Below are 57,671 nucleotides of genomic sequence, written 5' to 3'. Positions count from 1 at the left end.
CACAAGGACGCGCTCAAGAAGATGAAGACCAACGTCGACATCCTCGCGATGAGCGCCACTCCGATCCCGCGCACGCTCGAGATGGCGGTCACCGGCATCCGCGAGATGTCGACCCTGCAGACCCCGCCCGAGGACCGCCATCCGATCCTCTCGTTCGTGGGCCCCAAGAGCGACAAGCAGGTCGCCGCCGCGATCCGGCGCGAGATCCTCCGCGAGGGCCAGATCTTCTACGTGCACAACCGGGTGCAGTCGATCCAGCGCGCCGCGAGTGAGCTCGCCGAGCTCGTCCCCGAGGCGCGGATCGCCGTCGCGCACGGGCAGATGGGCGAGCACCAGCTGGAGCAGGTCGTCGACGACTTCTGGGAGCGCAAGTTCGACGTGCTCGTCTCGACGACCATCATCGAGACCGGCCTGGACATCTCCAACGCGAACACGATCATCATCGACCGGGCCGACCGTTACGGCCTCAGCCAGCTCCACCAGCTCCGCGGGCGCGTGGGGCGCGGGCGGGAGCGGGCCTATGCCTACTTCCTGTACGACGAGATGAAGCCGCTGTCGGAGACGGCCGCCGACAGGTTGCAGACGATCGCGGTGAACAACGACCTCGGGTCCGGCATGCAGGTCGCGCTCAAGGACCTCGAGCTGCGCGGCGCGGGCAACCTTCTGGGTGCGGAGCAGGCGGGTCACATCGCGGGCGTCGGCTTCGACCTGTACCTGCGCATGATCGGTGAGGCTGTCGCGACCTTCCGCGGCGAGGAGACCGAGACGGGCGCCGAGCTGCGCCTGGAGCTGCCGGTGGATGCGCGGATCCCCGACTCCTACATCGACAGCGAGCGGCTGCGGCTGGAGGCGTATCAGAAGCTGTCCAGCGCGGCCACGGCGACGGCGGCGGACGACGCCATCGACCACGTGGTCGAGGAGCTCACCGATCGGTACGGCGCTCCGCCGGCAGAGGTCGCCGGCCTCGTGGCGATCGCCCGGCTGCGGCGTCGCGCCGCGCGCGCCGGGCTCACCGACGTGGTCGCGATGGGATCGAACCTCCGGGTCGCGCCGGCGCGTTTCGAGGACTCGATGAAGGTGCGCCTGCAGCGGCTCTACCCGCAGGCCAAGCTGGTCGGCGGGGGAGAGGCGCTGGTCGTGCCCATGCCGGGTGCGGACAGGGCGGATCCGGTCGAGTGGACGAGTCAGCTGCTGACTGCGCTGTTCCCCGCATCCGCACCGGCCGAGGAGACCGTCGACGCAGGAGCGGCATCGTGAGCGCCGGGCTCACCGCGCCGCGGCGGCGCGACCGTGCGCTGTCGGCGGCGGAGGGGCGGGCGTTCGTGCGGGAGCAGCTGATGCAGGACCGGCAGGATGCGCTGCGCGCGGATGAGCCTCCGGCGGCCTCCGGGAGGTCCGCGGACCTCGCCGGACCGCGCTCCAAGGCCCGGAAGACGGATCCGGTCCTGATCATGGGATCTGCCTCGGTCCCGGCGCCGGAGCCCTCGCGGCGCTCTAGGGTGCGTCCCGAGCCTGCCGTGGATCCCCGCTGGCAATGGATCTCGACCCGTGAGACGCATCGCGGCAAGGTGCGCATCGATGTCGACGAGGTGCAGCTGCCCACAGGCGAGCGCACCACGTTCGAGGTCGACCGCAGCGTGCCGTTCACCGTTGCGGTGCTCGTGCAGGACGGAGCCGACCTGCTGCTGGCCCGGCAGTACCGCTACCCGGTCGATCGCTGGATCGTGGATCTTCCGGGCGGCGCGGGCGCGTTCGGCGAGATGCCGGAGCAGGCGGCACGACGCGAGCTCGAAGAGGAGCTCGGCGTCGTGGCGACCGAGCTGATCCCGCTGCACACCTTCTTCGCCAACCCCGGGCGGAGCGTCTGGAAGACGCACCTCTTCTTCGCACCTGGCGTGCGGGAGGGCCGGGCATCGGCGGACGATCCCAGCGAGAAGGTGCAGCTGGCGCGGATGGCGCGCGTCGACCTGGATCAGCTCCTGATCGAGGGGGAGATCAGGGATCCGGCGCTGCTGATCGCCCGCACGATGGCGTCCGCCAAGGGGCTGCTCCCGCCCGTCGGATCCTGACGATCGGCCTGCTCAGCACTACGCTCGTCACATGATCTACGAGCACCTCGGGGCTCGGCCCCGCATCCACGACACGGCCGTCGTCGCTCCGTCCGCCGTGATCTCCGGCGACGTCACGATCGGGGAGAACTGCCAGGTGCTGCACGGCGCCGTCATCACCGCGGAGGGCGGTCCGATCACGCTCGGCGAGCACGTCATCGTGATGGAGAACGCGCTCATCCGCGCCACGGCCGCCAACCCGGTGCACATCGGCGATCACGTGCTGGTGGGGCCGATGGCGAGCATCTCGGGGGCGACCATCGCCGAAGAGGTGTTCCTCGCCACCGGGACCCGGATCTTCAACGGCGCGGTGATCGGCGAGCGCAGCGAGGTGCGCATCAACGCGGTGGTGCACCTGCGCACGACCCTGCCGCCGGAGACCGTGGTGCCGATCGGCTGGGTGGCGGTCGGGGATCCGGTGCGCATCCTCTCGCCCGAGCAGCATGAGCAGATCTGGGAGGCCCAGCACGAGCTCGACTTCCCCGGCTACGTGTTCGGCGTGGACCGCTCGACGCCCGACCTCATGGTCCAGTTGACCGAGCGCTACGCCCGCTCACTCGCGCGGCACGCCGACGACCACGCGCTCTGAGATACCACTCCACGCTTCCCGCGCTTCCAAACGAAGGGACCGCTGTGCCCGAACAGCCGACCGGGGGTCTCGTGCGCCCCGATGTCACCACCTCTGACGCCGTCGCGATCGCGAGCGAGCTCTGGGGCATCACCRCCACCGCGTCCGAACTCGGCAGCAACCAGGACCGCAACTTCCTGCTCACCGAGGCGGACGGCACCCGCAGCGTGCTGCGCGTCGACAACCCGGTCTTCCCCGACAGGGCGCGTGATGCGCAGCATGCCGCACTCGACGCCTACCGTGCGGCAGGCGTCGCGGTGCCCGCCGCGTTGCCGGGCCTCGACGGCGCCCTCACCCAGCGCTGGCGCGGGTTCTCGGTGCGGCGGAGCGCCTTCGCCGAGGGGGAGGCGATGGTCGACGCCGGCTACTTCGCGCCAGAGGTGCTGCGCGAGTTCGGATCCCTCGCCGCCGCGTCCGTGAACGCACTCGCCGAGCTGGTGCATCCGGGCCTCGATCGTCCGCAGATGTGGGACATGCGGGTCGCGGCTGAGGAGGCGCGCCGTCTGCTGCCGTCGATCGAGGAGCCGGAGCTGCGAGTTCGCGTCGACGAAGCGATCGCGCGGGCCGAACGCCTTCTCGGAACCGCCGCCGTGGATCTGCCGGTGCAGCCGATCCACGGCGATCTCACCGATGACAACGTGATGGGCCAGCGGGGAGCGGATTCCCGGTTGCACCCGCGCACGGTGCTGGACCTCGGCGACCTGGCGCTCGGATGGCGGGTCGCGGAGCTCGCGGTCTGCGCATCGTCGATGCTGCATCACGAGCCCGAGCGGCCGCTGCGCGTGCTCGAGACCATCGCGGCCTTCCACGCCGAGGCGCCCCTCAGCGAGTCCGAGGCGCGCGCGGTCTGGCCGCTGATCGTGCTGCGCGCGGCCCTTCTCGTGGCGAGCGGCTGGCGTCAGCTCGAGATCGACGGCGGCAACGAGTATGCCCGCGAGCGGATCGCGGGGGAGCAGGCGATCTTCGACGCGGCGACAGCGGTGCCGCTCGTCGAGGCGGTCGAGCTCGTTATCGACAGGCTCGGGTTCCCCGCGGCGGCGATGCTGCCCGAGACCCCGATGCGAGAGAGCTCGGCCGTAGCGCTCGCGTCTCTCCTGCCCGGGCTCGACGGTGACGTCGCGGTCCTCGATCCCGGCGTCGAGTCCGAGGATCTGTCCGGCGGGGCGTGGCTCTCGCCTGATATCGAGCAGGTGCTCGTCCGCGCCGCATTCGACGGCGGGGCGGCGGCGGCGGTGATGCCCTACGGCGTCTACCGGCTCACCCGCACGCGCGTGGACAGCGCGGAGGCGGCGCCGACCTGGCCGATCGGGACAACGATCCATCTGCCCGCGGGCGGGCAGATGCTGCTCGCCGCCCCGGTCTCCGGGCGGATCGAGGGATCCGCGTACGGCACGGTGCGGATCGTCTTCGCCGAGAACTGGGTCTGCGAGATCCGCGGCACGGGATTCGCCCCCGAGCACGGCGCCGAGGTCGAGGCCGGGCAGGGGATCAGCTGGGTCGCGGACAGCACGACGGCTCGGACCGTGGTGGTCTCGATCCTGCGCCGCGACGCCCCGGGGACGGCGCCGGAGCTCGGTGACGCCGCGCTCGTCAGCCCGGAGTCGGTGCCTGCCTGGCGCCGGTTCAGCACCGATCCGGCACCCTGGCTCGGCCTGCCCGCGCTCGCGCAGTGGGACGAGGCGCCGGCTGAACTCGCGCGCCGGGAGCGCACGTTCGCGAGTGCCCAGGAACGGTACTACGAGCGCCCGCCGCAGGTCGAGCGCGGCTGGCGGCACCACCTCGTCGACACCACCGGGCGCGCCTACATCGACATGGTCAACAACGTCACGGGGCTCGGACACGGCCACCCCGGCGTCGCCGACGCTGTGAACCGGCAGATCCGGATCCTGAACACCAACTCCCGGTTCCTGTATCGCGAACTCGCGGAGTACAGCGAGCGCCTCCTCGCGCTGCTGCCGGTTCAGGCGCGCCGCGGCGGCACCGACCGGGACGCCCTGGACACGGTGCTGCTCGTGAACAGCGGTTCCGAGGCGGTCGATCTCGCGCTGCGACTCGCCCAGGCGGCCACCGGGCGCAAGACCGTGGTGTCGCTGCGGGAGGCCTATCACGGCTGGACCATGGCCAGCGATGCGGTGACCACGAGCGCCTATGACAACCCCGACGCCCTGGCCACGCGCCCGGACTGGGTGCACGTGGCCGATGTGCCCAACCGGTTCCGCGGCACCTACCGCGGCGAGGAGACGGGATCGCGGTACGTCGCCGATCTGGGGGCCGACCTCGACCGTCTCACGGCCGACGGGCGTCCCCCGGCCGGCTTCATCTGCGAATCGGTGCTCGGCAACGCCGGCGGGGTTCTGCTGCCGGACGGCTACCTCGCGGAGGCCTATGCCCGGGTGCGCGCCGCAGGCGGGCTGTGCATCGCCGATGAGGTCCAGGTCGGATTCGGCCGGATGGGATCCTCGTTCTGGGGCTTCGAGCAGTCCGGCGTCGTCCCCGACATCATCACGATCGCGAAGCCGATGGGCAACGGCTTCCCGATCGGCGGGGTGATCACGTCGAAGCGAGTGGCTGACGCGCTGTCCGCCCAGGGGCAGTTCTTCTCATCCGCGGGTGGGAACCCGCTCAGCTGCCGCGTCGGCATCGCGGTGCTCGACGCGATGGCGGCCGAGGGGCTGCAGGAGAACGCGCGCGTCGTGGGCGGGCGCCTGGCGGAGGGGCTCCGCGCGCTCGCCGAGCGCCATCCGCTCATCGGACCAGTGCACGGCGAAGGCCTCTATCTCGGGGTCGAGCTCGTCCGCGACCGCGAGAGCATGGAACCCGCGGCGGCCGAGGCGGCCGCGATCTGCGAGCGGCTCCGGGAGCTGGGCGTCATCGTGCTGACGACCTCCGAGCGGTCGAACGTGCTGAAGATCAAGCCTCCGCTGTGCCTCACGGCGCAGAGCGCCGACCTGGTCGTGGCGGCGCTGGACCGAGTGCTCGCCGAAGGCTGGTGAGCCCGTCCGAGCCCGCGCGACGTGGGGCTCGGACGGACCGGATCAAGCCTGCTGGGTCGGCAGGACGACGACCTGGCGCAGGTTCACGTGCGCGGGGCGAGTCACGACGAAGTCGACCAGGTCGGCGACGTCGTCGGCCGAGATCGCCTCGATCGCGTCGAACATGGCGGCGAGCTCGGCGCCCAGGCGCTCGTTCTCGATGTGCGTGCCCAGCTCGGTGGAGGTGAGGCCCGGTTCGACGTTGGTGACCCGCACGCCGTGCCGGGCCACCTCGGTGCGCTGCATGGCGGACAGAGCGGTGACGGCGGCCTTCGTCGCGGCGTAGACGGCGTAGTCCGGGAACACCACGTGCGCGGCGATCGAGGAGATGTTGACGATGTCGCGCGGCCCGGTTCCGTCCAGAAGGTCGGGCAGCACGGCGCGGGTGACGCGGAGCAGGCCGGTGAGGTTCGTGTCGATCATGCGGTCCCATTCGTCTGCACGACCGTCCGCGAGGGGGTTCGGCAGCATCACGCCGGCGGCATTGACGAGGAGGTCGACGGAGCCGAGTTCGCGGTGGATCTGCGCGATGGCGGCGGCGACCTCGGACTCGGAGGTGATGTCGGCGGGAACCACGAGGATCCGCCCTGCCGCGTCGGAGTCGGCGGAGGCTGCGGCGACGGCCGCGAGGCGATCCTCCCGGCGACCGAGGGCGGCGACGGAGGCGCCGAGGGCGGCGAGGTGCGCGGCGACCGCCGCACCCATGCCGCTGCCGGCACCGGTGACGAGGGCGGTGCGTCCGGAAAGGGGGAGAGAGGATTCGGTGTTCATGGGAACCAGCCTGCGCGGGCTGCACCAGGGCGGGAACGTCCCGATGAACCTGGGTCTGACAGGGCCACCCTCGCGCGGTGCGCGGCGGCGATACTGGGACCATGACATCCGAGATCGGAGAGTTCCTCCGTGCGAAGCGGGAGCGCATCGCCCCTGAGGAGCGCGGCCTGCCCGCCGGCGGTCAGCGGCGGGTGCCGGGTCTGCGCCGCGAGGAGGTCGCGCTGCTGTCGGGGATCAGTCCCGACTACTACGTGCGTCTGGAGCAGGGCAGGGCGCGGGCGGCGTCGGACCAGGTGCTCGACGCGATCGCGCGCGTGCTGAGTCTGGACGATGTCGAGCGCGATCATCTCCGAGTGCTTGCGCGACCGGGCACGCAGGCTCAGGCGCCCCGGCCCCTGGCCGCTCCCGGTGCGCGTCCCGGGGTGCGCGCACTGCTCGATGCGATGCCTCAGGTTCCGGCGTTCGTGCTGGGGCCGGCCATGGACGTGCTGGCCACGAACCTGCTCGGCGACGCCCTCATCGCGCTCCCCGACGGTCCGCGGAACATGGCCCGTCACGTGTTCCTGGATCCGACCGCACCGGCGTACTACCCGGAGTGGGAGAAGGTCGCCCGCGAGACGGCGGCTCATCTGCGCCGCATGGCGGGGCTGCTCCCGGACGCCCCGGAGATCGCCGCCCTGATCGGCGAACTCACCATCGGCAGCGACGACTTCGTGCGTGCCTGGGCGCGGCAGGAGGTGGTCGTGAAGACCCACGGTCACAAGCTCGTCGACCACCCGGAGATCGGGCGCCTCTCACTCGACTACGAGACGCTCACCCTTCCCGACGAACCTGCGCTCATGCTCGTGACCTACATGGCCGCCGACGAGAGGACCTCCGACGCGCTGCGGACGCTGGGATCCTGGGCGGCGAGCCGTTCCGCAGCCGGCGGCAGCGCCCAGCGCCCGCAGTTCGCCGATGAACTCGGCCGCGCGGAGTCCGCAGAGCGCTGACCGCGCCGAGACGCGGAGCGAGGTTCAGATGACGCCCTGCGCGAGCATCGCGTTCGCGACCCGCTCGAAGCCGACGATGTTGGCACCGGCGACGTAGTCACCCGGCACGCCGTAGCGCTCGGCGGCGTCGAACGCGGCGCGGTGGATGTCGGCCATGATGTCGCGCAGCTTCTGCTCGCTGTCCTCGAAGCCCCAGCGCTGACGGGCCGCGTTCTGGCTCATCTCCAGAGCGGACGTCGCGACGCCGCCGGCATTCGCGGCCTTGCCGGGGGCGAACAGCACGCCCGCGTCCTGGAAGGCCGCGACGGCCTCGGGCGTCGACGGCATGTTGGCACCCTCGGAGACGGCGCGCACGCCGTTCGCGATCAGGGCCGCTGCGCCTGTGCCGTCCAGCTCGTTCTGCGTGGCGGAGGGCACGGCGATGTCCACCGGCACCTCCCACACGGAACCGCCCTCGATGAAGCGGGCCCCGGGGCGGCGCCTGGCGTACTCGACGATGCGTCCGCGCTCGATTTCCTTGATCTGGCGGAGAAGGTCCACATCGATGCCGGCATCGTCGACGACGTATCCGGAGGAGTCGGACGCGGTCACGGCGACGGCCCCCAGCTGCGCGGCCTTCTGGATCGCGTAGATCGCGACATTGCCGGATCCGGAGATGCCGACGCGCCTGCCCTCGAGGGACTCGCCGTGCACGGCCAGCATCTCCTGCGCGAAGAAGACCGCGCCGTAGCCGGTCGCCTCGGTGCGCACCTGCGCTCCGCCCCAGCCGATGCCCTTGCCGGTGAACATGCCGGACTCGTGCCGGTTGGTGATCTTGCGGTACTGGCCGAACAGGTAGCCGATCTCGCGGCCGCCCACGCCGATGTCTCCGGCGGGGACGTCGGTGTGCTCGCCGAGGTGACGGTACAGCTCGTTCATGAAGGACTGGCAGAACCGCATGATCTCGGCRTCGCTGCGRCCGTGCGGGTCGAAGTTCGAGCCGCCCTTGCCGCCGCCGATGCCCTGACCGGTGAGCGCGTTCTTGAAGATCTGCTCGAAGCCGAGGAATTTGATGATCGAGAGGTTCACCGACGGGTGGAAGCGCAGGCCGCCCTTGTACGGACCCAGCACGGAGGAGTACTGCACGCGGTATCCGCGGTTCACCTGCACCTTGCCGTGGTCGTCGACCCACGGCACCCGGAAGATCACCTGGCGCTCCGGCTCGACGAGACGCTCGAGCACCCCGGCGTCGACGTACTCGGGGTGACGCTCGAGCACAGGTCCGATGGAGTGCAGCACCTCGTGCACGGCCTGGTGGAATTCGGGTTCGTTCGGGTTCAGGGCGAGGACGTCCTCGAACACGGGCTGGGCGAGCGGGGAGAGGGGATGGAAGTCGATGCGTGCGGGGTCGCTGATGGTGTCGGTCACTCGGGATGCTTTCAGACGGGGATGCGGAGAGGAGCGCGGGTGATCGTGTCGTGCGCAGACAGCCGGATGCGGCAGATTCCTCACTCTAACCGCTCCGCAACCCAACCTGGGCGGCGTGAACCCCGCGTGAGAAGCCCGGATCAGCCGGTGTTCTGCAGACCCGCGGCGACTCCGCTGACCGACAGCAGCAGCAGGCGCTGCAGGTCCGGATCCGGTGCGGGGGCCTGCTCGTCGGCGTCGCGGAGGCCACGCAGCGCCCGCAGCTGCAGGAGCGAGAGCGCGTCCACATAGGGGCTGCGCATCGCGACCGCTCGCTGCAGGATCGGCTTGTTCTCCAGCAGGCGCTCGCCGCCGGTGAGGCGGATGACCCAGGAGCGGGTGAGCTCCATCTCCTCCAGCACGAGCGCGGCCAGGTCGTCGCGATCGCCGAGACCGAGGTAGCGRCGGGCGATGCGCGGATCCGTCTTGGCGAGGCTCATCGCGACGTTGTCGACCATCGTGCGCAGCAGCGGCCACTCCTGGTACGCGGTGCGCAGCAGTTCCTCGTCGCCGACGGCCTCGAGAGCCGTGCCCAGGCCGAACCAGCCGGCGAGGTTGATCCGGGCCTGCGTCCAGGCGAACACCCACGGGATCGCCCTGAGGTCCTCGAGGGACTCGACGGACAGGCCGCGGCGGGCCGGGCGGGAGCCGAGCGCGAGAAGTCCGATCTCCTCCATCGGCGTCACCGTGGCGAACCACGGGGCGAAGCCCTCCGCCTTCACGAGCGAGAAGAACCGATCGCGCGAGGCGCGGTCCATGGTGGCCGCGACGCCGGCGAACCGTTCGGCGGCGGTGCTGTTGCGCTGCTCGACGCCGGGGGAGGACGCGAGCAGGGTCGCCGCCGTCACCTGGTCGATGTGGCGCATCGCGATCGCGGGCTCGCCGTACCGCGCGAAGATGACCTCGCCCTGCTCGGTGAGCTTGAATCGGCCGTCCACGGAGTGCGGCGGCTGAGCCAGGATCGCGGAGTTCGCGGGGCCGCCGCCACGGCCGAGGGCGCCGCCGCGACCGTGGAACAGGGTGAGCTCGATGTTCTCGCGCTGCGCCCAGGCGGCGATCTCTGCCTGCGCCTCGTACAGGGCGAGATTCGCGGCCACCGGGCCGACGTCCTTGGAGGAGTCGGAGTACCCGAGCATGACCTCCAGGCGCCGGCCGGTCGCCGCCAGCCGAGCCGCGAAGGCCGGGTGGTCGACGATCTCGGCGAGGATCCCCGGCGCCGCCTGCAGGTCGGCGAAAGTCTCGAACAACGGCACCACGTCGAGCACGGGCCCGTCGTCGGCGCTCGCGTACTGCGCGAGKCGGTGCACGTTCGCGAGGTCCTGRGCCGASYGCGTGAACGAGACGACATAGCGCCCCGCCGCGCGCGGMCCGTAGGTGCGCTGGATCTCGCGGACGGCGCGGAAGACCGCCAGCACCTCCTCGGTCTCGGCGCTGAGGGAACCGGATCCGCCCGCGGCAGCGTCGAGCTCGGCGAGCGCACGCGCGTGCACCTGCGAGTGTTGCCGCACCTCGAGCTCGGCGAGGTGGAAGCCGTACGTCTCCACCTGCCAGATGAGGTGCTGCATCCCGCCGAACGCGTGCCGGCGGGCGCCGGCCGTGTCGAGCGACGACTGCACGATGCGCAGATCCGCGAGCAGCTGCTCCGGATCCGTGTAGCCGCCCTCATCCCCGCGGCGGGTGACCGCGACGCGATGCGCGAGCAGCAGCAGGATCCGGCGATGCGGCTCGGAGGGGGAGCGAGTGGCGACTTCGCCCGCGACATCGGGGTGCGTGGCCTGCAGCGCATCCCACAGCGCCGTCGCCGCCGCGGAGGGCGGCGTGCCCTCGGCATCGAGCGTCAGCGTGCGGCCGATCCGCTCGATCGCCCGCTCGAGTCCACGCAGCACGTGGTCGGCCGCGATCGCGGCGGCCTCGCGGGTCACGGCGGCCGTGACGAACGGATTGCCGTCGCGGTCGCCGCCGACCCAGGTGCCGATGCGCACGAAGGCCGGGACGATGGGGGCGGAGGATCCGGACTSCTCGCCGCGCAGCACGTCGTCGATGCGGCGGTACACGTGCGGGACGGTGGTGAACAGCGTCTCGTCGAAGACGCTCATGACCGTGCGCACCTCGTCGGTCGGCGCCGGCTTCTGCGCCCGCAGCGGTGCGGTGCGCCAGAGGGTGTCGACCTCCTCGAGCATGCGCCGGTGTGCGCGGTGCGCCTCGGGGGTGCCCTCGGCTGCGGCGTCATGCGCGCTCAGCAGCTCGGCGAGGCGCCGGATGCTGGAGGACACCGCGCGACGGCGGGCCTCGGTGGGGTGCGCCGTGAACACAGGGTGGAATCGCAGCGCACCCAGCCGGCGGCGGGCCTCGTCCTCGCCGACCTCGCCGCTCAGCTGCGCGAAGGCTCCGGCGACCGTGTCGGTGGAGGTGGGGTCCTCGCCGCGATCGCGGAGCACGCGCACGCGCTGGTGCTCCTCGGCGAGGTTCACGAGGTGGAAGTAGGCGGTGAAGGCCCTGGCGACCTCGTCGGCGCGCTGCACCGAGAACTCCTCGGCGATGCGGGTCGCGCGGTCGAAGGCCTCGGCGGACTCGTCGGTGTACGCCTCGATCGTGGCCTGACGCAGGCGCTCGACGTCGTCGAACAGGTCGTCGCCGCCGGATTCGCGCAGGACCTGGCCGAGCAGCGCGCCGAGCATGCGCACATCGGCGCGCATCGCCTCGGGCAGCTCGCGCCCTGCTTCGAACCGGCCGACGATGCGGATGGCTTCGGTATGGGTTGTGTCGGGGGTCACGATTCGAGCGTAAACCGATGCTGCGCAAGCGACGACCGCGTGACGTCCCGCGGCGACCTCTTGAAGTGGGAAGGGGGGATCGCTGAGGAGGGGCGCGATACGGTGGAGGGGATGAGCCGCACCAGTCGCCTTCTGAGGTCCCCGCAGTTCCCCGCGATCCTGCTGCTGGCGACCGCGGGGCTCGGGCTGCTCCTCGCGAACCTTCCCACGCACGACGCGATCGCCGGAATGCTCGGCGCGCACTTCGGGATCCCCGGCACGGCTCTGGACCTCTCGGTGTCGCACTGGGTGTCGGACGGCGTGCTCGCGATCTTCTTCTTCGTCGTCGCGCTCGAGCTCCAGTACGAGCTCACCCGCGGCGAGCTGAACAGCGTGCGCGTGGCGATCCAGCCTGCGATCGCCGCCGCGGGCGGCATCCTGGTGCCGATCGCCCTGTACCTGTGGATCGCCGGCTCGGATCCGAGCGCGGCCGGCTGGCCGATCCCGACCGCGACCGACATCGCCTTCGCGCTCGGCGTGCTCGCCGTGTTCGGACGCGGTCTGCCCTCGGCGGTGCGCGCCTTCCTGCTCGCGCTCGCGATCCTCGACGACATCGTCGGGATCGTGTTCATCGCCGTGCTGTTCGCGCACGGGCTGAACCTGCTGCTGCTCGGTCTCGGCGTGCTCGCGGTCATTGTGTTCGCCGTGCTGAGCCGTCGCCTGCGCGGGTCCGCCACCCCGGTCGTGGCCGTGCTGATGGCGATCGTCGGCGTGGTCGCCTGGGGGCTGTTCGCCGCCTCCGGCGTGCACGCCACGATCGCGGGCGTCATGCTGGGCCTGGTGATGGCGCCCCGGGCCGCGGATCCGATCCGTCATGCGCTGGAACCCTGGGTCAACGGGCTGGTGCTGCCGCTGTTCGCCTTCGTGGCGGCGTTCGTGGTCATCCCGCAGGTGCCGCTGGAGGAACTCTCTCCGGCGTTCTTCGCGATCCTCGTGGCGCTGCCGGTCGGCAAGCTGATCGGCATCGGCGCGTTCGGCGCCCTCGCGCAGCTGATCCGCCCGCGGGGCGCGCCTCCGGCGATCCGCTTCCCCGACGTGCTCGCGGCCGGAGCACTGGGCGGCATCGGATTCACGGTCTCGCTGCTGCTGGCGAATCTCGCCTTCGCGGGGGATGCCGCGGTGAAGGACCAGGCGATCCTCGCGGTGCTGCTGGGGTCGGTGATCGCGCTGGTGGTCGCCGCCGTGCTGGTCTCGTGGCGGGCGAAGGTGCACCGTGCGATCGGCGATGCGGAGGACGACGAGCCGGACGAGGATGAGGACGAGGAGGCGTCCGGGGATGAGCGCTGATCGGGAGTCCCCTGCCGAGACGGATCCGCTGCGCGCCGCCGCGGAGGTCATGCGGCAGGTGCGGGAGAAGTGCGTCTGGTCGCAGGCCATGACCCATCGCGAACTCGTGCCGTACCTCGTGGAGGAATCGGCCGAACTCATCGACGCCGTCGAGCGCGAGGACCGCGCGGAACTCCGCGAAGAGCTCGGCGACCTGCTCTGGCAGGTGCTGTTCCACGCGGCGATCGCGGCGCAGGATCCGGCGGATCCGTTCGACATCGACGACGTCGCGCGCACCCTGACCGAGAAGATGACCCGGCGCCACCCGCACGTGTTCGGCAACGCGATCGCCCGCACGCCGGAGGAGGTGCTGGTGCACTGGAACGCCGCCAAGGCCGCGGAGAAGCATGATCGCCGCAGCGTGCTGGACGGCATCCCTCCCGGAATGCCCGCGCTCGCCCGGGCGCAGAAGATCCTGGGCCGCGCCGCGAAGGCGCACGTCGAGGTCTCCGAGGATCCGTCCGCGTCCGGGCACGAGGAGGCCCCGCCGGCGATCGTCGGCCCGACCCCCGCGCCCCCCACGGAGCCCGCTCCGCTCACCGAGGCCGAACTCGGCGAGCAGCTGCTGACTCTCGTCGTGGCGGCTCGCGCCCACGGCTGGGATGCCGAGCGCGCCCTGCGCGAGCGCATCAGGATCCTCGAGGACGAGGTGCGCGCCGCGGAGGGATCAGAGCCGGCCTGACGGACCTGGAAGAATGGATCCGTGGCAACGGTCAATCCTCCGCGCGGGATGCGCGACTTCCTCCCCGCCGACAAGGCGCGTCGTGAGCGTGTGCTCTCCGTCATCCGGGAGCGCTACCGCGCTCATGGGTTCGACGAGATCGAGACGCCCGTCGTGGAGGAGTACGACCGGCTGCACGCCGGGATCGGCGGCGACAACGAGAAGCTGTCCTTCAACATCCTGCGCCGCGGCCTGGACGCCGACGCGATCAGCGCGGCGGCGGAGGACCCGGCCGCCCTCAGCGACCTGGGCCTGCGCTACGACCTGACGGTTCCGCTCGCGCGCTTCTACGCGACCAACCGCGGTCAGCTGCCCGGAGTGTTCCGCTCGATCCAGATCGGGCCGGTCTGGCGTGCCGAGCGGCCGCAGAAGGGTCGCTATCGCCAGTTCGTGCAGTGCGACATCGACATCATCGGCGACGACTCGGCGCGTGCCGAGGCCGAGCTCATCGTGGCCTCGCTCGACACGATCGACGCCCTCGGGCTCACGGGTGGCATGGTGCGCGTGAACGACCGCCGCGCCCTCGACTGGATGCTCGATGCGTTCGGATTCACCGAGGACGAGCGTCCGGGAGTGCTCATCACGATCGACAAGCTCGACAAGATCGGCACCGACGGCATCGTCGCGGAGCTGCGCGAGCGCGGTGCGACGGTGGCCGCCGTGGACGCGTTCGAGGCGTTCCTGCATCGCCCGCAGACCCTCGAGTACAACCCCTACGGCGAACGGCAGATCCGCAAGGCGCTGCCCGAGGGCGTTCCGGACGACCTCGTCGCGCACCTGGTCGGCCTCGGCGAGGCCGTTGCCGCCGCCCGCCCCGCCGCCGAGGGCATCGATCCGATCCCGCTGCAGTTCGACCCGTTCCTGGTGCGCGGCATGGGCTACTACACGGGTACGATCATGGAGCTCGCGCACCCCTCGGTCTCGTACTCGCTGGGCGGTGGCGGCCGCTACGACGGCATGATCGGGCGCTTCCTCGGGCAGCAGGTGCCGGCCGTCGGCTTCTCGATCGGCTTCGAGCGGATCGTGGATCTGTTGGAGTCCGCCGACGACGCGGCGGGGCAGGCCGTGGTGCTCGTGCACGACGCCGACGTACCCGTCGCCGAGCTCGTCGCGCACAAGGCGGCGCTCATCGCGGGCGGCGCCAGAGTGCGGCTGGAGCGGCGCACGAAGAACCTCAAGGCGCTCCTGGAGCGCGCGGCGTCCGACGGGTACACGGCGTTCGCGGCCGTGCGCGCGGGCGACGCGTCCGACGCGCTCGAGGTCAAGCCGCTGTCCTGAGGCGCCCGTCGCCTCTGCGTCCACGGCCGGTCACGCGCCGTTCATGTCGATGCGATCTGATCGGCGTATGGACGCTGCTGATCGCCGTCGGGCCGGGTCCCGAGGCGTGCCGGTGGGGCTTCTCGGAGCCGCCGGGCTCGCGATCGCCGGATCCGCCGTCGCCGTGCCGCTGGCGCTGCGGCGACAGGCGCGTATCGCTCGGCGTCGCATCGGCAAGCCGCTGGGAGAACACGCGATCGACGCCGACCGCGTCTGGCGGCGGGGCCTGTCCGGGGAGCCGGTCGAGCTGCTCGTGCTCGGCGACTCGCTTGCGGCCGGTCTGGGCGCCGAGCGGCGCAAGGACACGCTGGGCGGACGGCTCGCCAAGGGCGTCGCCCGGCGGACGCGTCGGCCGGTGCGGCTGCGTACGGTCGCGATCGTCGGATCCGAGTCGCCGGATCTGGACGCTCAGCTCGCGTCGCTCGAGACGGACTACCTGCCGCACGTCGCGGTGATCGTCGTCGGCGGCAACGACGTGACCCACCGGATCCCGGTCACCCTCTCGGTGCAGCATCTCGAGGACGCGATCGGCTGGTTGCACGCGCTCGGAGCGAGCGTCGTGGTCGGCACCTGCCCCGACCTCGGGGCGCTGCGGGCCGTTCCGCAGCCGCTGCGGTCGATCGCCTCGCGGATGTCACGGCGACTGGCCGCGGCGCAGGCCCAGGCCGCCATCGAGCACGGCGCCACTGCGGTCGATCTGCGGCGCGCGGTCGGGCCGATGTTCTTCGATGAGCCTGAGGAGATGTTCAGCCTGGATCGGTTCCACCCGAGCGCCCTCGGCTACCGCCGCACTGCGGAAGCGCTGCTGCCCGCGGTGACGGCGGCGGCCGAGGAGGCCTCGGTGAACGCGGCCGGCGGAGCGCTCAGCTCTCCGGTGCGGTGAACGAGGCGGCCCATTCGGCCACGCGGGCCGTGCTCTCGGACTCGGAGAGGTCCTCGACGCGCGTCATGATCGACCAGCGCACGCCGAACGGATCCCGGATGCTCGCGTAGCGGTCGCCCGAGACGAACGTGGACGGCGCCTCGCGAACCGTCGCACCGGCCGCCACCGCGCGTTCGACGACCGTGTCGACGTCGGGCACGTAGAGGCCCATCGAGTAGCAGTCGGCGTCGCCGGCGGGGGCCGAGACGAGCCCGTACTCGGGGTTGGGATCGCCCAGCTGCAGCACGCCGAGACCGAAGTCGAGGTCGGCGTGCGCGACCACGCCGCCGAACTCGGTGATGTCGACGACGCGCGCGCCGAAGATGTCGCGGTAGAACTCGATCGCGGACCGGGAGTCGGGGATGGCCAGGAACGGGGTCAGGGACGTGGCCGAGTTCGGGCGGCCGTTCGTCGTGTATTCGCCGGTGACGCCGGTGGTCGCTGTGGTGGGGGTGTGTTCGCTCATGACCACGAGGCTAGGGGGCGACGGGAGACGGTTCTTGGAGATTCGCGCCACGTTCGGCCGGGGGCCCCGCGCGGCCCATCACCGGATGTCCGCGACGCCTTCTAGGCTCGGGGAATGGTCGATCCGACGCGCGGCGTGCTGTATCCGGCGCGCCTGCCGCAGTTCCACCGCCTTCCGCCGCCGGCGGAGGTCGCCGAGCTCGTGGAGTGGTGCTGGATCCCCGAGTGGGACATCGAGCCGGGCCGTTCGTCGCGTCAGGACCTCGTGTCGTTCCCTGCTCTGAACCTGGTCGTCGAGAGCGGGGGCACGGTGCTGTCGGGCGCGACGACCCGAGCCAGCTCCCGGGAGCTGACCGGCAAGGGGTGGGCCGTCGGCGCGCTGCTGCGGCCGGCCGCGGCGGCCGCGCTGACCGAGACGCCCTCCGCCCTGCTCGACCGGGCGGAGGCGTACCCGGCACCGGGGCTGGCGGAGGCGGTCGCAGGCGCGATGACTTCGGGGGAAGGGCATCGGGAGCGGGCTGTCGCGCTGCTGTGCGCCTGGCTGCGTGAGCGCGTGGGCGAGGTCACGGCGCCGGCCCGGCACGCGAACGCCATGGCGGAGCTGCTCATGTCCGATCCCGACGTGCGCAGCCCCGAGCAGGCGGCGGCCCGTCTCGCCGTCTCGGTGCGCACCCTGCAGCGCATGGCGCACCGCCACGTGGGTCTGTCTCCGGCCGCCATGATCCGGCGCCGGCGCCTGCAGGAGGCGGCGGAGCGGATCCGCTCCGATCCCGGCACGGATCTCGCGACCGTCGCTGTCGAGCTCGGCTACGCGGATCAGTCGCATCTCGCCAACGATTTCCGCGCGGTGCTGGGCTTCACCCCGTCGGCGTATCGCGCCGACGCCGGTCCCGTCCGAGCCTGATCGCCCGCACGCCGACGCCCACGAGGACCACGCCCGCTCCGATCATCACCGAGGACACCGGCAGCGACGCAGCCAGAGCCACGCAGCCGATCGCGCCGAGCACCTGCAGCGGTTTCGGATACCGGCGCGCGGCCCCACCCTGCTGGAGCGCGGCGGCGTTCGCGACGAAGTAGTACAGCAGCACGCCGAACGACGAGAACCCGATCGCTCCGCGCAGGTCCGCGACGAGCACGACCGCCACCACGACCGCACCGGCGGCCAGCTGCGCACGCCGCGGGACGTGATGCCGCGGATCCACGGCGGTGAGGGAGCGGGGGAGGTCGCGTTCCCGAGCCATGGCGAGCGAGGTGCGACCGATCCCGGAGAGAAGGGCGAGCAGCGCGCCGGTGGCGGCCGTAGCGGCGGCGATCCGCACGGCGGGCGCCGCGCGGGGCCAGCCGGCAGCGGTGACGACGTCGGCGAGGGGCGCGGATGAGCTCTCGGCTGCGCCGCCGAGCGTCAGCACGACCGCACCGCCGATGAGCACGTAGATGACGAGTGCGGACGCGAGTGCGATGCCGATCGCCCGCGGGATGGCGCGCGACGGGTCCCGCACCTCCTCGCCCATGGTCGCGATGCGCGCGTACCCGGCGAAGGCGAAGAACAGCAGCCCCGCGGCCTGGAGCACGCCGTAGGGGGAGCCACGCGGGAGGGGCGCGGGCGCGGCGTGCGGCAGTGCGGTCCCCGCGGCGGCCAGCACCACGATCAACCCGAGCAGGGTCACAGCCACGAGCACCTGGGTGACGCGAGCGGTGCGGGTCACCCCGACGCAGGTGACGGCGGTCAGGGCCGTGACCGCCGCGACCGCGACCGGCTTCTGCCACCCTGCCGGAGCCACGTACGCGGCGACAGTCATCGCCATGGCGGCGCAGCTCGCGAGCTTGCCGATCACGAAGCACCAGCCGGCGACGAAGCCCCACCACGGTCCGAGCTCCGCCCGTCCGTACGCGTAGGTGCCGCCCGAGACCGGGTGCACGGCCGCGAGCTGCGCGGACGAGGTGGCGTTGCAGAAGGCCACGATCCCCGCGAGGAGCAGCGCGATCAGCAGGCCCGATCCGGCCGCGCCGATCGCCGGGCCCCAGACTGTGAAGACTCCGGCACCGATCATGGATCCGAGGCCGATCGCGACAGCATCGGCGAGGGTCAGGCGGCGCGCGAGGGGCATCCCGTCATCGTGGCACGCCGCGGTGAACGGCGGGTGCCGTGCCCTCCGGAAGCGGCAGCGAGAGCACCGCGGGCGTCGCAGCGCAGAGGAAGAGCGTCTGCGTGCTGGCCACCAGGCGCGAGTGGTCGCGCACCGGATCCGCCGTGCCCGGATTGCGCAGATGCAGGGGGTGCGCGCCCCAGGACACCTGCACGCGGAGGCGGCTGCCCGCGACGAAGCGATGCGCGATCGGTGCGAGCGCGACCCGGACCCGGCGCGGCTCGCCGGGCGCGGCCTCCGGGGAGAGCCGCAGGTAGCCGTCGGTGACGGTGCGCGAGGTCCCCCGCGCGTCCACTTCGCACAGGCGCAGGAAGACGTCGACCCGGGGATTCGTGGAGGCGAGCGTGAGCGCGATCTCCGCCGAGCCCATGACCAGCAGCGGATCCGGGAGCGGCTCGCCCGTGAACAGCAGCACGTCCTCGCGGCTCTCGCGACGTCGCTGATCGCGGCGCCCGGCGCTGAACGGATTGAGCGTGCGGCCGCCGGCATCGGGCGTGGGATCGGCGGGGTCGTAGCGAGAGGTCAGCACACCGTCCTCGGGGGCGGCCCCCGGCGCGACGAGACGGCCGTCCGCGGTCAGCTCCACCGGATGCGGCGCGCTCGGCGGCGGCCAGTCGGCCAGATCCCGCCAGCCGCCGCCCCCGCTGATCTCGACGCGCACCGGGGCGGCCTCGGGCTCGCCCTCGAGGGCCTGCAGCGCCTCGCGCACCCCGATCACCGTGATCTCGGGAGCGCCGTGGATCCAGTCGCCCACGATCAGGCGCGTCCGTACGCCGGCTCCCTGCAGCGCGGCGTGGTCCTGCAGCTGGCCGACGAGGAAGAGGTCCTGCCACCCCGCCATGAGCGTGACGGGAGGCACCGCCGCGGGATCGGAGGCGAAGTGCAGCGGATCCCACCAGGGATCCCCGGGATCGCTGTGCTCGACCCAGTCGCGGAAGAACTGCGGGTTGTCGCCCAGCGCCGCGGGCACGGCCTGGGACGGCGGCACCGTGCGCGCTCCCCGTGCGAGGGCRCTGCGCGCTCGCAGCAGCCTCCACAGACGCGCCGGCAGCCGGCGCTCCTGCAGGCCGAGCGCGTACGCCCACGCGAGCGGCGTGTCGATCGAGAAGCCGCGACCGAGGTAGAGGATCGCCTCGTCGAAGCGCCGGGCCGACACCGCGATGCCCATCGCGTCGGGTCGGAGCGCGCCGTCGCAGTACGCCCACTGCGTCACCCCGAAGTAGCTGCCGCCCCAGGAGTGCACGAGACCCGTCGCCCACGGCTGTGCGCGCAGCCACCGCAGCGTCGCCTGCCCGTCGGCGGCCTCGTCGTGCAGAGGCCGGAAGTCGCCGCCGGAGCCGAAGGCGCCCCGGCAGCTCTGCACCACCACATGATGCCCGCGTTCGGCGAGGAAGCGCGCCACGGCGGCGACGCCGTTCCGGTCGTACGGCGTGCGGATGAGCACCGTGTGCGGGCCCGCGTCCTCGGCCGCCCAGTGATCGGTGAGCAACGGGACGCCGTCTTCCGCGGGCACCGCGATGCCGGAGGTCCGGCGCACGCCCGCGTGGGTCCGCGGCGGCATGCCGGGAGCCGAGCGCAGCCGGCGGTATTCGGCGCGCGCCGTCCAGGGGAGCCGATCGTCCCTCCTCATCGCACGGCCTTGACCCGGGTGACGGCGAAGGCCGCGAACAGCGCCATCACGACCGCACCCGCGTAGAGCGCCACGAAGTTCTCACCCGTGGGCGAGCCGATGCGCGTCACGAAGAAGGCGAACACCGGCACCAGGATGCCCGGGAGCAGGTAGGCGAGCGCCACGATGCCGAGGTCCTTGCCGGCGTCCTCGGTCGAAGGCAGGCACTCGGTCATGAGCGCGACGTCGGCGGCGATGTAGGCCCCCTGCCCGGCGCCGACGATCGCGATCCCGATCAGGAAGAAGGCGACGTCGCCCACCGCGACGGCGACGACGAGTCCGACTGCGCTCGTGAGCGCTCCGATCACGACGGTCGGCTTGCGTCGTCCGGTGCGGTCCGAGATGACGCCGAAGACGAACGCCAGCACGAGGTTCATGATCGTGAACGCCGCCGTGGCCTGCGTCTGGACGGCCGCGATCTGCGCCGGGTCGTCGATGCCGAAGCGGCTGGAGATCGTGAGGTAGAGGTAGCTCGTCACCGACACGATGGAGGCGGTCATGAAGAAGCGGCAGATCCAGGCCCACGCGAAGTCGGGGTAGCGGCGCGGGCTCAGCCAGAACGTCTCGATCACCCCGCGCCAGTCGAGCGGTGCCGCGGGAACCGTGCGGTGCAGGTCGCGCAGGGCGAAGAAGAGGGTGCTCGCGAGCACGACGGCGATGCCGCCCGGGATGAGGAAGATTCCGATCTGTCCCGTGCCCGCGACAGTGCCGGCCAGCGCGACGCCGCCGAAGATGCCCACGGTGGTGGCGGCGCCCGTCACGGCGGACATGATCGCACGGATGCGGCGGCGGATCTGGTCGGCGAAGAGCGTGTGGATCGTCATCGACACGGCGCCCCACCCGACCAGCACGAGCACCGCGCCCGCGCCGAGCAGCAGGAGCGAGGTGGCGAACGCCTGCAGAAGGTAGCCGATCGCGGCGATGAGCACGCCCGCCGCGATCCAGGGGCGGCGGATGCCGAGGCGGGAGAGCGAGCGGTCGCTGAGGCGCCCGAAGATCGGGGTGGTGACGAGGATCGCCGCGCCGCCTGCAGTCAGCACGATGCTGAGGTTGCCCGTCGCCTGGTCGGGATCCCACTCCTTGAGGAGCTGCGGCACGGCGACGCCGGCCACGCCCTGGGCGATGCCGGTCGCGAGCCAGGTGAGGACGAACGCAATCCAGAACCACCAGGTCTGGCGCTCGCCGGGTACGGCGTCGTCGCCGGGCGAGGGCGCGGACGGCAAGGGGATCACGGGATCTGCGGCATGGGTGGACATCATCGTCTCCCTCTCGGGTCGGTGGTCGGGTGCGGGGGTTCGGACGCGTAGGCGGCAGCGAGCTCGGCGACGAACGCATCGCGCCAGTCGCGGGCGCCCTGCCAGGCGGTGAGTCCGGGGGAGCCGTGCACGTGGCCCGCGCCGATGCGGAGGGTCACGGGGACGTCCGCGTCCTGCAGGGCGCGGGCATAGGCGACGGCGCCGTCGCGGAGCGGATCGAACTCGGCGGCGAGGATGAGCGCCGGAGCGAGGCCCCGATGATCGGCGGCGTCGAGCGGCGAGCACTCCGCCAGCGGGGCGCCCGCGCGGTAGATGCCGGCGAGCAGTTCGGCGCCGTCCATGCCGGAGGCTCGTCGTCGCCGCGCGGAGAGGCCGCTGAGGGGGCGCAGCGTGGCGGGCAGCACCTCGAGCGCCTGATGGTGCAGTCGGCGGCCCGCATCCCTCTCCCGGAGGGCGGCGGAGGCCGCGATCGTGGCTCCGGCGGAGTTGCCTCCGATGCCGAGGCGGTCCGGGTCGATGCCCAGCTCGCCCGCCCGCGCGCGCAGGTCGGCGAGGGCCGCGACGGCGTCGTCGACGGGGGCGGGGAACGGGTGCTCCGGCGCGAGGCGGTACTCGAGCGACACGATCTGCACCGCGGAGCGCAGGGCGCGGTCCGCCGTGGTGCTCTCGTTGAGGACCTCGTCGATCGTGCCCGCGATCCAGCCTCCGCCGTGCAGCCACAGCATGGTCGGGAGAGGGTCGGACGAGCCCGCAGGGCGGAACCGCCGGGCGCGGAGAGGTCCGGCGGCGCCGGTGAGCCGCAGCTCCTCGGCCTCCACGCCCGGGGGAGTCGGTTCCGTGAACTCGGCGGCCAGCCGATCGCTCAGGATCCTGGCCGCCCGACGATGCGCGGCGGGATCGGGCGAGTCGTAGTCCGGCAGGTCGACGACGATCTCCTCGATCCGGCGGAGCCAGGCCCGCACCGGCGCGTCGAGCGCGAGCGTGTCGGCGGTGCTCATGAGTCCGCCCGCAGCCGGCRCAGCTCGGTCACGATCAGGCGGTGGGCGACGTCGGCGGCCGGGACGAATCCGGTCGCGCCCAGGGAGCCGTGGGTCTGGCCGACGAACCGCACGGCGGTGACGTCGACCCCGGCGTCGGAGAGCGCCCTGGCGTACGCCTCGCCGTCGCCGCGGAGGGGATCGAGCTCGGAGGTGATGATGAGCGCCGGGGGAAGGCCGGCGTGGGAGTCGGCGAGCAGCGGCGAGGCGTACGGGTCTCGGGCCGCCTTCGCGTCGTCGCCGACGTACTGACGCACCAGCAGCCGGCCGGCCCTGCGCACGATGACGCCGGGCATCCCCGCGCTGACGCCGCGCGCGTCGGCGTGCCCGATGGTGAGGTCGAGCGCCGGGTTCTCCAGCAGCTGCAGAGCGATCGGGTGCGCCGCCCGGTCGCGGTTCATGAGCGTCACCGCCGCGGCCAGGTCGCCTCCGGAGGACGCGCCGCCTACGGCGAGCCGGTCGGCGGATCCGCCCAGCTCCTCCGCGTGCGCCCAGGCCCATTCCCAGGCGCTCCAGCACTGCTCCGGCTGGGTGGGGAAGCGCTGCTCGGGCGCGTGGGCGTAGTCCGTGGCGACGATGATGATCCCCGCGTCGCGCGCCCGCTCGCGGAACCGTGCGTCCCACGAGACCCAGTCGATCCCGGCGATCGTGAAGCCTCCGCCGTAGAAGTACACGAGGATCGGGAGTCCCGCGCCCTGCGGGGCCGGTTCGGACCCGGGCCAGTAGACGCGCACCCGCACGTCGGGGTGGCCGGCGACGGGCACGGTGTGCTCCGAGGTGGCGGTGTCGAGAGGCGAGATCCCCAGGGCCGCGCTGACCGTGGTGTCGTTCTCACCGGCGACGCGGCGCCGCCCCGCGGGATCGCTCGGCTCGGGCGCGAGAAGAGCGGCGGTCCTCGCCTCATGCGCCGCGACGGCGCGGTCGAGCATCGGACGGCGGTAGCGGGAGCCTCTCGGCATCGGTCATCTCCTTCGACGGGCTGCGGACTAGTCTGAGCAATCGAAGAACTTCGATGAAGAGGGGATCCGAGCGATGCGCGCACGTCCGGGAAGGGTCACGATCTACGACGTCGCCGCGCGTGCCGGGGTGAGCATCTCGACAGTCTCGCTGGCGGTGAGCGCGCCGCACCGGGTGCGCCCGGAGACGCGCGAGCGGATCGTCGCGGCCGCCACCGCGCTCGGCTACCGGATGACGCAGGGGCGCCGTATCGGCGCATCCCGGATCGCGGTCGCCGCCCCCTTCACGAGCTACCCCTCCTACCTGCGCCGGCTCTCGGGGATGCTGCGGCGGGCGCGCGACGTCGCGGTCGACATCATCCCCTACGACCTGGATTCGGCGGCCGCGGCCGATGAGCCGCTGCTGGACGTGCTGCCGGCGCGCACCGACGCGTCGGGGCTCATCGTCATGGGCGTGCCTCTCGGCGGCGCCGCCCGCCGTGCGAGCAGAGCGGCGAGGATCCCGGTCGTTTACGTGGACGTCGTGCCGGCGAAGGGCGAGATCGGCGGCCCCGTCGTCCTCGTCGACGACCGGGACGGAGGCGAGCAGATCGGCCGCCACCTCGTCGGGCTCGGGCATCGCACGGCGCTGTTCGTGCACGAGCCGCAGCGCTCGCCGGCCTACGTGTCGGCCGGCATGCTGCGCATCGAGGGGCTGCAGCGTCACGTCTCTGTGGTGCCCGCGGCGGTGGACGGGCCGGCCGGGATCGACGAGCGGGTGCTGCAGGCCGCGCGCGATGCCGGGGCCACCGCCGTCGTCGCCAATCACGACCGGTTCGCGGCCGCCGTCCTCGACCTGCAGCGCTCCCGGCCGGAGAGCGAGAGACTGCCCGTCATCGGCTACGACGACGGCGAGCTGGCCGAGGGGCTCGGCCTGACCACCGTGCGGCAGCCGTTCGAGGAGAGCGGCCGCACGGCGCTGGAGCTCGCGCTCGGCCTGGTCGCGGGCACCTCGGGCGCACGGGACACCGTGCGCCTCGCGCCGACGCTGGTCGAGCGGGCCTCGAGCCTGCGCGGGGTCACACCCGGGCGGCCGTGATCCGTTTCTTCTCCCGCACGTACACCTCGCGGCGCACGCGCGCCACGACCTCGCCATCGCGGTCGGTGATCTCGGTCTCGAACCATTCGAGCACCTTCGCGCCGCCGGCGGCGCGCGTCCGGATCTCGGCGACGCGCTCCGGCGGCACGTGGAAGCGTGCGGTGAGCACGCCGCGGCCTGGCTTGACGAACTCGATCTCACCGCGGGTGTCCCAGACCACGTAGTCGCGGCCCAGCTGGTGCATGACGAGCATGAAGAAGTACGGATCCGTCATCGCCTGCATGGATCCGCCGAACGCGGTCTTCACATAGTTGCGGGTGAAGACGTTCACGTGCAGCTCCACCGTCGCCCGCGTCCAGTCCGCGCTGAAGCCGCGCACCCTGATGCCGCTGAACAGGTTCGGGATCCACAGGCTCATGCCGACGGCCAGACGGCGGGGTGTGACGCGCATGCAGCCAGTCTTCCCGGGGTGCGCCGCAGGAAGGGAATCGACTGGATCTCTTCCACAATTGATCTAGTTGACATAGAATAACTGCACAGGAGGTGAGTCGGATGCTGATCCGTATCGATGCCGACAGTGCGCAGCCGCTGTTCGCGCAGATCGCGGCGTCCGTGCGCGCCGAGGTGCTCGCCGGACGCCTGCGTCCTGGCGACCGGCTCCCTGCCGCCCGTGAGCTGTCCGASGCSRTCGMCGTGAACGTGCACACCGTGYTGCGGGCSTAYCAGGAGCTGCGSGACGAGGGGCTCGTSGACCTGCGCCGAGGGCGCGGCGCCGTGCTCTCSGCCTCYGCCGCRCCMCTCGCCGAMCTCGCCGASGACATCGGGGCGCTCGTCCGTCGCGGTGCAGTCCTGGGGATCAGCCCCGCGACGCTCGCCGCGTTGATCGCCGCCCAGGAATGAGGAGGATCCATCATGAACGCACGTTCCGCTCCTGCCGTGCAGGACGTGACCGCGATCCCGGAGCGCGACCTGCGCCGGGCGCGCCTGCTCGCGGTCTGCCTCGGCGCCGTGGTGCCGCTCGTGCTCTCCGGCGTCGTGCTCGCCCTGGTCCTCGCGTGGCTGCCTGAGTTGCCGTCGCCCGCCGCCACGCACTGGGGCCCGTCGGGCGTCGACGGCTTCGGACCGCCGGCGACCTTCGTCTGGCTGACGATCCTGCTCGGCTTCGCGCTGCCCGCGGCGCTCACGATCACGACCGTGATCGGCGTGCGCGACCACTGGGGCGGTGGCGCGAGACTCCTCGTGGGCATGGCTCTGGGCATCTCCGGGCTCAGCGCCGTGATCAATCTCGGCGCGGTCGGCACGCAGCGCGGTCTCGCCGATGCGAAGCACGCCGACGACCTCGGCGGCCTCATGCTGCTCGGATTCGGCGCGTTCGTCGTGCTGATCGGCATCGGCTGGCTGCTGCAGCCGCACATCCGCCCCGCTCCGGCCGCGCCGCTGCAGCCGGCCCACGTCGCCGCGATCACCCAGGGCGAGCGGGTGGTGTGGCTCGCCACCGCGTCGTTGTCTCGCCGGGCGATGATCCTCATTTCACTGCTCGTGGTGGTCGTCGTCGGTCTCACCGCGTTCATGGCGATCCGGTTCACCGACCGGATGTGGGTGCCGATTCTGACGCTCGTCCTCATCGGCGGCGCCTTCGCGTCGTCCGCGTCGTTCCGGGTGCGCGTCGGTCCGGACGGMYTCTCTGTGCGGTCGCAGATCGGCTTCCCCCGTGTGCACGTGCCGCTCGACGAGGTGGTGTCGGTGCGGGCTGTGGAGTGCAACCCGTTCGGCGAGTTCGGCGGCTTCGGCTGGCGGCTCGGTCTGGACGGCCGGACCGGGATCGTGCTGCGCCGGGGACCCGCGATCGAGGTCGAGCGCCGGGGCAAGCGCCCGCTGGTCGTCACCGTCGACGGAGCGGCGGTCGGCGCCGCCGTGCTGCAGGCCTACCTGGACCGCGACGCGTCGTCCGAGACCACCCCACCCGATGGCGGAGCGGCCGACGGCGGGAGCAGATCATGAGCGCCGGCCTCGATGGCACGGCCCAGGCGAACGGCGCGGATGCGGAGCTCTCGGCCGACGTCCCGGTGCGCATCGGACTCGGCGCGATCGTGGCCTACGTCGTGCTCGCCTGCGGGCTGGCGTGGCTCGTGGTTCTGCCTCTGTGGCTGGGGGACGGGCTGCGAGAGCCCTATGCCCTCCCGCTGATGTCGGTGATGATGTACATGCCCGCGGTCGCTGTCGTGGTCGTGCTGCTCGTGTTGCGGCCGGTCCCGAAAGGGAAGCGACTGCGGTTCCTCGGTATGTGGCCGCTGCGCCCTGCGAAGCGCGTCATCTGGATGATGRTGGTCGGCCTGCTGGTGCCGCCGCTGCTGGTGCTGGCGTCGACCATCGTCGCGACTCTGTGCGGCTGGCTCCGCGTGGATCTCGTCGGCTTCTCCGGATACACCCACCTGCTGGCGTCCGCGGTGCCCGCCGGCACCCCGCTGCCCCCGACCGTCGTGCTGATCGCCGCGCAGGCGGCGAGCATCCCGGTCGCGGCCGCCACGATCAACGCGGTCGCCGCGTTCGGCGAGGAGCTCGGCTGGCGCGGTTTCCTCGTTCCGGCACTGCGTCGTTTCGGGACGTGGGCGTCCCTGCTCGTCAGCGGCGTGATCTGGGGCGTGTGGCACGCGCCGATCATCCTGCTCGGCTACAACTTCGGCCGTACCGATGTCAGCGGCGTGCTGCTGATGACCGGCGGCTGCGTCGTGCTGGGAGTGCTGTTCGGCTGGCTGCGGCTGCGTTCCGCGTCGATCTGGCCTGCGGTGTTCGCCCACGGCGCCTTCAACGCATCGGCCGCGATGTACCTCTGGTTCGTCGCTGCGGGATCGGCGCCGGATCCGGCGCTCGTCCTGCCCCTCGGCGTCTCCGGCTGGATCGTCGGCGCCGTGGTCATCCTCGTCCTGATCCTCAGCGGGCAGTTCCGCCGGCAGCCCGCGCTCGCCGCGGACCGGCCGCGGACGATGCCGGCGCCGTTCCCGGGGCCTTCCGTCGACGACCCGCGGGGCGCGGGGACGACCGCGGACGCGACGACCGGATCGGATCCGGATCGGTCTTGATCGCGGTCTGCTCAGGCGCGAAGCTGGGCGCATGGCTGAACCGAACCTCGCGAACTGGCGTGCTGCTGACGACTATCTGTCCGAGACCCTGGTCGGGCACGACCCCGCGCTGGAGGCTGCTCTGACCGCGCAGCAGGCGGCGGGGATGCCGGCGATCGAGGTCGCGCCGGTCAGCGGGAAGCTGCTGAACCTGCTGGTGCGGATCGCAGGCGCGCGCCGGGTCCTCGAGATCGGCACGCTCGGCGGCTACTCCACGATCTGGATGGCGCAGGCGGTGGGCGGCGGCGGACGCGTCGTCACCATCGAGGCGGAGCCGGACAACGCGGCGGTCGCGCGCGCGAGCATCGACGCAGCGGGCGTGGGGGAGCGCGTCGAGATCCACATCGGGCGAGCCGCCGATGTGCTGCCGCAGCTCGAGGACGACGAGCCGTTCGACCTGATCTTCATCGACGCGGATAAGGAGTCGAACACGATCTACCTGGACTGGGCTGCACGCCTGGGGCGCCCTGGATCGGTGATCGTGGTCGACAACATCGGCCGCGACGGCGACATCATCGATCCGGCTTCCGCCGACTCCAAGGTGGTCGGTACGCGCGAGGGGCTCGAGATGCTCGGTCGAGATCCGCGCTTCGATGCGACGGCGCTGCAGACGGTCGGCGTTAAGGGCTGGGACGGCGTGGCGATCGCCCTCGTGGTCTGACGACGTCGCTTCCGCCTGTGGTCGGGATCGATCGGGCCCGCATCGGGACACACCCACCCCGGGCCGCGCGGATGCCGGTGTCGCGGGCCACAATGGACGCGTGACGCAACCGATGGGTCTGAGCGGGCGGCCGATGACGCCGCCGCCCGGCGTGCCCGCCGAAGAGCGACTCATCGCGCGTTTCCACCCGCACGCCCGGCACCTGCTCTGGTCGGCGCTCCTGCTCATCGCGGTGGCCGGCGCGACCGGGTACTTCACGAGCAATCTGCCGGCGCCGATCGCCGGATGGGCGAAGGATTGGATGCTGTGGGCGGCGGCCGGTGCGCTGGTGCTGCTGCTCGTCGTGGCACCGTTCCTCGTGTGGCTCTCACGCCGCGTGACGATCACGACCCGGCGGGTGATCGTGCGCGACGGGATCGGATCCCGCAACAGCACGGAGATGTCCCACGCCCGCGGATACACGATCACGGTGCGGCGCGGACCCCTGCAGCGTCTCGCCGGAGCCGGCACGATCCTGCTCTCGAACGGCGTGGATGCACCGCTGCGGATCCGCGACGTCCCGAATGTCGCGTTGGTGCAGGAGACCCTGGCGGACCAGGTCGAGGTGGGGCAGATCCTCGCGCACCGCGACGCCCAGGCCGCGCAGAACCCCTTCAGCGTCTGACACGACCGAGGCGCGACGCCCTGCGCTCTCGGCGGCGGCGATGATGGCTCGCCCGGTACGGAAGAATGGATCCCGAGGAACGGAGATCCGATGGCGTTGAGTGTGGGTGTGATCGGCGGCGGACAGCTGGCGCGGATGATGATCGCCCCAGCGGTCGAACTGGGTATCGACATCCGGGTGCTCGCGGAGGACGAGGGCATGTCGGCGCAGCTGGCCGCGACCGCCGTGGGCGACTACCGCGACCTCGACACCGTGCGCCGGTTCGCGGCGGACGTCGACGTGATCACGTTCGACCATGAGCACGTGCCGCAGGAGGTGCTTCGGGCCCTGGTCGCCGACGGCGTCGCCGTGCACCCCGGGCCCGACGCGCTGCGCTTCGCGCAGGACAAGCTCGACATGCGCGCCCGCCTCGCTGAGCTCGGCGCACCCCAACCCGACTGGGCGCGCGTCGCCGATGCCGGGGACCTGCAGGCGTTCCTGGACGCGCACGGCGGTAGCGGCGTCGTGAAGACGCCTCGCGGCGGCTATGACGGCAAGGGCGTGCGGGTGGTGGCCGCAGCCGACGAGGCGGCGGACTGGTTCTCGGCCCTCGTCGAGGGTGACGCCCTGCTCGTCGAGGAACTCGTGCCGTTCGTGCGCGAACTCGCACAGCAGGTCGCGCGGCGCCCGAACGGCGAGTCCGTGTCGTACCCCGTCGTGGAGACCGTGCAGAAGGGCGGGGTCTGCGCCGAGGTGATCGCCCCTGCACCGGGAGTCGACGCGGAGCACTTGGCTGAGGCAGCCCGGATCGGCCGGGAGATCGCCGAAGGGCTGGACGTGACCGGCATGCTCGCGGTCGAGCTGTTCCAGACCGAGGACGGCCGGATCCTCGTGAACGAGCTGGCCATGCGCCCGCACAACAGCGGCCACTGGAGCCAGGACGGCGCGGTGACCGGGCAGTTCGAGCAGCACCTGCGCGCCGTCGCCGACCTGCCGCTCGGGGAGACGACTCCGCACGCCGACTGGTCCGTCATGATCAACATCCTCGGCGGTCCCGAGTACGGGAGCATGCTCGACCGCGTTCCGGCCGCGCTCGCCGCGAGCCCGCACGCCAAGGTGCACACTTACGGCAAGGCCCCGCGCCCCGGACGCAAGGTCGGTCACGTGAACGCGAGCGGATCCGATCTCGACGCGGTGCTCGCCGAGGCCCGGGGCGCCGCGGCCGCATTCTCCTGAGAAACCGGGAGAGCGGCCTGAGCGGACGCCTTCCGGCGTTCTCGCCGGCCAGGGCGCGCCGCAGCGGGGTTCTCACAGGCCCCGCCCGTAGCCTGTACGGGTGACTGGGACACTGCACGCATCCGCCGCGCCCCTCGTCGGCGTGGTCATGGGATCAGACTCCGACTGGCGCGTGATGAGCGCCGCCTCCGAGGCGCTGACCGAGTTCGGCATCCCGCACGAGGTCGAGGTCGTCTCCGCGCACCGCACGCCGGAGAAGCTGCACCGCTACGGCACCGAGGCGCGTGAGCGCGGGCTCAAGGTCATCATCGCGGGAGCCGGGGGAGCCGCCCACCTGCCGGGCATGCTGGCCTCGGTCACGGCGCTGCCCGTGATCGGCGTACCCGTCCCGCTCGCCTACCTCGACGGCATGGACTCACTCCTGTCGATCGTGCAGATGCCCGCCGGCATTCCCGTCGCCACCGTCTCGATCGGCGGTGCGCGCAACGCGGGCATCCTCGCCGCGCGCATCCTCGGAACCGCGGATCCGGCCCTCGCCGACCGCGTCGAGTCGTACGCCCGCGACCTCGAGGCTCAGGTCGAGGAGAAGAACCGGCGGCTGAAGGACAGCCTGTGACCCAGATGCTCACCCGGCCCGGTGGGGTCTCCGCGCAGAGTGCGGGGCTGATCCGCACCCGCCCGATGCGCGATCCCGATTTCGGCTCGCCGGAGGTGATGACCCGCCGCGGATGGTGGCTGGTCGTGTTGAACGTGCTGATCCCCGGATCCGCGCAGGTGCTCGCGGGCAACCGCAGGCTCGGTCGATTCGGACTCGGCGCGACCCTGGCGATGTGGGCCCTGGTGATCGTGGGAGCGCTGACCGCGCTGCTCTGGCATCAGGCGCTGCTCTGGTTCACGGTCGGCGGCGGCTGGGTGAGCTGGATCGTGCTGAGCCTCATCCAGGTCCTGTGCTTCGCCTACATCGTGCTGTGGATCGTGCTGACCTTCGACGCGCTGCGCTTGGTGCGCCTGGTGCGCACCAGGAACTACGCGAAGATCGCGATCCCGCTGGTGGCGGTGCTGGTGCTGGGCCTGTGCGGCAGCGCCACGGCGTCCGCCGCGAACATCGTCGGATCCAGCCGCAACGCCATCAGCACGCTGTTCGGCTCGGGCGGGCCGAGCCTGCCGCCGAGCGACGGCTATTACAACGTGCTTCTGCTGGGCGCCGACAGTGGGCTCGGACGCGACTCGATGCGCTACGACAGCATCTCCGTGGTTTCCGTCAACGCCGAGACCGGCAAGACCACGATCTTCGGCATCCCGCGCGACATGCCCCACGTGCCGTTCGCGCCGGGACCGATGCACGACCTGTACCCCGACGGCCTGCAGGCGCACGACGACGAGGAGTGCGGCTGGGGGAGCGGCATCAACCAGCTCACCAATGCGGTCGAGACCTGCCACACAGGTCCGTCGCTCTACCCTGAGGCCACCAAGCACGGATCCCGTCCTGCGGTCGAGGCCACCAAGGATGCGGCCGAGGGCGTGCTCGGCATCAAGATCCCGTACTACGTGTTCCTCGACATGAACGACTTCGCGAAGCTCATCGACGCGCTCGGCGGCGTCGATATCAACGTCAAGGAACGGCTGCCCGAGGGCAACGTCCCGGAGTGGGGCGGTCCCGACAACGCCGAGGAATGGGCGACGGGCTGGATCGAGGCCGGCCAGCAGCACATGAACGGCGACACCGCTCAGTGGTACGCGCGYTCCCGTTACACGACGAGCGACTTCGACCGGATGCGCCGCCAGCGCGAGCTGCAGGATGCGCTGCTGAAGCAGTTCACGCCGCAGAACGTGCTCACGCACTTCAACGAGATCGCCGCGGCGGGCACGTCGGCGGTCGACACCGACCTGCCGCAGGACAAGCTGCCGGAGTTCTTCGACCTCATGGTGAAGGCGAAGCAACAGAAGCTCACCACGATCGATCTCACCCCGGCGAACGGTGTCGACGAGCTCGAACCGGACTGGAACGCGATCCACGCGATGGTCAAGGCGGCGCTGCACCCGGAGCCGTCACCGACGCCGACCGGCTGATCCCGCGCTCTGTGGAGCGCCTCAGGAACCGCCCGGCGGCTCCCGGATAGGGTCGGAGCATGGCTGTGCTGCGGGTTGTGATGGACCAGGTGAACGACGTCGTCGACGCCGATCAGGCCGAGGCCGCCCGTTCCCTGATGCGGGGGCTGGCGGCGACCGCGCCGCCGAAGTGCACCGTCGAGGCGATCGTGCCGGGTGGCGGTTCCGAACTCGCCGTCGACGGCGCGGACTCCGAGCACCGCCTGATGCTGGCGCGTCGCGAGCTCGGCGCCGCCTGGCAGCTCGGCGTGGTCGCGGGCGTCGGCGGAGGCATGATCCACGCGCCCACGCTCTTCGCCCCTCTCGCCAAGCACGACAGGGCCAACGACTATGACCAGACTGTCGTCACGGTGTGGGACCTGCGCGCCTGGGCCGCGCCCGAGCAGCTCTCCCGGGCGAGCGCGCTCTGGCAGCGCAGCATGCTCAAGCGCGCCGTGAAGCACGCCGATGCCGTCGTCGTGCCCACGCACGCGATGGCCGAGCAGCTCGCCGCCCTCGGCAGGTTCGGGGACCGCATCCGGGTGATCCCCGGTGCCGCGCCGGAGGGCTTCGCCATCCCGCTCGACGCAGGGCCCCGCCGCACCGAGCTCGGCGCGCCGGCGCGCTACGTCGTCGCCACGGGCACGGCGGAGACGCTCGCGCCCGTCTTCGCCGCGGCGGTCGACAGCGACGCGGACGCCTTCGTGCTGGATGCGCCGGAGGGATCCGCCGCCGCAATCGCCGAGGCCGCCGCGGCTGCGGGGCTCGCGGCGCCCCGTGTGCACGTGCTGGGGCAGCTCGACACGCCGGATCGGGCCGCGCTGCTGGCCGGTGCGCTCGCCTTCACGGCGGCGGATCCCGCGCCGGTATGGCCCTGGCGGCTGGTCGAGGCGCTCGCACTCGGCGTGCCGGTGATCGCCGCGGAGAGCGGCGTGCACCGCGACGTGCTCGCCGAGGGCGGTCTGCTCGTGGCTCCGGACGGATTCACGGACGCCCTGCGTGATGCGGCGGGAGAGGGCGCGCGCCGCCTGTCCGTGCTCGCGGCAGACCGTTCGAGGGCGTACTCCTGGAACGGGTCGGCGGAGCGGGTCTGGACATTGCACGCCGAGTTGTGAGCGGGTGTGGCCGGAACGGGCTCCTCCCGCGGAATTCCGCGGATCCGTGCGTGTCCCGGGGGTGACGGACGGCGAATCCCGGAGAATACCAGCATGACTGGACATGCCCCGGGTCCTGTGCGCCCCTCCGCGCCCCGACGCTGGATGATCGGCATGCTCGCCATCGCCGCCGTCCTCCTCTCCGTTCTGACGCCCGGCATCGCGAGTGGCACGCCCGCCGCAGCTGTGCAGGCCTCAGCCGTGTCGAGCACCGCGACCTCGGTGCGCCCGATGACGCTCGACGGATGGAACGCCGGCAACATCATCAGCGACGCCGTCTTCACGAACAAGGCGACCATGACGGTGGACCAGATCCAAGCCTTCTTCAACGCGAAGGTGCCGACCTGCCAGAGCGGCTACACCTGCCTCAAGGACTTCCGTGTCACGTCTCAGAATCGTCCCGCCGACGCGTACTGCAGCGGCTACACCGGGGTTGCGAACGAGAGCGCAGCGAGCATCATCTACCGCGTCTCGCAGTCGTGCAACATCAACCCTCAGGTGCTGATCGTGATGCTCCAGAAGGAGCAGGGTCTGGTCACGCACACGTGGCCCAGCAACTGGCGCTACGACAGCGCTCTCGGGCAGGGCTGCCCGGACGATGCCGCCTGCGATCCGAGCTATGTCGGCTTCTTCCAGCAGATCTATGGCGCGGCGCGTCAGATGCAGATCTACATGGAGGGCCGGTGGTTCACATGGTATGCGCCTGGCAACACCTGGAACATCCTTTACAACCCCAATCAGGCCTGCGGATCCGGACCTGTCTACGTCGCGAACAAGGCAACCGCAGCGCTGTACTACTACACGCCGTACCAGCCCGACGCGGCGGCTCTGCGTGCCGGGTACGGCGAGGGAGACTCCTGCTCCGCCTATGGCAACCGCAACTTCTACAATTACTTCACAGACTGGTTCGGCTCCACGCAGACGGTGACCCCTGCGCAGCCGCCGGTGAGCCTGCAGCCGTTCAATACGGCCGGTCACGTCCTGGCGGTGAATGCGGCCGGGCAGTTGCTCGCTTATCCGTTCAAGAACGTCGCCTGGGGAGCGCCCGTCCAGGTCGGATACGGTTTCGCGGGTAGGAAGGTCTTCGGAGTCGGTGATCTGAACGGCGATGGCAACCGGGATGCGATCGATGTCAGAGCCGATGGCACGGTGGACCTCATCGCAGGGACCGGGTCGGGGTACGACGCGGTCAGGACCCTTTCTGTGAACTGGTCAGGGGCGGCCCTCATCGCGCCCGCCGGTGACTTCGACGGGGACGGCATCCCGGATATGTTCACCACTCGAGCGGACGGGACGCTTCTGCTGTGGCGGGGAACCGCGCAGGGTGGGTTCCGCGAGGGGATTCCCGTGGGATCGGGCTGGAAGGGTTTCACCGCGCTGGTGGGCGGGGCGGATGTTTCCGGAGACGGTATCCCGGATCTCATCGGACGGACGTCCAATGGGAGTCTCAACGTATACTTCGGCGATGGCCACGGCAGTTGGACCGGGCAGCGTCTGATCGGTCCCGGCTGGAACGGCATGACCGCCATCTTCAGCCCGGGAGACTTCGGCAGTGACGGGACCGCCGATTTACTCGCTCGCGACGCTCAGGGGCGGCTGTTTCTCTACGCGGGTCTCGGCGGGGGCGCATTCTCCAGTGGGACGTTGATCGGCGGCGGCTGGGACGTCATGACGTCGGTGAGCGGACCCGGGCCCGCTGTGACCAGGGCGCGTGCCCTGCCGGCCGGCGCCGGAGACCTCAGCGGTGACAGGGCCCCCGACGTCCTCGCGCTCACGTCCGCGGGTGCGCTGGCCGTCTATCGCGGCGACGGATCCGGAGGATGGGGTGCCGTCTCGTTCCCGCGCACCGACTGGACCGGGCAGGCGCGCCTGATCCCGCTCGGCGATTTCACCGGTGACGGGTTCCGCGACGTCGGCAGCATCGACGGGTCTGGGATCTTCCGGCTCTGGAAGGGTGATGGGTCTGGCGGCTTCTCGGATCCGATGGTGATCGGCTCCGGATGGGATCCGAAACAGGTGATCGTCGGCAGCATGGACTTCGACGGCGACGGGAATCCCGATGTGCTCATGCGGAACAGTTCCGGCGACCTGCTGCTCTACCGAGGCAATGGCATCGGCGGCTGGGTCACCGGCCGCGGAGAGAAGATCGGCGTGGGCTGGGGCGTGTTCGACACGGTGTTCTACGCCGGCGACTTCGATGGAGACCGCCGCGGAGACCTGATCGCGCGGCGCATCGACGACGGATCGCTCTGGCTCTATGGCAGCAACGGGACAGGATCCTGGGCCTCCATCCGGCCGATCGGGGCAGGGTGGTCGGGCATGACCGCCATCTTCTCGACCGGTGATTTCGACGGTGACGGAACGGCGGACGTGATCGCTCGTCTTCCCGACGGCAGTCTCGTCCTGTACCGGGGGGACGGTACCGGTTCCTGGAAGGGGTCATCCACGATCGGATCCGGGTGGTCGGTGTTCAGCCAGATCGATTGATCGTCCGAGGCGGTGCGGAGATGCGGTGCGGCCTGTTCAGAACCGCATCGGGGAGACGTCGGCAAGACGCGGGTGCGCCAGATCCTTGGCGGACAGCTCCGCGTCTTCGAGGGGAAGCGGCCAGTCGATCGCAACCGTTTCGTCGGCGAGGTTGAGGAACGTGTACTTCGCGTCGGGGGACCAGTGCGCATTCACGAGGTACGTGTAGGCGGTGGAGTCTTCGAGTGTCTGGAAGGCGTTGCCCACTCCTCGTGGCACGAAGACGGCCACGGACGGATCGATGACCGTCGTGAACACGGTGCCGAAGCCCGCACCCTCGCGGAGATCGACCCACGCGCCGAACAYGCTGCCGGTCGCCACAGAGATGTACTTGTCCCATGGCTCGGCGTGGATCCCGCGCGTGGTCCCGCGGCTCTTGTTGAACGAGATGTTGTTCTGCACCGGTCCGAGATCAGGAAGACCCAGTGCGGTCATCTTCTCCCGTTGCCAGTTCTCCTTGAACCAGCCGCGGTTGTCGCCGTGCACCGGAATGTCGATGACCTGCAGACCCTCGATCGGCGCGGCCCGCAACGCGAGAGGCAGCCCGAAGCGGATCCCGCCGCTCACTGGCCGGTCTCCGCGTACTTGCGCTCGGTGGCGGACTTCTGCGGACGCCACCAGTCCTCGTTCTCGCGGTACCAGCGCACCGTGTCGACGATGCCCGTCGAGAAGTCGGAGAATCGCGGCTTCCAACCGAGCTCATCCCGCAGGCGCGTCCAGTCGATCGCGTAGCGGCGGTCGTGGCCCGCGCGGTCCGTGACGAGGTCGTAGTCGTCGGCGGGGCGGCCCATCTCCTGGAGGATGAGCTCGATGACCTCGCGGTTCGTCTTCTCCCCGTCGGCGCCGATCAGGTACGTCTCGCCGATCGCTCCGGCATCCAGGATGCGCAGCACCGCGGACGAGTGATCGTCCGCGTGGATCCAGTCGCGCACGTTGAGTCCGTCGCCGTACAGGCGCGGCCGGACCCCGTCGATGAGGTTCGTGATCTGGCGCGGGATGAACTTCTCCACGTGCTGGCGAGGCCCGTAGTTGTTCGAGCAGTTGCTGATCGTGGCCTGCACGCCGAACGAGCGTACCCACGCCCGCACGAGCAGGTCGGATCCGGCCTTGGTCGAGGAGTACGGGCTGGACGGGTTGTACGGGGTCTGCTCGGTGAACCGTGCAGGGTCGTCGAGCTCGAGGTCGCCGTAGACCTCGTCGGTCGAGATGTGATGGAACCGGACCCCCGTGCGCCGGGCCGCCTCGAGCAGCGTGAAGGTGCCGATCAGGTTGGTATGCACGAACGGCGCGGGCCCGCTCAGGGAGTTGTCGTTGTGGGACTCGGCGGCGTAGTGCACGACGGCGTCGTGCTCGCCGAACAGGCGTCCGACCAGCTCCGCATCGCAGATGTCACCCTCGACGAACCGGAACCGGTCGGCGGGCAGACCCGCCAGCGAGGCGGTGTTTCCCGCGTAGGTCAGCTTGTCGAGCACCGTCACGGTGTCGTCGGTGTTCTCGAGTACGTAGTGAACGAAGTTGGAGCCGATGAAGCCGGCTCCGCCCGTGACCAGGAGTCTGCGCATCCCTCGATGATACCGGGCGGTACCTGGGTTCCCCGGCGACGGTGGGCCACCCGGGCGGTCGTGCGCCCGCTCTATATACTCGCCGGGTGGCAGAAACTCCCCGCGGCATCGCACCTCTCGAACGCACGGCACGACGCGGGGGCGTACGACTCCTCCTCCTGGTTCCACTGCTGCTCCTGGTCGCGCTGAGCGCATGGGCCGCGGCGACGCCGGTGGGCGGATCGCCGGACGAGAACTACCACCTCGCGAGCATCTGGTGCGGCGCGGGCGAGCGGCCGGGGCTCTGCGAGAGCGCGCCGGACGGGACGGGGGAGCGGGTGCCGTGGGCGACGATCGCGTCGCAGTGCTACGCGTTCCATCCCGAGGTCGCGGCGACGTGTCAGGACGAGGTGCTCGGATCGGATCCGAATCACCTCGTCAGCACCACGCACGTGAACTCCGTCGCGCACTACTACTCGCCCCTCTACTACGCGGTGCTGAGCCCCCTCGCGTCCCAGGACGTCCCGCTCTCGACCATCGTCATCCGGATCGTGAACGTGGTCCTGTTCGTCGGCATTGCATCGGTGCTGTTCTGGGTGCTGCCCTCGCGCCGTCGCCCCCTGCTCGTGGTGTCCATGGCCGTCACGATGGTGCCCTGGGGTGTGTTCCTGATCGCGTCGGTCAACCCCAGCGGCTGGGCCGTCCTGGCCGGCGGCACGGTGTGGCTCGCCGTTCTCGGCTTCCTGGAGAGCACCGGCTGGCGGCGCATCGTGCTCGGGGCGCTCGCGGCGCTCACCACGGTGATGGGCGCCGGAGCCCGGTCCGACATGGCCGTGTATGCGGTGCTGGGAATGGTCGCCGCCGTGCTGCTCGCGATGCGCGGGCGCGACGGCAGGCGGTTCTGGCTGTCGGTCATCCTGCCGGTCGTGCTCTCGCTGGTGTGCTTCGTGCTCTTCCTCACCGCGCAGCAGATCGGCGTGTGGCAGAACGGAGCGGCGCCGGGCAGTGGCGGGACGACCCGGCACGGCTGGAGCCTGTTGCTGCACAACCTGCTCAACGTGCCGTCGCTGATCGTCGGCTCGCTGGGCACCTCGTCGCTGGGCTGGAACGATGTGGTGATCCCGCCGATCGCGTGGGTCGGCACGTTCTTCGTGCTCGCGGCGGCGCTGTTCACCGGCATCGCAACGATGAACTGGCGCAAGGGCCTCGTGCTGGGCGTCACGGCGATCGCGCTGGTCTCGCTGCCCCTGTATCTGCTGCAGCGCAGTCTCACCGAGGTCGGCGGCCTGGTGCATCCGCGTTACCTGCTTCCGCTGCTGATCATGTTCGCCGGGTTCGCGCTGCTTCCCGTCGGCGCGCGCTGGGTGYGGGTGTCGCCGCTGCAGGCGTGGCTCGTGGCGGCGGTGCTGTCCGGGGCGAACGCCGTGTCGATGTTCAGCAACATCCGCYGGTACACGCTCGGGGGAGCGCCGGGCGTCACGCTCAGCGCACCGGGCAGCTGGTGGTGGAGCGCGGGTGTGCCGCAGCCGTCGATCGTCTTCGCCGCCGGATCCCTCGCGTTCGCCGCGGCGCTCGCGCTGCTGACGGTGCACTTCCTCTCCCGGCAGCGCGCCCGGTTGTCGCCCGGCGTGGTCGCGGCCTGAGGTGGCGCCCGAGCGGACGCGGCCGCTTCTATATACTCGCCGGGTGGCAGAAAACGGCAACGAGACGGCATCCCTCGAACGCGGCGCACGGCGCGGATCCTCTCGATTCCTCCTTCTGCTGGTGCCGCTGCTGATGCTGATCACGCTGGGCTCCTGGGCGGTCTCGTCGCCGACCGGGAGCTCGCCCGACGACAACTACCACCTCGCGAGCATCTGGTGCGGCGCGGGCGACCGTCCCGGGCTCTGCGAGATCGCCCCGGACGGGTCCGAGGCGCGCGTGCCGTGGTCGACCGTGGCGTCGCCGTGCTACTACTTCCAGCCGAGCGTCACGGCGAACTGCCAGAAGGAGGTCTTCGGATCCGATCCCAATCACCTCGTGACGACGGAGCACGTGAACTCCGTCGCGCACTACTACTCGCCGGTCTACTACGCGATCCTCAGTGTCTTCGCCTCTGACCACGTGTCGGCGTCGGTCATCGCAATGCGCCTCGTCAACTCCCTGATCTTCGTGGTGATCACGTCGGTGCTTTTCTGGGTGCTGCCGCGTCGCCGACGGCCGTTGCTGGTCGTCTCGATGGCGGTGACGCTGCTGCCGTGGGGCGTGTTCCTCGTCACGTCCGTCAACCCCAGCGGCTGGGCGGTGCTGGCGGGCGGCACCGTGTGGCTGGCGGTGCTCGGATTCCTGGAGAGTACGGGCTGGCGGCGCGTCGTGCTCGGCGTGCTCGCAGCGGTCACGGCGTTGATGGGCGCCGGCGCCCGCTCGGACATGGCGGTGTACGCGGTGATCGGGATGGTCGCCGCGGTCTTCCTCGCCATGCGCGGTCGCGGCGGCCGACGGTTCTGGCTGTCCGTGATCCTCCCGGCGGTGCTGTCGCTGGCCTGCTTCGGTCTGTTCCTGTCCGCGCAGCAGGTGGGACTGTGGCAGAACGGCGTCGCCCCGGGCAGCGGGGGAACGACACGGCAGGGCCTGGACCTGCTGGTGCACAACCTCCTCAACGTGCCCACGCTGGTGTTCGGCTCGCTCGGCACCTGGCCGCTGGGCTGGAACGATGTGACGCTTCCGCCCGTGGTGTGGGTCGGCACGCTCCTGGTGTTCGGAGCTGCGGTCTTCACCGGCCTAGCGACGATGAACTGGCGCAAGGCGGTCGTCGTGTGCGGTGCGGGGATCGCCCTCGTCGCGCTGCCCCTGTACCTGCTGCAGCGCAGCCTGACCGAGGTCGGCGGGCTCGTGCACCCCCGCTACATGCTTCCGCTGTTGATCATGTTCGTCGGATTCGTCCTGTTCCCCGTCGGTGCGCGCTGGGCGCGCGTGACCCCGCTGCAGGCCTGGCTGGTCGTGGCGGTGCTCTCCGCTGCGAACGCGGTGTCCCTGTACAGCAACATCCGCCGCTACACGCTCGGCGGAGCGCCGGGCGTATCGCTCAGCGCTCCGGGCAGCTGGTGGTGGAGTTCCGGTGTGCCGCAGCCGTCGATCGTGTTCGCCTGCGGATCCATCGCATTCGCTGCGGCGCTTGCGCTGCTGGCGGTCCATCTCCTCGCGCAGCAGCGGATGGCTCCGCCTCGTCCGCACGGCAGCGCGGCCGGTGACGTGTCCGCGGCGCCCGCGGAGGCCGCCCGCGCTCGCGATTCGGCGTCCGGAGCGGGCGTTTCGACGCCCTCCGCCTCCGCTTTCTGACCGACCGCTCGCCACGGTCGTCTCTTCGTGCCGGGGGTCGTACCCGGCCTCAATACCAGTATGTTCAGACCATGGAATCGTTGACAGAACGCCGACCGAGCCGTCGCATCATGCTGAGAGGGGCGGCTGTCCTCGTGCTCGCCGTCGCCGCCCTCGTCGCGACGACGCAGGCGGCGTCGGCGATGTCGCCGGTCTATCCCGCCGACGGATACGACTACAGCCCGGGGGAGCCCGCGATCTTCACGCCCGTCGGGGGGCAGGCCGGTTCAATGTATGACAGGGCGTGCACGGCAGGCTTCGCGATCGCCGGCGACGACGGATTCTTCCTCCTCGCCGCGCAGGACTGCAAGCGCCCCGGCCTTACCGATACGTACGACGGCAACGTCCGTGGCGACGCGGGCATCTTTGCCCATGATTTCGCGCGCCGGAGCACGGATCCGACGTTCCTGCTGCGGATGACGGACGGGAACGACGCACACCAGCTCGTCGTCGACCCGACGACGGGCGAGATGCCGGGGAACGGGGCGATTCAGGGATGGATGCCGAGCTCGGAGCAGGCCGTCGGCCTCCTGATTGGCAAGATGGGCATCAGCTCGGGCTGGACGGAGGGCGAGATCCTCGGCACAGCGCCCGGACGATACGGCGAGCTGCTGCTGTGCACCGACGCCCCAGCGGCTCCTGGGGATATCGGGGGACCCGTGTGGCGCTCGGACTCGGCAGGGCTCCGGGCGCTCGGAACCGTGGTCGCCATCTCGGACCAGGGCGGCGCGTGCTATCGACCGATCCAGGAGACGCTGTATCAGTTCGGCGCCTACCTGCCCTCGTTCGGCCCGGACCAGGGAAGGCCGTCATGGGGGACCTTCGCACCCGGTATGGCCTCCTATTCTGGAACTCTGGCCAACGTGGCGCCATGGCGCACGATTGAGCACGGGGAAGACTGGCGCGAGTGATTCGACTCCTGACCCGGATCACGGATGGCGGCGAAGRGTTGCCACAAGGACATCCCGTGCTCTCGCCGACCGGAGAACTCCTGCGCCGGAGACTGAAGACGATGCGGCTGCTCCTCGGCGTCGCAGCGGTGGCCCTGCTTGCGCTGCCCCTGGCCACCGGCGGTGCAGCCTCCGCTCAGATCGAGCCGGTGCCCGTCGCCGAAGGGTACGACTTCTACCCGGGCGAGCCCGCCATCTGGGGAAGCGTCGGCGGCACCGCCGGTGCGTACTACGACAAGGCGTGCACGGGCGGCTTCGCCATCGCCGGCGACTCCGGCTTCTTCCTCACCACCGCTGCCGCGTGCTCGGTCGGGATCTCCGCCGACGGCAGCATCCGCACGGATGAGGGCTACTACGCCGACGTCTTCGCACGTCGCAGCAGCGATCCGACCGTGCTGCTGCGGATGCGTCCAGGCAACGACGCGTTCCAGCTCGTCGTCGATCCGACGACCGGTGCGATGCCCGGGGACGGCCTGGTCAGAGGCTGGATGCCGAGCGTCGAGCAGTCCGCCGGCATGCTGATAGGGAAGATGGGCATCGACACCGGGTGGACCGAGGGCGTCATCCTCGGCACCGCCCCCGGCTTCTACGGGGACACCGTGCTGTGCACCGACGCGCCCGCAGGCCCCGGCGATGTGGGCGGCCCCGTGTGGCGGGACGACGAGTTCGGGTTGCGCGCGCTCGGCACCGTCGTCGGCATCACCGACCAGGGCGGCGCCTGCTATCGCCCCATTCAGGAGACGCTGTACCAGTACGGCGCGTACCTGCCGAGCTTCGGGCCGGATCAGGGTCGGCCGAGCTGGGGCACGTTCGCGCCAGGGATGCCGGCATACGCCGGCACCGCGGGCGTCGTGTACGGGGGCCGCATCATCGACAAGGGCGACGACTGGCGCCTCGTCAACTGAACGGTTCGTACTCCGGGCGGGACGGGCTGGCCTGGATGTCGAGCTGCAGCGCGCTGATGAGCATTTGTATGCCGAGCATGAGCGGCAGTGCCGCGAGCATGACGGTCGCGGCCGTCGCGACGACGGAGCTCGCGATCTGGAAGCACACCCAGATCGCGATGACCACGCCGATCAGGGACAGCGCCATGCCGAAGAACAGCAGCAGCGCAACGGGAGAAAACGACCACAGCACGTAGCGGTACCAGATTCGCCGCCAGAACCCGCGGAAGAGCAGGTTCATCAGCTCGGGCACCACCTTGGACAGTCGGATGCTCGACACCTCTTCGCCGTAGACGGCGGGGATCGGAACGTCCACGGCGCCGACCTGCAGGATGTTGAGGTGGATCAGCAGGTCGTTCTCGAAGCTGTAGCGCGGGGACACGCGATCGAGGGGCACGCGCTTGAGAACCTCGGTCCGCACCGCGGTGTAGCCGTTCTGSGGGTCGAACAGGTTCCAGTAGCCCGACGCCAGCTTCGTCATGAAGGACAGCACGATGTTGCCGAAGATCCGGTAGCCGGGCATGCCCTCGAAGGACTCGGGGGAGAAGAACCGGTTCGCCTTGGCGAAGCCGTAGCCGTCCTTGGTCACGCGGTCCAGAAGATCCGGCAGGTAGGCGGGATCCATCTGCGCGTCGCCGGCCATGATCACGTTGACGTCGGCGCCGAGGTCCATCGCGGTCTTGTGGCCGGTCACGATCGCGCCGCCCACGCCCTGGTTGACCTCGTGACGGATCAGTGTGACGCGCGGATCAGCGATCTCGGTGACGACCTCGCTGGTCCGGTCGGGACTGTGGTCGTCGATGATGACGATGTGGTCGACGAACTCCGGCATCGTGGAGATGACCGTCGAGATCATCTTCTCTTCCTTGTACGCCGGTACGACGGCGGCGATGCGTGCTCCGTGATACACGTTTGACTCTCTTTCAGCGGCTGCGGTCGGCGAAGACCCAGTACCGGTACGCGAAGTAGTTCCAGATGGTGGTCGCCGCCGTGGCGACGACCTTGCCGACGGCCCAGCCCGCGGGCGTCGTGTCGATCAGCGCGACGATAGCGGCTGTGGCGAGCGTGTTGAACACGACCAGGATCGTGTACTTCAGCAGCGTGCGGCCGTGGGGTGCACGCGACTCGAAGGTGAAGTATCGCTGGATCGTATAGGTGAACGCGAAGCTGAGCACGAACGCGCTGCCCGCTGCGAGCCACGTCGGCCAGCCGAACACCTGATGGAACAGGGCGAGCAGGCCGATGTCGACCAGGAACGCCAGTCCACCCGCCAGAAGATACCGGATCGCGCTACGGCGGCTCGACGAGATCCAGGCACCCGTCCGAGGGGGAGGGGCAGCGGTCATACCGAGGCACGCTCCGCGATGACGTGATCGATCACCTGGTGCGACGGAAGGATGCTGCGTCGCTCTGCTGCGGCGTCCACCCGCCCGTCGATCACGTCGATGAAGCGCGCGAACTGCGCGGTCAGCGGCTCCGGTGCCGGGGGGATCTCCGGGATCTCGATGATCGTCTGCTGTCGGTAGCTGGGTCCGTCGTCGACGGACGCCTCGGAGACGTGACGATAGATCGTGAGGTTGCGACGGAGCAGATCGACCTCGATGAGGCGATCGATCTCGTGGATGGTCAGCGTGCGGACCTTGTGCTGCCCGATCCGGCTGGCCGAGATCTGGGCCACGGCCCCGCCGTCGAACCCGAGGATGGTAGCGGCGACGTCCTCGGCTCCGGTCGCCGACTCCGGATGGAAGAATCCGAGCCGCGACGAGATCGTCTCGGGCTGACCACCGATGAGGTTGATCGCCAGGTCGACGTCGTGCACGAGGAGGTCCCAGGCCACGCCGGTGCGGATGCGCGGAGCGTACGGGGAGTGGCGCGTCGCGGTCACGTGCAGCGGCTCGGTGAGCGCGGAGCGCGCCGCGATCACGGCGGGGTTGTAGCGCTCGAGGAGGCCGCACATGATCGGCAGATCGCGCTGCTCGGCGACGTCGAGGATCTCCTCGGTGCGCAGCAGGCTGTCCGCCACGGGCTTCTCGATCAGCAGCGGGCGGTTCTGCCCGAGGACCTGCATGGCGAGCGGGTGATGCGCCTCGGTCGCGGCCGCGATGACGACGGCGTCGTAGTCGCCGAGGTCGGGGAGCTCGGGGCGCCAGGTGGCCCCGAACCGCTCCGCGACCGCGCGCCCGACGTCTTCGCGCGGATCCACGAGAACCGCCAGTTCCGCACCGTCGGACTGGCTGATCACGCGGGCGTGGTGCGAGCCCATGCTCCCTGCGCCGACGAGGACGACCTGCTTCGCGGCGCTCACGCGTGCTCCGCCACGATCGCGGCCACGGTCTCTGCGACCTGATCGAGCTCGCCGTCGGTCAGCGCCGCGTGGACGGGAAGCGACAGTGCCTGCGCGGTCAACCGGGTGGCTATGGGGACGTCGCTGATCCGCACCTGGGGGTTGTCGCGGTAGGCGTCGTAGTCGAAGGTGAGCTTCGGGTAGTAGATGCCGCTGCCGATGCCGCGCTCCGTGAGCTCGGCCGCCAGCGCGTCGCGCGTGATGCCGGCCTCATCGGTGACCCGGATCGTGTACTGGTGCCAGACGTGACCCCGCCCCTCGGCTTCGCGCGGGACCTCGATGCCGGCGACCGACTCGAGGATCGACGAGAGCCGAGCGGCGTTCGCGCGGCGCCGCGCGACCGTGTCCTCGTAGCGCGCGATCTGAGGGAGTGCGAGAGCGGCCTGCAGGTCGGTCAGGCGGTAGTTGTTGCCGGCCATCTCGTACTGGTAGCGCGCTCGCATGCCCTGGTTGCGCAGCAGACGGAGGCGGTCCGCGAGAGCGTCGTCGTCCGTGGTGATCATGCCGCCCTCGCCGGTGGTCATGTTCTTCGTCGCATAGAACGAGAACGTGCCCAGCCCGTAGGAGCCGGCGAAGCGGCCACGGTAGGTGGCGCCCTGAGCCTGGGCCGAGTCCTCGAGGATCCGCAGATCACGGGAAGAGGCGAGCTCCTGGATCGGATCCATGTCGGCCATCTGTCCGTAGAGGTGCACCGGGGCGACCACGCGGGTGCGATCCGTGACCGCGGCCTCGATCGCGGCGGGGTCGATGTTGAAGTCGTCCTCGCGGGCATCGGCGAACACCGCGGTCGCTCCGGCCTGCAGGATCGCGTTGAGCGTCGCGACGAACGTGAACGGCGTCGTGATGACCTCGTCGCCGGGCCCCAGGTCGAGCACCTGCAGGGCCGCGATGAGGGCGGTCGTGCCGTTGTTCACAGCGATGGCATGCGGGGAGCCGTAGCGCTCGGCGAACTCCTGCTCGAGACGCGCGACCTTCGGCCCCTGCGCGATCAGACCGGACCGGAGAACTTCGAGGACGAGCGCTTCTTCTTCTTCGCCGAATCGGACGTGCGTGATAGGTATCATGTGCTCTCGAACTGGTAGAACGGCGCACCGCTGGCACAGCGGTTGCATCAAACGGACGCTCCGAGCTTACCGCCCGGCGCGCGCAGCGACAGCGAGGCACAGATGAACACGATCCATCCCACGGCGGTGATCTCGCCGGACGTCGTGCTCGGGACGGGAAACACCATCGGTCCGTTCGTGGTCATCGAGGGGCCGGTCACGATCGGGGACGACAACTGGATCGGCGCCGGCGCCGTGATCGGGTGCCCGCCGGAGGTGCGTTCGTTCCCGCACCCGCGCGAGGCGGTAGACCCCCGCGGCGGAGGGGTCGTGATCGGCAACCGCAACACGATCCGCGAGTACGCCCAGATCCACCAGGGCTGGAAGGCGCAGACGCGCATCGGGGACGACGCGTTCATCATGAACCAGGTCTACGTGGCTCACGACTGCGTTCTCGGCGACCGCGTGACGCTGGCGTCGAGCGTTCTGCTGGCGGGCCACGTGCGCATCGGAGACGGCGCGAACCTGGGGCTCGGGACGTCCGTGCATCAGTTCCGCACGGTCGGCGTCGGCGGCATGATCGGGATGGGGTCCGTGGTGACGCGCGACCTTCCGCCGTACGCCAAGGCGTTCGGCTCCCCGGCGACCGTGCGCGGCGCGAACGTCATCGGCATGGAGCGCTCCGGCGTGGCCGAGCGCGTCATCGAGGCGCTGCGCGAGCTCTACGGAGGCCGCACGGAGGCGCCGGTCTTCGATCCCGCCGCGTTCGACGGGCTCGACCCCGCGATCATCGGAGCGGTGGAGCTGTGGCTGCGAGGACGCCCGGAATCGGCGCGCTGAGCGGTCACGGCGGGCGCGCCACGCCGTCACGTGGCCGCACGGCGGCGTGAGCGACTGGTTTGGCAGATTCCCTCGGCGTGCAGGACACTGGTCAGATGCGTGGCATCATCCTCGCCGGTGGGACCGGCTCGCGCCTTCATCCGATCACGATGGGCGTCTCCAAGCAGCTCGTGCCGGTCTACGACAAACCGATGATCTACTATCCGCTGTCGACCCTCATGCTGGCCGGCATTCGGGACATCCTCATCATCACCACCCCCCACGACGCCGAGCAGTTCGAGCGCCTGCTCGGGGATGGCTCGCGGTTCGGCGTGTCGCTGACATACGTGCAGCAGCATTCGCCCGACGGTCTTGCCCAGGCGTTCACCCTGGGTGCCGACCACATCGGCAGCGACACCGCGGCCCTCGTGCTCGGCGACAACATCTTCTACGGTCCGGGCATGGGCTCCCATCTGCGCGAATATGCGGATCTCAGCGGTGCGGCGGTGTTCGGATACTGGGTGGCGGATCCGACCGCGTACGGGGTCGTCGAGTTCGACGCCCAGGGCCGGGCGCTGTCCATCGAGGAGAAGCCGGCTCAGCCGAAGAGTAACTACGCGATCCCCGGTCTCTACTTCTACGACAACGACGTCGTCGAGATCGCGAAGGACCTGAAGCCGTCCGCGCGAGGCGAACTCGAGATCACCGACCTGAACCGCGTCTATCTGGAGCGCGGAGACCTGCAGGTGCAGATCCTCCCTCGGGGTACGGCGTGGCTCGACACGGGAACATTCGACTCGCTGAGCGAGGCGACCGAGTTCATCCGCACGGTGCAGAAGCGCCAAGGGCTCTCGATCGGCTGCCCGGAGGAGGTCGCCTGGCGGTTGGGATTCCTCACCGACGACGAGCTGCGTGAGCGCGCTGAGCCCTTGGTGAAGAGCGGCTACGGTCAGTACCTGCTGGACATCGTCGCGCGGGGCCGGAGCCGCTGAGGCGGCGCCCGGGGTGCTCAGCCCCGGGCCATGACCTCGCGGATGACGGCCGCGTCTCCCCACACACCGGGGGAGTCGTAGGGACGGTCAGGGAAGGCGCCGTACTCCAGCGTGATCGGGAGACGGTTCTCCTCGATGAACTGCTCGACTTTGTCGGCGAGCGAGATCGGCTCACCCGTGCAGCAGTTCAGCGTGCCCGTGACATCGGAGGCCTCTGCCAGAGCGGCGAGCTGGCGGCCGAGTTCCTCGACGCGGATGAAGTCGTAGCGGTTCTTGCCGGACGTGAACGGGAACGTCGGCTTTCCCTCGTCGGCGGCTTCGAGCAGCTTTCGGAAGATCGAGTTGCTGCGGCGGTCATCGCCGTAGATGTAGTAAGCGCGCGCCCACGCGAGACTCGTCTCCGGCGGCAGCGCGAGGGGGAGCGCCCGCCGGAGCGCGTCCTTCGCGATGCCGTACTGCGACAGCGGGTTCGTCGGCGTGTCCGCGGTGATCGCGCCCTCCCAGTAGCCGACTTCGTGCATGGTGCCGAGAGCCACGRTCCGCGGGCACCCCGCCTCGGCCGCCGCCGTGAGCAGCCGGTAGTGCGCCGACAACTGCCCGAGATGCGCGGGAGAGTTGTGGGTGAAGCCGTCCTGCCACGCGAGGTGGACGATGCCCTGCAGGGATCCCCAGGTGCGGACGTCGAAATCCGACGCCAGGATGTCGGCCTCGACGCGGATCGCGCGGGGATCCGTGACGGCCGACGAGCCGGGTCGGACGACCGCGAGCACCTCATGACCCCGATCGGCGAGTGCGGCGACGACGTGCGGTCCGAGATAACCGCCTGCGCCGGTGACGACGAAGCGCGAGCGAGAGTCAGTCATGAAGACGCCACCGTTCCATTCCCGCGTCCGTCGAGCTGCGGACGTCCGTCACGAGGGTACCGGATCTGCTCGCGGGTCCCGCCGCCGGGATTCTGACAGGTGCCTGCAGTAGGCTGAGAAGGTTGGGTTGGACGACGTGGGAGCACGGTGGATACGGAACCTCGATACACGCGGCTGGCCGCCGCGCCGTTCATGCGCGCAGACGCATCCGGGCTGAAGCTCGACGTGCGCGGAGGCAAGGTCCGTGAGATCTTCCAGCGCCGGGAGCTGCTGCAGCTCCTCGTGCGCCGCGATCTCCAGGCTCGTTACCGGGATAGCTTCCTCGGTTTCCTCTGGACTGTGATCCGACCCATCATCCTCTTCCTGATGTACTACGTCGTGCTCGGGAAGTTCCTGCGGGCCGCGGACGGCGTCCCCGATTTCGCGGTCTACCTCTTCGCCGGACTGACGCTCTACGGCTTCTTCAACGAGATGGTCGTGAGCGCGACCGGCTCGATCCTTGCGAACTCGGGTCTGGTGAAGAAGATCTATCTCCCTCGCGAGATCTTCCCGCTCGCGAGCATCGGCGGTGCGGGGTTCATGTTCCTCGTGCAATGCGTCGTGCTGCTCGCCGCCGCGGTGCTCTTCCACGCGCTACCGGGCGACCTGACCCAGATGCTGTGGTTCTTCCCGTCCGTGGCGCTGATCCTCGTGTACGGACTCGCGCTCGGTCTTCTGCTCTCGGCGGTCAACGTCTACCTCCGCGACGTGCAGTACCTGCTCGACGTGGTCGTGATGCTCGCCATGTGGGCATCGCCGATCGTGTACACCTGGGGCATGGTGAAGCGCGCCTTCGACAGCTTCCACCTTCCGTCCTGGGTGTTCGAGATCTATCAGAACAATCCGATCACACTCGGCGTCCTCGGCTTCCATCGGGCCTTCTGGGGTGGCGGCACGACCGCCGACTAYCCTTCCGAGCTCGGATTGCGCATCTTGATCGCCTTCCTCATCGGCGTCGCGCTCGTCTTCATCGCCCACCGCGTGTTCACGCGTCTCCAGGGCAACTTCGCACAGGAGATGTGATGGTCGTCTCAACTGTCCCGGGTCCGGTCGTCGTTCGCGTCGAGGACGTCACCAAGACGTTCCAGGTGCGCAAGGACAACACTCTCAAGGACCGAATCGTCCACCTCGGCAAGCTCGGCCGGGAGCACCGGGAGCGCTTCACCGCGGTGAACGGCGTCTCGCTGGAGATCCAAGCGGGCACCACCGTCGGCCTTCTGGGCGCCAACGGGTCCGGCAAGAGCACGCTGCTCAAGCTCATCGGCGGCATCGTCGCGCCTACGAGCGGCGCGATCTTCAATCGCGGCCGGATGGCCGCCCTCCTGGAGCTCGGCGCCGGATTCCATCCGGACCTCAGCGGACGCGAGAACGTGTACCTGAACGCCGCGATCCTGGGGCTCAGCCGTGAGCAGGTCGACGAGCAGTTCGATGCGATCCACGAGTTCAGCGGGATCGGCGATTTCATCGACACCCAGGTGAAGTTCTATTCGTCGGGCATGTTCGTCCGCCTCGCCTTCGCGGTGGCGATCCATACCGATCCGGACGTGCTGCTCGTCGATGAGGTGCTGGCCGTTGGTGATGAAGCCTTCCAGCGCAAGTGCATGGAGCGGATCGCGCAGTTCCGAGCCGAGGGCCGCACCATCATCCTGGTTTCGCATTCCGCCTCGCAGGTGCAGGAGCTCTGCGATCGTGCGGTCGTACTCAAGGACGGCCAGGTCGTGTTCGACGGAGACGTGAACAGGGGAATCGCGGCGCTTCGCGATGTGCTGGAGGGCCGCCGACTGGGCGAACTGCACGAGCGCGGGGCCGAGCAGCTGGTCGAGGTCACGGCGATCACCCTGCACGATGACCAGGGCACGGAGATCAGTGAGGTGCAGGTCGGGGATCCGTTGACGGTGCGGATCCACGCTCGCGCCCACCAGGCGATGTCGCGCTGGGCGGCGGGCTTCAGCATCGACACGGCCCTCGGGCAGATGACGATCGCATCCAACACGGAGCGACTGGGAATCACCCTCCCCTCGATCGAGGCCGGCGAGACGCATGTGGACTTCCGGATCGAGAAGGTCTATCTGGGCGCCGGCCAGTACTACATCAACGCCAACGTGTCGGAGGTGATCGACATCAACTCGCACGTCCTCATGCAGGGCAGGATGTTCACTGTCCGTGCCGACACCGCGACTCTCGGTTCGGTCGCAGCCGAGATCTCTGCCGGCGTCTGATCGCTCAGCGGCGGCGAAGCCGTCTCCCGAGACGTCCGGCGACGCGCACCGGCGCGGACAAGCGCCAGGACGCGCTGGTGTGGACGCGGTCGAGTTCGTCGCGCGCGTTCACGAGTCTCTCGCGGGTCGCACCGAGCTGCCCGCCGAGCTCCAGGATCTTGGCCTCCAGGACCTCGATGTGCCGGGTCCGATGGGCATCCAGCGACTCGATCCGCGAGGTCGGGTAATCGGCGRCATGCCTGGGCGTAAGGCAGAACTCGATCAACGGCGCGAGGGCGCGATCCCACGCGAACGTCTGGCTGAAGGCGCGGACATTCTCTGCGAGTGCGGCTCTGTCATCGACGAACAACGTCTGCTCGAGCGCTGCGACGAGCGCATCCACATCCTCGGCGGGCACCACCGCGCCTAGGCCGTTGTCACGGACGAGGGGTGCGAACGCGTCCCCGTCGGTCGCCACGATCGGCAGGCCCGCCCAGAGGTAGTCGAGGATCCGCGTCCGGAAGCTGAACGCGGTCTCGATGTGATTGAAGTGGGTGCTCACCCCCAGGTCGGCGTCGAGGAGATAGTTGATGCGGTCGTCGTAGTCGGTCCAGTCCATGTTGAAGAACACCTGGGTGTCCACGACGCCCAGGTCCTTCGCCAGTTGCAGCGCTTCGACCGCCATGCGCGATTCGTGCACCGCCGGGTTCGGATAGGTCATGCCCAGGAAGTAGAGCTTCACCTCAGGATGGCGCTGGGAGAGCCGATGGACGGCTCGGATCAGCGTGAGCGGGTCGAACCAGTTGTAGACGCCGCCGCCCCAGATGATGAGCTTGTCGTCTGCGCCGATCCCGTCGACTGCGTCGCGGATGGCGTGTCGCGTCTGGGTGGGGACGTCACCCGAGACGCCGAATGGCACGACGTCGATGAGCGTGCGCAGGCTTCGGTCGGCGTCATACGTCTCCGGCGAGATGCGCCCCAGCGATCCCAAGTGGCCGAGCCAGAAGTCACGCTGCTTCTCGGAGGCGCAGATCACGAAATCCGCTCGGCGGAGCTGCGTCGTGAGCATGTCCACGCAGTACTTGACCAGGAAGCTGCGCCCCTCGGGCCCCTCGTCCTTGGCGGACTCGAGAACCTCCAGGTGCAGCGGATCGTAGACGTCCGCAACGATGATGACTTCGGATTCGACCAGCCAGGGGTGCAGTGCGAACACCTCGCCCTGGGCGATGACGACGTCGGCCCAGTCGACCTGCCGCCGCAGCTCGTCGTCGTCCGCCGTCAGCACGTCGAAGTCCGGGTGCGTGAGCGACGAGTCCTTGATCGAGACGAGCCGCACCTGAGCCACGGCGACCAGGTGCTTCGCCATCTCCCACGCACGGATCGCAGGTCCGCCCATCTTGCGGCCGAACGTGTCGGGGCTGACGATCAGGACGCGCTGCGTGCCGTGAGGCTCGAGCGGCTGAGACGAATCTGGCATTGAGGGTTTCTCTCGGCTTCGGATCGGGTCGACGTCGTTGTGGCCCGGACGGAGGGACGCGCGGTGCACCGCGGACCATGGTCCGGCTCATCCTATCCGGCCGTCCGCAACGGACCGGTCCCAGGGGTCGCGCAGGAGGCACGGATATACTCGACCGGACTGTCCAGTATGTGAGGAGCCTCGTGAAGCGCATCGCCTTCTACCTGTTCTGGGACAAGGAAGGGATCGTCGACCGATACATCCCGTACTGCCTGGAGAAGCTCCGAGAGCATGTCGAGCACCTCGTCGTGATCTCGAACGGTCCGGTTTCGGAGAGCGGGCTCGTCGCTCTGAAGGGTGTCGCCGACGAGGTCTGGGAGCGCGACAACGTCGGATTCGATGTGGGCGGCTACAAAGAGTCCCTGGAGCGATTCGGGTTCGATCGTCTCGCGGAGTACGACGAGCTCATCCTTCTGAACTACACCTTCTTCGGCCCCGTGTATCCCCTCTCGGAGATGTTCGCGAAGACCGATTCCTGGGATGTCGACTTCTGGGGGATCACCGAGCACGGCGAGGTCGATCCGCACCATTTCGCCACCGGCGGGGTGCTGCCGCGGCACATCCAATCGCATTGGCTCGCCGTCCGGAAGTCGCTGCTCATGTCGCCGGCGTTCCGGCACTACTGGGAGACGATGCCCCAGATCACGAGCTACGAGCAGTCGATCGACCGTCACGAGGCGCGCTTCGCGAGGTACTTCGAGGACCGCGGCTTCACCTGGCGGGTCGTCTACCCGTACACCGATTTCCCCAGCCGCAACCCCGTCCTCGATGACGTCGTAGAGCTGACTGCGGAGCGATGCCCCATCGTGAAGCGCCGCACGTTCTTCCATGATCCGCTCTACCTCTCGGATCACGCGATCATTGGGCGGGACATCATCAGCATCCTCGAGCAGACCTCGGACTATCCGCTGGAACTGATCTGGGAGAACGTGGCTCGCACGATGGAGCCCCGCGTCGCGGCGACGAACTTCTCGTTGCATCGGATCTACTCCGACGCTCTGGAGATCGACGCCGAGCAGCTCGAGCGCACGCGCGGGATGCGCGCCTTGGTGGCGATCCACTGCTACTACGAGGACATGATCGACGAACTCATGGAGTACGCGGAGCGCGTACCCTGCGAACGGCACGTTGTCGTGACGACCGACACAGAACAGAAGCGCGCCGTGCTGGAGACCGCGCTCGTCGCTCGCGGCGTGTCGTCGTACGAGGTCCGCGTGACGGAGTCCAATGCCGGACGCGACGTATCCGCTTTTCTGCTCACCTGCGCCGATCTTCTCCGCAGTGACGACTACGACATCGTGGTGAAGATCCATTCGAAGCGCTCTCCGCAGGACGGCGCGGTCGCGGGAGGGTGGTTCAAGCGCCATCTTTTCGGCAACCTTCTGCATTCCGAGAACTACACGGCGAACGTCCTGAATCTTTTCGCTGAGCATCCCGAGATCGGGATGGCCATCCCTCCCGTGATCCACATCGGGTTCCCCACGATGGGTCAGGCCTGGTACCTCAACAAGCAACCGGCGGCTCGGCTCGCCCGACGGCTCGGCATCAGGACGCCGCTCGACGCGTCGACCCCGCTGTCCGCCTACGGTTCCATGTTCATCGCCCGCCCGCGGGCGCTGCGCGCGCTCGTCGACGCCGGACTGACCTGGTCGGACTTCGAGGATCAGCCGTACAGCGATGGCTCGATCGCCCACGTCATCGAGCGTCTGTTCACCTATTCCTCGCTCGGCGCGGGGATGCCCGTCTACACCGTGCAGAGCACGGAACTTGCGTCGATCAACTACCCGTTCCTCGAGTACAAGCTCCAGAACTTCAGCCAGGGGCTGCCGGGTACGGTCATGGAACAGGGGGCTTACCTCGAGCGTCTGAAGTCGGCGTCCGGTGTTCTCGGGTTCAGCAAGCGCATCGTCAACACGCGATTCCCCATGCTCGCCCGCGCGCTTTTCCCGGCGTACGACGCGAGCCGGAAGGTGTATCGGCGAATGCGCGCCGCCCGCCGTTCGCCGAAGCGGACCAGCGCGTGAGCGTCGTGCGCAGCGGGCCGCTGAACGTCGCGCAGGCGTTCGACCCGCGGGCGAACTCGCTCGACTTCCTGCGCTGGCTCATGGCGTTCCTGGTGATCTTCTCGCATGCAGGTCCCATCGCCGGTTTCTATGGCGGTGAGGACCTGGGCGTCCAGATCTCGCGCGAGCAGTCCCTGGGTGGCGTCGCGGTCGCCGGTTTCTTCTTCTTCTCCGGATTCCTCATCACCAAGTCGCGGATGGGCCGCTCGACGATGTGGCGTTACCTGTGGCGCCGGTGCCTGCGGATCTTCCCCGCGTTCTGGGCCTCGCTCATCCTCACGGTCCTCGTCTTCGCGCCCATCGCGTGGCGCACCGTCCACGGCACGTTCGACGGCTACTGGAGTGCGGTCGTCGAATCGCCGAAGACGTACTTCTTCGACAACATGTTCCTGTTCCTCAATCAGCGCAACATCGGCGGTCTCGGCGAGACCGTGCCGTACTTCCAGATCCATGGTGCGCGAGACTGGAACGGTTCGGCCTGGACGCTGTCGTACGAGTTCCTCTGCTATATCGTCGTGGGGCTTCTGGGCCTGTTCGGTGCGCTCGCGTCGAAGAGATTCGCAACGGCCTTCGCGGTCATAGTCATCGGCCTGAACGCTCTCCAGTGGCTGGGCGCAGGCAACATCGCGGGGCTGAACCGAGTGTTCGCGGACCCGTTCATCCTGATGTTCTTCGCGCCGTATGCGTTCGGAATGCTCTTCGCCTTGCACGGCGACAAGATCCCGATCGACGACCGGGCCGCGTTCGGAATGCTCGGACTGGGCCTGTTCACCTACGCGTTCGGCGGGTGGAACGTCGTCGGTCAGTACGGCTTCCTGTACTTCCTGATGTGGTGCGGTGTGCGCCTGCCGCTGACGCGCTGGGCGCGGTTCGGCGACTTCTCCTATGGGATCTACATCTACGCGTGGCCGCTCATGACTCTGGCGACGTATTTCGGGCTGCAGAAGCTCGGGTGGATCGTCTACCACGGCACGATCGTGGTGGTCGTGCACATCCTGGCTATCCTCTCCTGGCATCTGATCGAGAAACCGGCGATGTCGCTGAAGGACTGGACGCCACGCTGGCTCGCTCGGTTGCTGCAACGGCTCTCCCCGCTGACGACTCGGGCGAAGAGGCTGATCGTCCATCCAGACTTCTCCTCCACGCGCTTCGCCGACACCCTGCGCGCGCAGAACGGAGCGCAGTCATGAGCGCGGGGACGCCCCTGCACAACGTGCACGCCGTCGAACAGGAGAAACCGCGCTCCCACGCCCGGCGCATCCTGCACTTCGTTCCGCTGGCGGTGCTGATGGTCATCGTGCTCGTGCTGGCTGTGATCGGCGGCAGCACGCGACTAGCGGCGCACGAGGCGGCGCTGCAACAGCAACGGCAGGTTCTGACCCAGGCTTCGCAACAGGAATCCCTGCCCGCGAGCTGCACGTCGTCGCAATTCCCCTCCCATCCGATGGACATCTGGACCGGGGCGCGGACGGCGGACTCGGAGGCGAAGTTCGCCGCCCATCCCGACGCGCTGGGGATGCGCGTCGCGGGGCGCGACGGCTTCGACTTCTGGGGCGACGCGCAGTCCCAGAACATGTCTCAGGCTCTCGGTCGCGCGCCCTGGCTGGACTCGCAGTTGGCGCAATGGGTGACGTATTTCCAGGGGCTCGACAAGCAGCTCCGCAAGGACGGACGAGACCTCGTGATCGTGGTCGCGCCGGCGAAGTGGGAGCTCTACCGCGATCAGCTGCCCGAGTGGACGCAGGAGCTGCAAGGTCGCACGCATCTCGAGCAGTTCCTGCAGCATTCGGGTGACCTGCCCGTGGTCGACGTGCGCGGCGCCATGCAGGAGGCCAAGCAGACGGCGCCGGTCTTCTCGGCCGTCAACTCGCACTGGACGCCGTACGGCGCGTACGCCGCCTGGCGACAGACCGTCGCGTGCGCCGAGGCACTTCACCCCGGCTCGGTGTGGTCGAAGATCCAAGTGCCGGCCGTGACGGGCGTCGAGACCGGTGCTGCGCCGAACGAGTTCACGCCGTACGGGGACACGTCGACGCCGCAGGACTGGACGACGCCCGTGACGGCTGCGGCGACGGAGGCGGCGCGCTCGACCATAACGACTCCGGATGGGCAGCAGAAGGCCGGCCCGTCGGACGGCGCTGTGGGGCTGCTGGACATGCCGGCGCGCACGGAGAGCACCTCAGGCGCGGGACGCGCGCTGATTCTGCGCGACTCCACAGGGGAGGCGCTCGCACCCGCCTGGGCGCACGCGTTCCAGAGCACGTGCCAGATCCGCCACAACTTCGACTACCCGGACAAGCGTCCCGATGTCGCTGCTGAGGCGAAGACGTGCGGAGCGGACACCGTGCTCTTCGTGTTCGCGGAGCGCTACTTCTCTCAGGCGCCGCCCGCTCTTCCCGCTGGCTGAACGGCGGCGGCGCTGACGCACGCCGTCGGCGCTTCCGCCGCAGTTCAGCTGCGCTCGAGGACCATGTTGAGCAGTTGCCGTGCACGAGCATCGAAGGAGTGCTCGGTGCGGATCCGCGCCGACAGGCGGGCGAGCTCCTCGTCCGCGGCGAAATGGTCGTCCAGCGGTGCCTCTGTCAGCGCCAGCAGTTCTTCGTCGTTGCGGAACGTGCGCACGGCGCCGCCGAAGATCTCGTCGATGCCTTCCACGTCATCACTGATCGCGCGTCCGCCTGCGGCCACGACATCGTAGAGGCGATTCGAGATGAAGCCCTCGCGTCTCATCGCAGGCCAGTGGTCGTTGAGCACGGCGCCGGCGGATTCGTAGAGCACCGGAAGCTCCTCGTTCGGCACGTGGGGCGCAGCGATCGCGGATCCGGGGATGTAGCCGCGCCAGTCCGGGCCGTAGACGCGCACGCGCCGACCGGCCTTCAGCGGTATGACCA

Annotated in this window: 50 protein-coding genes and 1 pseudogene (1 of these 51 running past the window's edge); 32 read left to right on the top strand and 19 right to left on the bottom strand. The window is 70.0% G+C overall.

Features of this window, described 5'->3' with window-relative positions; translation table 11 throughout:
* The 4 genes in view from mfd to AC1DMN_RS09845 are tightly spaced (at most 44 nt apart) and all read left to right on the top strand, a layout consistent with a single transcriptional unit that may run on beyond the window.
* Positions 1–1,257 carry the end of a transcription-repair coupling factor gene (gene mfd, locus AC1DMN_RS09860; RefSeq protein ID WP_477384180.1) on the top strand. Its footprint begins 2,322 nt before the window's first position, so only the last 1,257 of its 3,579 coding nucleotides appear in the window; its start codon lies off the left edge, out of view; it ends in the stop codon at positions 1,255–1,257.
* Positions 1,254–2,069 (top strand): NUDIX hydrolase, encoded by an 816-nt coding sequence (locus tag AC1DMN_RS09855; protein ID WP_441976656.1) that lies wholly within the window; start codon positions 1,254–1,256, stop codon positions 2,067–2,069. Before mfd ends, AC1DMN_RS09855 begins: the two co-directional genes overlap by 4 nt.
* Before the next feature lie 31 nt (positions 2,070–2,100).
* The gene (locus AC1DMN_RS09850; RefSeq protein WP_440732366.1) at positions 2,101–2,697 is read left to right on the top strand and encodes a gamma carbonic anhydrase family protein; all 597 of its coding nucleotides are present in this window, start codon (positions 2,101–2,103) and stop codon (positions 2,695–2,697) included.
* Between the two features lie 44 nt (positions 2,698–2,741).
* Positions 2,742–5,729 carry an aminotransferase gene (locus AC1DMN_RS09845; protein ID WP_477384178.1) on the top strand — a complete coding sequence of 996 codons (2,988 nt, stop codon included), beginning with the start codon at positions 2,742–2,744 and terminating at the stop codon, positions 5,727–5,729.
* 42 nt (positions 5,730–5,771) lie between these two features.
* On the opposite strand, the gene AC1DMN_RS09840 is transcribed toward AC1DMN_RS09845, so the two are convergent.
* Positions 5,772–6,539 carry an SDR family oxidoreductase gene (locus AC1DMN_RS09840; protein WP_441976658.1) on the bottom strand — a complete coding sequence of 256 codons (768 nt, stop codon included), beginning with the start codon at positions 6,537–6,539 and terminating at the stop codon, positions 5,772–5,774.
* Positions 6,540–6,640: 101 nt separating this feature from the next.
* On the opposite strand from AC1DMN_RS09840, the gene AC1DMN_RS09835 reads away from it, so the two are divergent.
* Complete coding sequence (locus AC1DMN_RS09835; protein ID WP_440732363.1) at positions 6,641–7,531, top strand: helix-turn-helix transcriptional regulator; 891 nt, start codon at positions 6,641–6,643, stop codon at positions 7,529–7,531.
* 24 nt (positions 7,532–7,555) lie between these two features.
* On the opposite strand, the gene gdhA is transcribed toward AC1DMN_RS09835, so the two are convergent.
* Positions 7,556–8,872 (bottom strand): NADP-specific glutamate dehydrogenase, encoded by a 1,317-nt coding sequence (gdhA, locus tag AC1DMN_RS09830; protein WP_477230850.1) that lies wholly within the window; start codon positions 8,870–8,872, stop codon positions 7,556–7,558.
* A 206-nt stretch (positions 8,873–9,078) separates the two neighbouring features.
* Positions 9,079–11,673 (bottom strand): phosphoenolpyruvate carboxylase, encoded by a 2,595-nt coding sequence (locus tag AC1DMN_RS09825; RefSeq protein WP_477384188.1) that lies wholly within the window; start codon positions 11,671–11,673, stop codon positions 9,079–9,081.
* 189 nt (positions 11,674–11,862) lie between these two features.
* On the opposite strand from AC1DMN_RS09825, the gene AC1DMN_RS09820 reads away from it, so the two are divergent.
* From AC1DMN_RS09820 to AC1DMN_RS09805, 4 genes are all read left to right on the top strand, one after another.
* The gene (locus AC1DMN_RS09820) at positions 11,863–13,077 is read left to right on the top strand and encodes a Na+/H+ antiporter NhaA (protein ID WP_477230820.1); all 1,215 of its coding nucleotides are present in this window, start codon (positions 11,863–11,865) and stop codon (positions 13,075–13,077) included.
* Complete coding sequence (locus tag AC1DMN_RS09815) at positions 13,067–13,798, top strand: nucleoside triphosphate pyrophosphohydrolase (protein ID WP_477384176.1); 732 nt, start codon at positions 13,067–13,069, stop codon at positions 13,796–13,798. The genes AC1DMN_RS09820 and AC1DMN_RS09815 overlap by 11 nt, the downstream gene beginning before the upstream one ends.
* Positions 13,799–13,846: 48 nt before the next feature.
* Positions 13,847–15,115, top strand: coding sequence for a histidine--tRNA ligase (locus AC1DMN_RS09810; RefSeq protein WP_477230848.1), 1,269 nt, complete (start codon positions 13,847–13,849; stop codon positions 15,113–15,115).
* A 112-nt stretch (positions 15,116–15,227) separates the two neighbouring features.
* Positions 15,228–16,037 (top strand): SGNH/GDSL hydrolase family protein, encoded by an 810-nt coding sequence (locus AC1DMN_RS09805; protein WP_477230818.1) that lies wholly within the window; start codon positions 15,228–15,230, stop codon positions 16,035–16,037.
* Here AC1DMN_RS09805 and AC1DMN_RS09800 read toward each other — a convergent pair.
* Positions 16,018–16,542, bottom strand: a complete 525-nt coding sequence (locus tag AC1DMN_RS09800) for a VOC family protein (RefSeq protein ID WP_477230817.1) — start codon at positions 16,540–16,542, stop codon at positions 16,018–16,020. The genes AC1DMN_RS09805 and AC1DMN_RS09800 overlap by 20 nt on opposite strands.
* 114 nt (positions 16,543–16,656) lie before the next feature.
* Here AC1DMN_RS09800 and AC1DMN_RS09795 point away from each other — a divergent pair, with 114 nt between their 5' ends.
* Positions 16,657–17,445 carry a helix-turn-helix domain-containing protein gene (locus AC1DMN_RS09795; protein WP_441976663.1) on the top strand — a complete coding sequence of 263 codons (789 nt, stop codon included), beginning with the start codon at positions 16,657–16,659 and terminating at the stop codon, positions 17,443–17,445.
* Here AC1DMN_RS09795 and AC1DMN_RS09790 read toward each other — a convergent pair.
* The 5 genes from AC1DMN_RS09790 to AC1DMN_RS09770 all read right to left on the bottom strand — a co-directional run bounded on the left by AC1DMN_RS09790 (position 17,399) and on the right by AC1DMN_RS09770 (position 23,609).
* Positions 17,399–18,649, bottom strand: coding sequence for an APC family permease (locus AC1DMN_RS09790; RefSeq protein ID WP_477230816.1), 1,251 nt, complete (start codon positions 18,647–18,649; stop codon positions 17,399–17,401). The genes AC1DMN_RS09795 and AC1DMN_RS09790 overlap by 47 nt on opposite strands.
* 4 nt (positions 18,650–18,653) lie before the next feature.
* On the bottom strand, positions 18,654–20,249 hold the full coding sequence (locus AC1DMN_RS09785) for a CocE/NonD family hydrolase (protein ID WP_477230815.1): 1,596 nt from the start codon (positions 20,247–20,249) through the stop codon (positions 18,654–18,656).
* A gap of 65 nt (positions 20,250–20,314) precedes the next feature.
* Positions 20,315–21,613, bottom strand: a complete 1,299-nt coding sequence (locus AC1DMN_RS09780) for an MFS transporter (RefSeq protein WP_477230814.1) — start codon at positions 21,611–21,613, stop codon at positions 20,315–20,317.
* Positions 21,613–22,611 (bottom strand): alpha/beta hydrolase, encoded by a 999-nt coding sequence (locus AC1DMN_RS09775; protein ID WP_477230813.1) that lies wholly within the window; start codon positions 22,609–22,611, stop codon positions 21,613–21,615. Before AC1DMN_RS09775 ends, AC1DMN_RS09780 begins: the two co-directional genes overlap by 1 nt.
* The gene (locus AC1DMN_RS09770) at positions 22,608–23,609 is read right to left on the bottom strand and encodes an alpha/beta hydrolase (RefSeq protein ID WP_477384174.1); all 1,002 of its coding nucleotides are present in this window, start codon (positions 23,607–23,609) and stop codon (positions 22,608–22,610) included. Before AC1DMN_RS09770 ends, AC1DMN_RS09775 begins: the two co-directional genes overlap by 4 nt.
* A 73-nt stretch (positions 23,610–23,682) precedes the next feature.
* Here AC1DMN_RS09770 and AC1DMN_RS09765 point away from each other — a divergent pair, with 73 nt between their 5' ends.
* Positions 23,683–24,684: a LacI family DNA-binding transcriptional regulator gene (locus AC1DMN_RS09765; protein WP_477230811.1), complete on the top strand. Its 1,002-nt coding sequence runs from the start codon at positions 23,683–23,685 to the stop codon at positions 24,682–24,684.
* Here the strand turns inward: AC1DMN_RS09765 and AC1DMN_RS09760 are convergent.
* Positions 24,665–25,135: a DUF4442 domain-containing protein gene (locus tag AC1DMN_RS09760; protein WP_441976669.1), complete on the bottom strand. Its 471-nt coding sequence runs from the start codon at positions 25,133–25,135 to the stop codon at positions 24,665–24,667. The two genes, AC1DMN_RS09765 and AC1DMN_RS09760, sit on opposite strands and share 20 nt — an antisense overlap.
* 101 nt (positions 25,136–25,236) lie before the next feature.
* On the opposite strand from AC1DMN_RS09760, the gene AC1DMN_RS09755 reads away from it, so the two are divergent.
* The 10 genes from AC1DMN_RS09755 (at position 25,237) to AC1DMN_RS09710 (ending at position 36,072) form a co-directional block, all read left to right on the top strand.
* On the top strand, positions 25,237–25,584 hold the full coding sequence (locus tag AC1DMN_RS09755; protein ID WP_477384172.1) for a GntR family transcriptional regulator: 348 nt from the start codon (positions 25,237–25,239) through the stop codon (positions 25,582–25,584).
* A gap of 12 nt (positions 25,585–25,596) precedes the next feature.
* On the top strand, positions 25,597–26,685 hold the full coding sequence (locus AC1DMN_RS09750; RefSeq protein WP_477384170.1) for a DUF1648 domain-containing protein: 1,089 nt from the start codon (positions 25,597–25,599) through the stop codon (positions 26,683–26,685).
* A complete protein-coding gene (locus AC1DMN_RS09745; protein WP_477384168.1) occupies positions 26,682–27,764 on the top strand; it encodes a lysostaphin resistance A-like protein in 1,083 nt (360 codons plus the stop codon). Before AC1DMN_RS09750 ends, AC1DMN_RS09745 begins: the two co-directional genes overlap by 4 nt.
* Positions 27,765–27,795: 31 nt before the next feature.
* On the top strand, positions 27,796–28,464 hold the full coding sequence (locus AC1DMN_RS09740) for an O-methyltransferase (protein ID WP_477230808.1): 669 nt from the start codon (positions 27,796–27,798) through the stop codon (positions 28,462–28,464).
* 133 nt (positions 28,465–28,597) lie between these two features.
* Positions 28,598–29,128, top strand: a complete 531-nt coding sequence (locus AC1DMN_RS09735) for a PH domain-containing protein (protein WP_440732453.1) — start codon at positions 28,598–28,600, stop codon at positions 29,126–29,128.
* Positions 29,129–29,218: 90 nt separating this feature from the next.
* Positions 29,219–30,343 carry a 5-(carboxyamino)imidazole ribonucleotide synthase gene (locus AC1DMN_RS09730; protein ID WP_477230807.1) on the top strand — a complete coding sequence of 375 codons (1,125 nt, stop codon included), beginning with the start codon at positions 29,219–29,221 and terminating at the stop codon, positions 30,341–30,343.
* 148 nt (positions 30,344–30,491) lie between these two features.
* Positions 30,492–30,959, top strand: a complete 468-nt coding sequence (gene purE / locus AC1DMN_RS09725) for a 5-(carboxyamino)imidazole ribonucleotide mutase (RefSeq protein ID WP_440732452.1) — start codon at positions 30,492–30,494, stop codon at positions 30,957–30,959.
* A gap of 5 nt (positions 30,960–30,964) precedes the next feature.
* On the top strand, positions 30,965–32,413 hold the full coding sequence (locus AC1DMN_RS09720) for an LCP family protein (RefSeq protein WP_441976786.1): 1,449 nt from the start codon (positions 30,965–30,967) through the stop codon (positions 32,411–32,413).
* 59 nt (positions 32,414–32,472) lie between these two features.
* Positions 32,473–33,546, top strand: coding sequence for a glycosyltransferase (locus tag AC1DMN_RS09715; protein ID WP_477230806.1), 1,074 nt, complete (start codon positions 32,473–32,475; stop codon positions 33,544–33,546).
* 93 nt (positions 33,547–33,639) lie between these two features.
* A complete protein-coding gene (locus AC1DMN_RS09710; RefSeq protein WP_477230805.1) occupies positions 33,640–36,072 on the top strand; it encodes an FG-GAP repeat domain-containing protein in 2,433 nt (810 codons plus the stop codon).
* Between the two features lie 45 nt (positions 36,073–36,117).
* Here the strand turns inward: AC1DMN_RS09710 and AC1DMN_RS09705 are convergent.
* Both AC1DMN_RS09705 and rfbB read right to left on the bottom strand, forming a co-directional pair.
* Positions 36,118–36,654 (bottom strand): annotated as a pseudogene (locus AC1DMN_RS09705) (dTDP-4-dehydrorhamnose 3,5-epimerase family protein); the annotation flags it as partial.
* Positions 36,655–36,674: 20 nt separating this feature from the next.
* Positions 36,675–37,673: a dTDP-glucose 4,6-dehydratase gene (gene rfbB / locus AC1DMN_RS09700; RefSeq protein ID WP_477230804.1), complete on the bottom strand. Its 999-nt coding sequence runs from the start codon at positions 37,671–37,673 to the stop codon at positions 36,675–36,677.
* An 86-nt stretch (positions 37,674–37,759) separates the two neighbouring features.
* Here rfbB and AC1DMN_RS09695 point away from each other — a divergent pair, with 86 nt between their 5' ends.
* From AC1DMN_RS09695 to AC1DMN_RS09680, 4 genes are all read left to right on the top strand, one after another.
* Positions 37,760–39,295 carry a DUF2142 domain-containing protein gene (locus AC1DMN_RS09695; protein ID WP_477384166.1) on the top strand — a complete coding sequence of 512 codons (1,536 nt, stop codon included), beginning with the start codon at positions 37,760–37,762 and terminating at the stop codon, positions 39,293–39,295.
* Positions 39,296–39,338: 43 nt separating this feature from the next.
* Positions 39,339–40,970: a DUF2142 domain-containing protein gene (locus tag AC1DMN_RS09690; RefSeq protein WP_477230802.1), complete on the top strand. Its 1,632-nt coding sequence runs from the start codon at positions 39,339–39,341 to the stop codon at positions 40,968–40,970.
* Between the two features lie 71 nt (positions 40,971–41,041).
* On the top strand, positions 41,042–41,920 hold the full coding sequence (locus tag AC1DMN_RS09685) for a chymotrypsin family serine protease (protein WP_477230801.1): 879 nt from the start codon (positions 41,042–41,044) through the stop codon (positions 41,918–41,920).
* Between the two features lie 56 nt (positions 41,921–41,976).
* Positions 41,977–42,864: a chymotrypsin family serine protease gene (locus AC1DMN_RS09680; RefSeq protein ID WP_477230800.1), complete on the top strand. Its 888-nt coding sequence runs from the start codon at positions 41,977–41,979 to the stop codon at positions 42,862–42,864.
* Here AC1DMN_RS09680 and AC1DMN_RS09675 read toward each other — a convergent pair.
* From AC1DMN_RS09675 to AC1DMN_RS09660, 4 genes are read right to left on the bottom strand one after another with little or no spacing between them, the layout of a single operon-like run.
* On the bottom strand, positions 42,857–43,813 hold the full coding sequence (locus AC1DMN_RS09675) for a glycosyltransferase family 2 protein (protein ID WP_477230799.1): 957 nt from the start codon (positions 43,811–43,813) through the stop codon (positions 42,857–42,859). The two genes, AC1DMN_RS09680 and AC1DMN_RS09675, sit on opposite strands and share 8 nt — an antisense overlap.
* 13 nt (positions 43,814–43,826) lie before the next feature.
* Positions 43,827–44,249 (bottom strand): GtrA family protein, encoded by a 423-nt coding sequence (locus AC1DMN_RS09670; RefSeq protein WP_477230798.1) that lies wholly within the window; start codon positions 44,247–44,249, stop codon positions 43,827–43,829.
* A complete protein-coding gene (locus AC1DMN_RS09665; RefSeq protein WP_477230797.1) occupies positions 44,246–45,208 on the bottom strand; it encodes a Gfo/Idh/MocA family protein in 963 nt (320 codons plus the stop codon). Before AC1DMN_RS09665 ends, AC1DMN_RS09670 begins: the two co-directional genes overlap by 4 nt.
* Positions 45,205–46,311 (bottom strand): DegT/DnrJ/EryC1/StrS family aminotransferase, encoded by a 1,107-nt coding sequence (locus AC1DMN_RS09660; RefSeq protein ID WP_477230796.1) that lies wholly within the window; start codon positions 46,309–46,311, stop codon positions 45,205–45,207. Before AC1DMN_RS09660 ends, AC1DMN_RS09665 begins: the two co-directional genes overlap by 4 nt.
* A gap of 102 nt (positions 46,312–46,413) precedes the next feature.
* Here AC1DMN_RS09660 and AC1DMN_RS09655 point away from each other — a divergent pair, with 102 nt between their 5' ends.
* Both AC1DMN_RS09655 and rfbA read left to right on the top strand, forming a co-directional pair.
* Positions 46,414–47,130, top strand: a complete 717-nt coding sequence (locus tag AC1DMN_RS09655) for an acyl-ACP--UDP-N- acetylglucosamine O-acyltransferase (protein WP_477230795.1) — start codon at positions 46,414–46,416, stop codon at positions 47,128–47,130.
* A gap of 95 nt (positions 47,131–47,225) precedes the next feature.
* Entirely contained in the window at positions 47,226–48,101 is an 876-nt protein-coding gene (gene rfbA, locus AC1DMN_RS09650; protein ID WP_477230794.1) for a glucose-1-phosphate thymidylyltransferase RfbA, read from the top strand.
* 17 nt (positions 48,102–48,118) lie between these two features.
* Here the strand turns inward: rfbA and AC1DMN_RS09645 are convergent, their stop codons facing one another.
* Positions 48,119–48,964: an NAD-dependent epimerase/dehydratase family protein gene (locus AC1DMN_RS09645; protein WP_477384164.1), complete on the bottom strand. Its 846-nt coding sequence runs from the start codon at positions 48,962–48,964 to the stop codon at positions 48,119–48,121.
* 147 nt (positions 48,965–49,111) lie between these two features.
* On the opposite strand from AC1DMN_RS09645, the gene AC1DMN_RS09640 reads away from it, so the two are divergent.
* Both AC1DMN_RS09640 and AC1DMN_RS09635 read left to right on the top strand, forming a co-directional pair.
* Positions 49,112–50,026 carry an ABC transporter permease gene (locus AC1DMN_RS09640; protein ID WP_477230792.1) on the top strand — a complete coding sequence of 305 codons (915 nt, stop codon included), beginning with the start codon at positions 49,112–49,114 and terminating at the stop codon, positions 50,024–50,026.
* On the top strand, positions 50,026–51,222 hold the full coding sequence (locus AC1DMN_RS09635) for an ABC transporter ATP-binding protein (RefSeq protein WP_477230791.1): 1,197 nt from the start codon (positions 50,026–50,028) through the stop codon (positions 51,220–51,222). The genes AC1DMN_RS09640 and AC1DMN_RS09635 overlap by 1 nt, the downstream gene beginning before the upstream one ends.
* A gap of 4 nt (positions 51,223–51,226) precedes the next feature.
* Here AC1DMN_RS09635 and AC1DMN_RS09630 read toward each other — a convergent pair whose 3' ends face one another.
* Positions 51,227–52,678: a glycosyltransferase gene (locus AC1DMN_RS09630; RefSeq protein WP_477384162.1), complete on the bottom strand. Its 1,452-nt coding sequence runs from the start codon at positions 52,676–52,678 to the stop codon at positions 51,227–51,229.
* Positions 52,679–52,860: 182 nt separating this feature from the next.
* On the opposite strand from AC1DMN_RS09630, the gene AC1DMN_RS09625 reads away from it, so the two are divergent.
* The 3 genes from AC1DMN_RS09625 to AC1DMN_RS09615 are packed head-to-tail and all read left to right on the top strand — an operon-like array spanning position 52,861 to position 57,187.
* Positions 52,861–54,741: a rhamnan synthesis F family protein gene (locus AC1DMN_RS09625; RefSeq protein WP_477230789.1), complete on the top strand. Its 1,881-nt coding sequence runs from the start codon at positions 52,861–52,863 to the stop codon at positions 54,739–54,741.
* Entirely contained in the window at positions 54,738–55,970 is a 1,233-nt protein-coding gene (locus tag AC1DMN_RS09620; RefSeq protein WP_477230788.1) for an acyltransferase family protein, read from the top strand. Before AC1DMN_RS09625 ends, AC1DMN_RS09620 begins: the two co-directional genes overlap by 4 nt.
* The gene (locus tag AC1DMN_RS09615) at positions 55,967–57,187 is read left to right on the top strand and encodes an alginate O-acetyltransferase AlgX-related protein (RefSeq protein ID WP_477230787.1); all 1,221 of its coding nucleotides are present in this window, start codon (positions 55,967–55,969) and stop codon (positions 57,185–57,187) included. The genes AC1DMN_RS09620 and AC1DMN_RS09615 overlap by 4 nt, the downstream gene beginning before the upstream one ends.
* Before the next feature lie 44 nt (positions 57,188–57,231).
* Here AC1DMN_RS09615 and AC1DMN_RS09610 read toward each other — a convergent pair.
* Positions 57,232–57,671 (bottom strand): glycosyltransferase family protein (locus tag AC1DMN_RS09610; protein ID WP_477384160.1); only part of this gene is annotated, 440 nt, incomplete at its 5' end.

It is taken from the genome of Microbacterium sp. 01T413_2, from assembly GCF_056398985.1.
This window is presented reverse-complemented; position numbering and strand designations above follow the sequence as displayed.

Excerpts from the sequence above, each read along its gene's own strand:
- AC1DMN_RS09850 (WP_440732366.1), top strand. The coding sequence starts at position 2,101 with ATGATCTACGAGCACCTCGGGGCTCGGCCCCGCATCCACGACACGGCC.
- AC1DMN_RS09840 (WP_441976658.1), bottom strand. The coding sequence starts at position 6,539 with ATGAACACCGAATCCTCTCTCCCCCTTTCCGGACGCACCGCCCTCGTC.
- AC1DMN_RS09835 (WP_440732363.1), top strand. The coding sequence starts at position 6,641 with ATGACATCCGAGATCGGAGAGTTCCTCCGTGCGAAGCGGGAGCGCATC.
- AC1DMN_RS09820 (WP_477230820.1), top strand. The coding sequence starts at position 11,863 with ATGAGCCGCACCAGTCGCCTTCTGAGGTCCCCGCAGTTCCCCGCGATC.
- AC1DMN_RS09815 (WP_477384176.1), top strand. The coding sequence starts at position 13,067 with ATGAGCGCTGATCGGGAGTCCCCTGCCGAGACGGATCCGCTGCGCGCC.
- AC1DMN_RS09810 (WP_477230848.1), top strand. The coding sequence starts at position 13,847 with ATGCGCGACTTCCTCCCCGCCGACAAGGCGCGTCGTGAGCGTGTGCTC.
- AC1DMN_RS09800 (WP_477230817.1), bottom strand. The coding sequence starts at position 16,542 with ATGAGCGAACACACCCCCACCACAGCGACCACCGGCGTCACCGGCGAA.
- AC1DMN_RS09795 (WP_441976663.1), top strand. The coding sequence starts at position 16,657 with ATGGTCGATCCGACGCGCGGCGTGCTGTATCCGGCGCGCCTGCCGCAG.
- AC1DMN_RS09790 (WP_477230816.1), bottom strand. The coding sequence starts at position 18,649 with ATGCCCCTCGCGCGCCGCCTGACCCTCGCCGATGCTGTCGCGATCGGC.
- AC1DMN_RS09780 (WP_477230814.1), bottom strand. The coding sequence starts at position 21,613 with ATGTCCACCCATGCCGCAGATCCCGTGATCCCCTTGCCGTCCGCGCCC.
- AC1DMN_RS09775 (WP_477230813.1), bottom strand. The coding sequence starts at position 22,611 with ATGAGCACCGCCGACACGCTCGCGCTCGACGCGCCGGTGCGGGCCTGG.
- AC1DMN_RS09765 (WP_477230811.1), top strand. The coding sequence starts at position 23,683 with ATGCGCGCACGTCCGGGAAGGGTCACGATCTACGACGTCGCCGCGCGT.
- AC1DMN_RS09760 (WP_441976669.1), bottom strand. The coding sequence starts at position 25,135 with ATGCGCGTCACACCCCGCCGTCTGGCCGTCGGCATGAGCCTGTGGATC.
- AC1DMN_RS09740 (WP_477230808.1), top strand. The coding sequence starts at position 27,796 with ATGGCTGAACCGAACCTCGCGAACTGGCGTGCTGCTGACGACTATCTG.
- AC1DMN_RS09735 (WP_440732453.1), top strand. The coding sequence starts at position 28,598 with ATGACGCCGCCGCCCGGCGTGCCCGCCGAAGAGCGACTCATCGCGCGT.
- AC1DMN_RS09730 (WP_477230807.1), top strand. The coding sequence starts at position 29,219 with ATGGCGTTGAGTGTGGGTGTGATCGGCGGCGGACAGCTGGCGCGGATG.
- purE (WP_440732452.1), top strand. The coding sequence starts at position 30,492 with ATGGGATCAGACTCCGACTGGCGCGTGATGAGCGCCGCCTCCGAGGCG.
- AC1DMN_RS09715 (WP_477230806.1), top strand. The coding sequence starts at position 32,473 with ATGGCTGTGCTGCGGGTTGTGATGGACCAGGTGAACGACGTCGTCGAC.
- AC1DMN_RS09710 (WP_477230805.1), top strand. The coding sequence starts at position 33,640 with ATGACTGGACATGCCCCGGGTCCTGTGCGCCCCTCCGCGCCCCGACGC.
- rfbB (WP_477230804.1), bottom strand. The coding sequence starts at position 37,673 with ATGCGCAGACTCCTGGTCACGGGCGGAGCCGGCTTCATCGGCTCCAAC.
- AC1DMN_RS09685 (WP_477230801.1), top strand. The coding sequence starts at position 41,042 with ATGGAATCGTTGACAGAACGCCGACCGAGCCGTCGCATCATGCTGAGA.
- AC1DMN_RS09670 (WP_477230798.1), bottom strand. The coding sequence starts at position 44,249 with ATGACCGCTGCCCCTCCCCCTCGGACGGGTGCCTGGATCTCGTCGAGC.
- AC1DMN_RS09660 (WP_477230796.1), bottom strand. The coding sequence starts at position 46,311 with ATGATACCTATCACGCACGTCCGATTCGGCGAAGAAGAAGAAGCGCTC.
- AC1DMN_RS09655 (WP_477230795.1), top strand. The coding sequence starts at position 46,414 with ATGAACACGATCCATCCCACGGCGGTGATCTCGCCGGACGTCGTGCTC.
- rfbA (WP_477230794.1), top strand. The coding sequence starts at position 47,226 with ATGCGTGGCATCATCCTCGCCGGTGGGACCGGCTCGCGCCTTCATCCG.
- AC1DMN_RS09635 (WP_477230791.1), top strand. The coding sequence starts at position 50,026 with ATGGTCGTCTCAACTGTCCCGGGTCCGGTCGTCGTTCGCGTCGAGGAC.
- AC1DMN_RS09615 (WP_477230787.1), top strand. The coding sequence starts at position 55,967 with ATGAGCGCGGGGACGCCCCTGCACAACGTGCACGCCGTCGAACAGGAG.